The organism is Amycolatopsis thailandensis, assembly GCF_002234405.1.
Taxonomy (GTDB): domain Bacteria; phylum Actinomycetota; class Actinomycetes; order Mycobacteriales; family Pseudonocardiaceae; genus Amycolatopsis; species Amycolatopsis thailandensis.
Genome location: NZ_NMQT01000133.1, coordinates 1 through 48,831, shown reverse-complemented (window position 1 = coordinate 48,831; position 48,831 = coordinate 1). Strand labels below are relative to the sequence as shown.

50 protein-coding genes, 2 tRNA genes and 1 pseudogene are annotated in these 48,831 nt (G+C 69.3%); 24 read left to right on the top strand and 29 right to left on the bottom strand.

Annotated elements, in window-relative coordinates; translation table 11 throughout:
* The 4 genes and pseudogenes from CFP71_RS44705 to CFP71_RS34620 form a co-directional block, all read right to left on the bottom strand.
* A pseudogene (locus CFP71_RS44705) lies at nucleotides 1-519 on the bottom strand (hypothetical protein); the annotation flags it as partial.
* A 208-nt stretch (nucleotides 520-727) separates the two neighbouring features.
* Nucleotides 728-1,456: a GGDEF domain-containing protein gene (locus CFP71_RS34630; RefSeq protein ID WP_093938155.1), complete on the bottom strand. Its 729-nt coding sequence runs from the start codon at nucleotides 1,454-1,456 to the stop codon at nucleotides 728-730.
* A gap of 65 nt (nucleotides 1,457-1,521) precedes the next feature.
* Nucleotides 1,522-2,133, bottom strand: a complete 612-nt coding sequence (gene idi, locus CFP71_RS34625) for an isopentenyl-diphosphate Delta-isomerase (RefSeq protein ID WP_093938154.1) — start codon at nucleotides 2,131-2,133, stop codon at nucleotides 1,522-1,524.
* A 58-nt stretch (nucleotides 2,134-2,191) separates the two neighbouring features.
* Nucleotides 2,192-3,025: an alpha/beta fold hydrolase gene (locus tag CFP71_RS34620; protein WP_093938153.1), complete on the bottom strand. Its 834-nt coding sequence runs from the start codon at nucleotides 3,023-3,025 to the stop codon at nucleotides 2,192-2,194.
* Between the two features lie 123 nt (nucleotides 3,026-3,148).
* Between CFP71_RS34620 and CFP71_RS34615 the strand changes: the two genes are divergently transcribed.
* Entirely contained in the window at nucleotides 3,149-3,409 is a 261-nt protein-coding gene (locus CFP71_RS34615) for a hypothetical protein (protein ID WP_093938152.1), read from the top strand.
* 53 nt (nucleotides 3,410-3,462) lie between these two features.
* Here CFP71_RS34615 and dusB read toward each other — a convergent pair whose 3' ends face one another.
* From dusB to CFP71_RS34600, 3 genes are all read right to left on the bottom strand, one after another.
* A complete protein-coding gene (gene dusB / locus CFP71_RS34610; protein WP_093938151.1) occupies nucleotides 3,463-4,608 on the bottom strand; it encodes a tRNA dihydrouridine synthase DusB in 1,146 nt (381 codons plus the stop codon).
* Between the two features lie 246 nt (nucleotides 4,609-4,854).
* Entirely contained in the window at nucleotides 4,855-5,244 is a 390-nt protein-coding gene (locus CFP71_RS34605; RefSeq protein ID WP_143267228.1) for a HicB family toxin-antitoxin system, read from the bottom strand.
* On the bottom strand, nucleotides 5,229-5,444 hold the full coding sequence (locus CFP71_RS34600; protein WP_093938149.1) for a hypothetical protein: 216 nt from the start codon (nucleotides 5,442-5,444) through the stop codon (nucleotides 5,229-5,231). The genes CFP71_RS34605 and CFP71_RS34600 overlap by 16 nt, the downstream gene beginning before the upstream one ends.
* A 123-nt stretch (nucleotides 5,445-5,567) precedes the next feature.
* Here CFP71_RS34600 and uppS point away from each other — a divergent pair, with 123 nt between their 5' ends.
* The 3 genes from uppS to CFP71_RS34585 all read left to right on the top strand — a co-directional run bounded on the left by uppS (nucleotide 5,568) and on the right by CFP71_RS34585 (nucleotide 8,895).
* Nucleotides 5,568-6,326 carry a polyprenyl diphosphate synthase gene (uppS, locus tag CFP71_RS34595; RefSeq protein WP_093938148.1) on the top strand — a complete coding sequence of 253 codons (759 nt, stop codon included), beginning with the start codon at nucleotides 5,568-5,570 and terminating at the stop codon, nucleotides 6,324-6,326.
* Nucleotides 6,327-6,398: 72 nt separating this feature from the next.
* Nucleotides 6,399-8,450, top strand: a complete 2,052-nt coding sequence (locus CFP71_RS34590; protein WP_093938147.1) for a DUF2339 domain-containing protein — start codon at nucleotides 6,399-6,401, stop codon at nucleotides 8,448-8,450.
* Between the two features lie 43 nt (nucleotides 8,451-8,493).
* Nucleotides 8,494-8,895: a TIGR03667 family PPOX class F420-dependent oxidoreductase gene (locus CFP71_RS34585; protein ID WP_093938146.1), complete on the top strand. Its 402-nt coding sequence runs from the start codon at nucleotides 8,494-8,496 to the stop codon at nucleotides 8,893-8,895.
* Between the two features lie 9 nt (nucleotides 8,896-8,904).
* On the opposite strand, the gene CFP71_RS34580 is transcribed toward CFP71_RS34585, so the two are convergent.
* On the bottom strand, nucleotides 8,905-9,456 hold the full coding sequence (locus CFP71_RS34580) for a superoxide dismutase family protein (protein ID WP_093938145.1): 552 nt from the start codon (nucleotides 9,454-9,456) through the stop codon (nucleotides 8,905-8,907).
* A gap of 83 nt (nucleotides 9,457-9,539) precedes the next feature.
* Here CFP71_RS34580 and CFP71_RS34575 point away from each other — a divergent pair, with 83 nt between their 5' ends.
* Together CFP71_RS34575 and CFP71_RS34570 are read left to right on the top strand one after the other, a co-directional pair.
* Complete coding sequence (locus CFP71_RS34575) at nucleotides 9,540-10,502, top strand: DMT family transporter (protein WP_093938144.1); 963 nt, start codon at nucleotides 9,540-9,542, stop codon at nucleotides 10,500-10,502.
* Entirely contained in the window at nucleotides 10,447-10,911 is a 465-nt protein-coding gene (locus CFP71_RS34570) for a DUF6328 family protein (protein ID WP_093938143.1), read from the top strand. Before CFP71_RS34575 ends, CFP71_RS34570 begins: the two co-directional genes overlap by 56 nt.
* Here the strand turns inward: CFP71_RS34570 and CFP71_RS34565 are convergent, their stop codons facing one another.
* Nucleotides 10,912-11,448, bottom strand: coding sequence for a hypothetical protein (locus tag CFP71_RS34565; protein WP_093938142.1), 537 nt, complete (start codon nucleotides 11,446-11,448; stop codon nucleotides 10,912-10,914).
* Nucleotides 11,449-11,525: 77 nt separating this feature from the next.
* Here CFP71_RS34565 and CFP71_RS34560 point away from each other — a divergent pair, with 77 nt between their 5' ends.
* Together CFP71_RS34560 and helR are read left to right on the top strand one after the other, a co-directional pair.
* Complete coding sequence (locus tag CFP71_RS34560; RefSeq protein WP_093938141.1) at nucleotides 11,526-13,340, top strand: LamG-like jellyroll fold domain-containing protein; 1,815 nt, start codon at nucleotides 11,526-11,528, stop codon at nucleotides 13,338-13,340.
* 180 nt (nucleotides 13,341-13,520) lie between these two features.
* Nucleotides 13,521-15,725: an RNA polymerase recycling motor ATPase HelR gene (gene helR / locus CFP71_RS34555; RefSeq protein ID WP_279629262.1), complete on the top strand. Its 2,205-nt coding sequence runs from the start codon at nucleotides 13,521-13,523 to the stop codon at nucleotides 15,723-15,725.
* 79 nt (nucleotides 15,726-15,804) lie between these two features.
* Here helR and CFP71_RS34550 read toward each other — a convergent pair whose 3' ends face one another.
* Together CFP71_RS34550 and lysA are read right to left on the bottom strand one after the other, a co-directional pair.
* Entirely contained in the window at nucleotides 15,805-16,299 is a 495-nt protein-coding gene (locus CFP71_RS34550; protein ID WP_005167158.1) for an Lrp/AsnC family transcriptional regulator, read from the bottom strand.
* A 168-nt stretch (nucleotides 16,300-16,467) separates the two neighbouring features.
* Nucleotides 16,468-17,811: a diaminopimelate decarboxylase gene (lysA, locus tag CFP71_RS34545; RefSeq protein ID WP_093938139.1), complete on the bottom strand. Its 1,344-nt coding sequence runs from the start codon at nucleotides 17,809-17,811 to the stop codon at nucleotides 16,468-16,470.
* Nucleotides 17,812-18,039: 228 nt separating this feature from the next.
* Here lysA and CFP71_RS34540 point away from each other — a divergent pair, with 228 nt between their 5' ends.
* On the top strand, nucleotides 18,040-18,432 hold the full coding sequence (locus tag CFP71_RS34540) for a hypothetical protein (protein ID WP_093938138.1): 393 nt from the start codon (nucleotides 18,040-18,042) through the stop codon (nucleotides 18,430-18,432).
* 59 nt (nucleotides 18,433-18,491) lie between these two features.
* Here CFP71_RS34540 and CFP71_RS34535 read toward each other — a convergent pair whose 3' ends face one another.
* Both CFP71_RS34535 and CFP71_RS34530 read right to left on the bottom strand, forming a co-directional pair.
* Nucleotides 18,492-18,962 carry a heme-degrading domain-containing protein gene (locus CFP71_RS34535; protein WP_208636097.1) on the bottom strand — a complete coding sequence of 157 codons (471 nt, stop codon included), beginning with the start codon at nucleotides 18,960-18,962 and terminating at the stop codon, nucleotides 18,492-18,494.
* A 33-nt stretch (nucleotides 18,963-18,995) separates the two neighbouring features.
* Nucleotides 18,996-20,225, bottom strand: a complete 1,230-nt coding sequence (locus tag CFP71_RS34530) for a M20 metallopeptidase family protein (protein WP_093938158.1) — start codon at nucleotides 20,223-20,225, stop codon at nucleotides 18,996-18,998.
* 76 nt (nucleotides 20,226-20,301) lie between these two features.
* On the opposite strand from CFP71_RS34530, the gene CFP71_RS34525 reads away from it, so the two are divergent.
* The 3 genes from CFP71_RS34525 (at nucleotide 20,302) to CFP71_RS34515 (ending at nucleotide 21,552) form a co-directional block, all read left to right on the top strand.
* Nucleotides 20,302-20,784: a tRNA adenosine deaminase-associated protein gene (locus CFP71_RS34525; RefSeq protein WP_005167143.1), complete on the top strand. Its 483-nt coding sequence runs from the start codon at nucleotides 20,302-20,304 to the stop codon at nucleotides 20,782-20,784.
* A 23-nt stretch (nucleotides 20,785-20,807) separates the two neighbouring features.
* A complete protein-coding gene (locus CFP71_RS34520) occupies nucleotides 20,808-21,260 on the top strand; it encodes a nucleoside deaminase (RefSeq protein ID WP_093938157.1) in 453 nt (150 codons plus the stop codon).
* A gap of 85 nt (nucleotides 21,261-21,345) precedes the next feature.
* A complete protein-coding gene (locus tag CFP71_RS34515) occupies nucleotides 21,346-21,552 on the top strand; it encodes a CsbD family protein (protein ID WP_093938135.1) in 207 nt (68 codons plus the stop codon).
* 50 nt (nucleotides 21,553-21,602) lie between these two features.
* Here the strand turns inward: CFP71_RS34515 and CFP71_RS34510 are convergent.
* Nucleotides 21,603-21,690, bottom strand: a tRNA-Ser gene (locus tag CFP71_RS34510).
* 42 nt (nucleotides 21,691-21,732) lie between these two features.
* On the bottom strand, nucleotides 21,733-22,284 hold the full coding sequence (locus CFP71_RS34505) for a DUF305 domain-containing protein (RefSeq protein WP_093938134.1): 552 nt from the start codon (nucleotides 22,282-22,284) through the stop codon (nucleotides 21,733-21,735).
* Nucleotides 22,285-22,377: 93 nt separating this feature from the next.
* Between CFP71_RS34505 and CFP71_RS34500 the strand changes: the two genes are divergently transcribed.
* Nucleotides 22,378-22,824, top strand: coding sequence for a limonene-1,2-epoxide hydrolase family protein (locus CFP71_RS34500; RefSeq protein ID WP_208636096.1), 447 nt, complete (start codon nucleotides 22,378-22,380; stop codon nucleotides 22,822-22,824).
* Nucleotides 22,825-23,090: 266 nt separating this feature from the next.
* Here the strand turns inward: CFP71_RS34500 and CFP71_RS44400 are convergent, their stop codons facing one another.
* Together CFP71_RS44400 and CFP71_RS34495 are read right to left on the bottom strand one after the other, a co-directional pair.
* Nucleotides 23,091-23,261 carry a hypothetical protein gene (locus CFP71_RS44400; protein WP_167406375.1) on the bottom strand — a complete coding sequence of 57 codons (171 nt, stop codon included), beginning with the start codon at nucleotides 23,259-23,261 and terminating at the stop codon, nucleotides 23,091-23,093.
* A 124-nt stretch (nucleotides 23,262-23,385) separates the two neighbouring features.
* Entirely contained in the window at nucleotides 23,386-24,714 is a 1,329-nt protein-coding gene (locus CFP71_RS34495; RefSeq protein WP_093938133.1) for a BNR-4 repeat-containing protein, read from the bottom strand.
* Between the two features lie 215 nt (nucleotides 24,715-24,929).
* Between CFP71_RS34495 and CFP71_RS34490 the strand changes: the two genes are divergently transcribed.
* Nucleotides 24,930-27,365 (top strand): endonuclease/exonuclease/phosphatase family protein, encoded by a 2,436-nt coding sequence (locus tag CFP71_RS34490; protein WP_208636095.1) that lies wholly within the window; start codon nucleotides 24,930-24,932, stop codon nucleotides 27,363-27,365.
* Between the two features lie 74 nt (nucleotides 27,366-27,439).
* Here the strand turns inward: CFP71_RS34490 and CFP71_RS34485 are convergent, their stop codons facing one another.
* The 6 genes from CFP71_RS34485 to CFP71_RS34460 form a co-directional block, all read right to left on the bottom strand.
* Nucleotides 27,440-27,811 (bottom strand): hypothetical protein, encoded by a 372-nt coding sequence (locus tag CFP71_RS34485; RefSeq protein ID WP_093938131.1) that lies wholly within the window; start codon nucleotides 27,809-27,811, stop codon nucleotides 27,440-27,442.
* Nucleotides 27,804-30,545 (bottom strand): FtsK/SpoIIIE domain-containing protein, encoded by a 2,742-nt coding sequence (locus CFP71_RS34480; RefSeq protein ID WP_093938130.1) that lies wholly within the window; start codon nucleotides 30,543-30,545, stop codon nucleotides 27,804-27,806. The genes CFP71_RS34485 and CFP71_RS34480 overlap by 8 nt, the downstream gene beginning before the upstream one ends.
* Nucleotides 30,546-30,560: 15 nt before the next feature.
* Nucleotides 30,561-30,806 (bottom strand): hypothetical protein, encoded by a 246-nt coding sequence (locus CFP71_RS34475; protein WP_016337967.1) that lies wholly within the window; start codon nucleotides 30,804-30,806, stop codon nucleotides 30,561-30,563.
* A 3-nt stretch (nucleotides 30,807-30,809) separates the two neighbouring features.
* Entirely contained in the window at nucleotides 30,810-31,070 is a 261-nt protein-coding gene (locus CFP71_RS34470; RefSeq protein WP_005167132.1) for a hypothetical protein, read from the bottom strand.
* A gap of 140 nt (nucleotides 31,071-31,210) precedes the next feature.
* Nucleotides 31,211-31,295 (bottom strand) — tRNA-Ser (locus CFP71_RS34465).
* A gap of 72 nt (nucleotides 31,296-31,367) precedes the next feature.
* Nucleotides 31,368-32,114 (bottom strand): PP2C family protein-serine/threonine phosphatase, encoded by a 747-nt coding sequence (locus CFP71_RS34460; RefSeq protein WP_093938129.1) that lies wholly within the window; start codon nucleotides 32,112-32,114, stop codon nucleotides 31,368-31,370.
* Nucleotides 32,115-32,191: 77 nt separating this feature from the next.
* Here CFP71_RS34460 and CFP71_RS34455 point away from each other — a divergent pair, with 77 nt between their 5' ends.
* The 4 genes from CFP71_RS34455 to CFP71_RS34440 all read left to right on the top strand — a co-directional run bounded on the left by CFP71_RS34455 (nucleotide 32,192) and on the right by CFP71_RS34440 (nucleotide 38,463).
* Nucleotides 32,192-33,850, top strand: a complete 1,659-nt coding sequence (locus CFP71_RS34455; RefSeq protein ID WP_093938128.1) for an N-6 DNA methylase — start codon at nucleotides 32,192-32,194, stop codon at nucleotides 33,848-33,850.
* The gene (locus tag CFP71_RS34450) at nucleotides 33,850-34,755 is read left to right on the top strand and encodes a serine/threonine-protein kinase (protein WP_093938127.1); all 906 of its coding nucleotides are present in this window, start codon (nucleotides 33,850-33,852) and stop codon (nucleotides 34,753-34,755) included. Before CFP71_RS34455 ends, CFP71_RS34450 begins: the two co-directional genes overlap by 1 nt.
* A 95-nt stretch (nucleotides 34,756-34,850) precedes the next feature.
* On the top strand, nucleotides 34,851-35,501 hold the full coding sequence (locus CFP71_RS34445) for a L,D-transpeptidase (RefSeq protein ID WP_093938126.1): 651 nt from the start codon (nucleotides 34,851-34,853) through the stop codon (nucleotides 35,499-35,501).
* 139 nt (nucleotides 35,502-35,640) lie between these two features.
* Nucleotides 35,641-38,463: a PQQ-dependent sugar dehydrogenase gene (locus tag CFP71_RS34440; RefSeq protein ID WP_093938125.1), complete on the top strand. Its 2,823-nt coding sequence runs from the start codon at nucleotides 35,641-35,643 to the stop codon at nucleotides 38,461-38,463.
* Between the two features lie 139 nt (nucleotides 38,464-38,602).
* On the opposite strand, the gene CFP71_RS34435 is transcribed toward CFP71_RS34440, so the two are convergent.
* Nucleotides 38,603-40,126, bottom strand: a complete 1,524-nt coding sequence (locus CFP71_RS34435; protein ID WP_093938124.1) for a 3-hydroxyacyl-CoA dehydrogenase — start codon at nucleotides 40,124-40,126, stop codon at nucleotides 38,603-38,605.
* 172 nt (nucleotides 40,127-40,298) lie between these two features.
* Here CFP71_RS34435 and CFP71_RS34430 point away from each other — a divergent pair, with 172 nt between their 5' ends.
* On the top strand, nucleotides 40,299-40,493 hold the full coding sequence (locus tag CFP71_RS34430; RefSeq protein ID WP_093938123.1) for a hypothetical protein: 195 nt from the start codon (nucleotides 40,299-40,301) through the stop codon (nucleotides 40,491-40,493).
* Nucleotides 40,494-40,502: 9 nt separating this feature from the next.
* A complete protein-coding gene (locus tag CFP71_RS34425) occupies nucleotides 40,503-41,126 on the top strand; it encodes a TetR/AcrR family transcriptional regulator (protein WP_093938122.1) in 624 nt (207 codons plus the stop codon).
* Here CFP71_RS34425 and CFP71_RS34420 read toward each other — a convergent pair.
* Nucleotides 41,110-41,799 carry a TetR/AcrR family transcriptional regulator gene (locus CFP71_RS34420; RefSeq protein ID WP_167406374.1) on the bottom strand — a complete coding sequence of 230 codons (690 nt, stop codon included), beginning with the start codon at nucleotides 41,797-41,799 and terminating at the stop codon, nucleotides 41,110-41,112. The two genes, CFP71_RS34425 and CFP71_RS34420, sit on opposite strands and share 17 nt — an antisense overlap.
* Before the next feature lie 117 nt (nucleotides 41,800-41,916).
* On the opposite strand from CFP71_RS34420, the gene CFP71_RS34415 reads away from it, so the two are divergent.
* Nucleotides 41,917-42,402, top strand: a complete 486-nt coding sequence (locus CFP71_RS34415) for a nitroreductase family deazaflavin-dependent oxidoreductase (RefSeq protein WP_093938120.1) — start codon at nucleotides 41,917-41,919, stop codon at nucleotides 42,400-42,402.
* Between the two features lie 234 nt (nucleotides 42,403-42,636).
* On the opposite strand, the gene CFP71_RS34410 is transcribed toward CFP71_RS34415, so the two are convergent.
* From CFP71_RS34410 to CFP71_RS34400, 3 genes are all read right to left on the bottom strand, one after another.
* Nucleotides 42,637-42,843, bottom strand: coding sequence for a hypothetical protein (locus tag CFP71_RS34410; RefSeq protein WP_093938119.1), 207 nt, complete (start codon nucleotides 42,841-42,843; stop codon nucleotides 42,637-42,639).
* A 67-nt stretch (nucleotides 42,844-42,910) separates the two neighbouring features.
* A complete protein-coding gene (locus CFP71_RS34405; RefSeq protein ID WP_093938118.1) occupies nucleotides 42,911-43,567 on the bottom strand; it encodes a response regulator in 657 nt (218 codons plus the stop codon).
* Nucleotides 43,564-44,739 (bottom strand): sensor histidine kinase, encoded by a 1,176-nt coding sequence (locus CFP71_RS34400; protein WP_093938117.1) that lies wholly within the window; start codon nucleotides 44,737-44,739, stop codon nucleotides 43,564-43,566. Before CFP71_RS34400 ends, CFP71_RS34405 begins: the two co-directional genes overlap by 4 nt.
* Before the next feature lie 52 nt (nucleotides 44,740-44,791).
* Between CFP71_RS34400 and CFP71_RS34395 the strand changes: the two genes are divergently transcribed.
* The gene (locus CFP71_RS34395; RefSeq protein WP_093938116.1) at nucleotides 44,792-45,865 is read left to right on the top strand and encodes an AAA family ATPase; all 1,074 of its coding nucleotides are present in this window, start codon (nucleotides 44,792-44,794) and stop codon (nucleotides 45,863-45,865) included.
* A 7-nt stretch (nucleotides 45,866-45,872) separates the two neighbouring features.
* Here the strand turns inward: CFP71_RS34395 and CFP71_RS34390 are convergent, their stop codons facing one another.
* Nucleotides 45,873-46,523 carry a hypothetical protein gene (locus tag CFP71_RS34390; RefSeq protein WP_093938115.1) on the bottom strand — a complete coding sequence of 217 codons (651 nt, stop codon included), beginning with the start codon at nucleotides 46,521-46,523 and terminating at the stop codon, nucleotides 45,873-45,875.
* A gap of 169 nt (nucleotides 46,524-46,692) precedes the next feature.
* On the opposite strand from CFP71_RS34390, the gene CFP71_RS34385 reads away from it, so the two are divergent.
* Entirely contained in the window at nucleotides 46,693-47,442 is a 750-nt protein-coding gene (locus tag CFP71_RS34385; protein ID WP_093938114.1) for a response regulator transcription factor, read from the top strand.
* Nucleotides 47,420-48,831: sensor histidine kinase (locus tag CFP71_RS34380; RefSeq protein WP_093938113.1), on the top strand; the 1,412-nt coding region annotated here is incomplete at its 3' end. The genes CFP71_RS34385 and CFP71_RS34380, both read left to right, overlap by 23 nt.

Sequence of the window (48,831 nt, the reverse complement as noted above, 5' to 3'; positions counted from 1 at the left end):
TCCCGACACGACGCTCGTCCGATCTGGGACGGCGTGCTGCTGCTGGGGGCCCGGGTTCACCACCGGCGGGCGGCGGTGCGTGGGTGCCTCGGGACTGGGCGGGGCCTGAGCGGCGCGGCGCGGCTGGCGCGCACGAGGCGGACGCGGGGTCTCGGCGGGCGGCGTGACCGGAGCCGGCGGTGTGGCGGGCTTGGCCGCGCGAGGCGCGGGCGGAGGGGTGTCGACGGGGGTGGCCGGGCGGGGACGCCGAGGTGACGGCGGCTCCGCCTGGTTCGCGCGCGGGCCGGGTCTCGGAGGCTCGGGCGCCGGCTCACTCGGCCGGAGGCGGCGGGGAGCGGGGGCCTCGGCGGCGGGGTCGAAGACGGGGCGTTCACCCGTATGACGTGCGACGACGTCGGAAACGCTGATACCGCCGTGGGTTTCCATCGAGCGGCGACGGTTCCGGCGGCCGCGCTCACCGGCATTCCTGTCGGTGTGGCTGTGGCGACCGGTCCCCGGGGTGTGGTGCTCGTCGGGCACTCGGTCTCCTTTCACAACGGGCTTCGAAGCTCTTTCGTTATCGTACGGACACCTCAGGTTCGTGACGACAACCATCCCGGAATTTTCTTCACCCAAGGTACCGATAAGCGCCGAACGGTCCATGCGATCGGGTGAGCGGTCCTGGTTAAAGCTGCGTTAAAAGGTGCGAAACCGTCACGCAGAGTGTGACAGAAGATCGAGTGAGTGGCTACGCGCCGGCGGACTCGGCGGCGTTCATCGACTGAGGAATCATCTGCGACGATTCCTTATCCTGATAAGCCACTCTGTTCCTGCCCGCCCGTTTCGCCATATACAACAAAGTGTCGGCGTGGCGCAACTGCCGTTCCGGTTCGACCGTTCGATCCGGTTCCGTCCTGCCTTCGTGCGCGAGCCCGACGCTGATCGTCACCGAAAGACCGGGCCGGATCCGGCGCCACGGATGACGGGCCACCCGGATGCGGGCGGTGTCGGCGATCCGCACCGCGCGGGCCGCGTCGACGTCCGGGATGACCAGCGCGAACTCCTCGCCGCCGTAGCGGGCGCAGAACGCTTCCGGTGGAAGTCCCTGTTGCAGCAGGTCGGCCACTTCGCGCAGCACCCGATCGCCGACCAGATGCCCGAAAGTGTCGTTGACGTCCTTGAACAGGTCGAGGTCGACCAGCGCGATCGCGATCCCCGGCGGGCCGCGATGGTCGACGGCCGGGCCGTGCAGCCACTGGTCGAGATAGCGGCGGTTGTAGCTGGACGTCAGCGTGTCCCGCAGGCTGCCGGCGCGGGCGAGGTCGAAGGCGGACTTGAGGTGGTGGTAGGCGCGCCGCCAGTCGCCCTGGGTGGCGAGCACCCCGGCGATCGACTCGTGCAGGCTGAGCAGATCGGTGGCCGGCGCGCTCGGTGGGAGCGCGGCCTCGTCGTCGGCTGCCACGCTCACCTCCGCCACGAATTGGTTTTCGTCGTATAGGAGGGATCTCTTGAGGTGTGAGTACGGGGCAAAGTGAATATCGCTCAAGAGGACGACGGATCCGCCCCATTGTCACGCACCGAAGCGCCGTTCTGTAAGGACGAAAACGGCTCGAAGTCTTTGAGCTGCGAAAACTGATCCTTCGCCCAGTAACTCACGTCAGTCACATCGTCATTCAGCAACAGTGCGTAATCATTCCAGCTCACCCACCGCCAATCGCCGACCTCGTCGGGATGCGGGGCCGGATCTTCGTCGACCCAGGCGACGAAGACCGGGCAGAACTCGTTCTCGATGATGCCTTCGAACGGCGGTGTGCTGTACCGGTACGCCGGAAGGACGCAGCGGAGCCCGTCCAGCCGGGGCAGTCCGAGCTCGAAGGCGGCCCTGCGCCGGACGGCCTCCTCGATCGGTTCACCCGGTGCGGGGTGCCCGCAGACACTGTTGGTCCAGACCCGGGGCCACACCTTCTTCGACGCGGCACGGCTGGTGATCAGCAGGGCCTGGTCGCTGGAGCGCAACAGATAGCAGGAGAACGCCAGGTGCAGCCGGGTGTTCTCGTGGTGCGCGGCCAGTTTGGGCGCGGTTTCGCCGGTCGGCTCGCCGTCTTCGGTGACGTAGACGATGCGTTCGGTGTCGAGTGCGGTCGTGTCGTTCATCGGACCCACTGAACCAGCAGGCTGTCTGTAACCGGTACCGCGACCAGAGTTACCCCTGTTAGTGGGACGAAAGGTGCTCCACGAGCAAAGAAGTGACGGCCTCGGGCGCCTCTTCCACCACCCAGTGGGAGACGTCCTCGATCATCTCGAAGCGGTACGGGCCGGTGACCCGGTTCGCGGTGTCGAGCGCGGCCGTCGACCCGAAGGCGGCGTCCTCGGTGCTCCAGATGTAGAGCGTCGGGACCTCGATCGGCCCGATCTTCCCGCCGGGACGGCCGGCGCGGTACCAGTTGAGCGCGGCGGTGAGCGCGCCCGGCTCGGACAGGCGCTGGACGTACTCGTCGATCTTGCTGGGCGGCACCTTCCAGTCGAAGATGCGGCGCAGCGCGTCGGCGCCGTTCTCGAGCATCCGCCGTTCGGTGACGCGGGTCTGGCGCCATTCGGTCATGTACGCCGAGCGGAGATGCTGGTCCTCGTCGGTCTTCATGGCCTCCGCGAGTGCCGCCGGATGCGGTGTCGAAACGACGGCGAGGCTGCGGAGCCTGGCGGGATGCGCGTCGGCCGTCCACCACGCGACCGCGCCGCCCCAGTCGTGTCCGACGAGATCGAATTCGTTCCACCCCAAACGATCCGCGATCGCGAGGACGTCACCGACGAGGTCGTCGATCCCGTATTCGGACGCCTGCTCCGGCCGGACGCCGGGCGAGTAGCCGCGCTGATCCGGTGCCACCGCGCGATATCCGAGTACGCCGAGCGTCGCGACCTGGTGCTCCCATTCCACCGCGGCCTCGGGAAACCCGTGCAGCAAGAGGACGGGACGGCCGTCTTCGGGACCCGCGGCGATGGCGTCGAAGGAACCGGCCGCGGTGGGGATGCTGAGCTGCTCGATCACGACGCCGACTCTACGGGCCGCCCGTTTCGGGCGGGCGGCAAGGGATTGACGGCCGGTGTCCGATTCGCATCTAATGATCACCGCGGCCGATCTTCGGCCGCACTGGGGAAACTGGGGTAACACATGTCGAATAGTTGGAAGCGCCGGCTGGCCGCCGGCGCCGCTTCCGTCGCGCTCGCGGGCGGAATCGCCGTCACGACGGCGAATGTCGCGGCGGCCGGGGTCTGCGACGGCAACCCGGGCTGCCAGCTCGGGCCCTATTCCAGCCTGAGCAGTTGTCAGATCGAACAGAGCAACATGGCCCGGTACTACACGATCACCATGCGGTGCTTCGAGGTCGACACCAATCAGTGGAAGTTCGCCTACAAGACCAGGGGCACCTGAGTCGTGAACGAAGACGCTCCCGCCGGTCCGTCCGGCGGGAGCGTTTTTTCGTTTCAGCCCCCCGAATGCATGTCCTCTGCCTCGGGGACGCAGTCGTCGTCCGGGTCGTCGAGCCAGCCGTGCGGCAGCGTGACCTTGCCGGGTGAACCCTGCCGCCCGCGCGGTCCGGTGGCGGCGCTGGGGAAGGGCGCGTCGTGGTCGAGCTTGGCGATGAGGTCGTCGAGCTGGTCCATGCTGGACAGCATCGCGAAACCGCGGCGGAGTTCGGAGCCGACCGGGAAACCCATGAAGTACCAGGCCATGTGCTTGCGGATGTCGCGCATGGCCTTGTCGTGGCCGTCGTGCTCGACGAGCAGTTCGGTGTGGCGGCGCAGCACCTTCGCGACCCCGCCGAGGTTCGGCGGGATGGGCTGGGGGCGCCCGGCGAAGGCGGCTTCCAGTTCGCCGAACAGCCACGGCCTGCCCAGGCAGCCGCGTCCGACCACGACCCCGTCACAGCCGGTCTCGTCGACCATGCGCAGCGCGTCCTCAGCGGAGAAGATGTCGCCGTTGCCGAGCACCGGGATACTGGTGACGGCTTCCTTGAGGGCCGCGATCTTCGTCCAGTCGGCCTGACCGGAGTAGCGCTGCGCGGCCGTGCGCGCGTGCAGGCTGACCGCCGCCGCGCCCTCGGCCTCCGCGATGCGCCCGGCGTCGAGGTAGGTCAGGTGATCGTCGTCGATGCCGACCCGGAACTTGACCGTGAACGGCACGCCCGCCTCGGCCGCGGCCTTCGCCGACTCGCGCACGATGTCGGCGAACAGCTTGCGCTTGAACGGCAACGCCGCGCCGCCGCCCTTGCGCGTCACCTTCGCCACCGGGCAGCCGAAGTTGCTGTCGATGTGGTCGGCGAGGCCTTCGCCGGTGATGATGCGGACGGCCTCGGCCATCGTCTTGGGGTCGACCCCGTAAAGCTGCATGGACCTGGGCTTTTCGTTCTCGCCGAAGGTCATCATGTGCATCGTGCCGGGGTGGCGTTCGACCACCGCGCGGGCGGTGATCATCTCGCAGACGTAGATGCCGGCGCCGTACTCCTGGCACAGCTGCCGGAAGGCGACGTTGGTGATGCCCGCCATCGGAGCGAGCACGACCGGGGGATCGACCTCGTAGGGGCCGATCTTCAGGCTGGACTTGCTCAGGGTGGCAGTCACGTCCTCCATTGTCGCCTGTGGTGTCTGTCACTCGCAGGTGGGCCGGTCTCCGTCACCGATACGCGACCCAGTTCGCGTCGTGACCGACCCTCGCCCCTGACCGCGGATACGCGTAAGGCCAGGGTCCCGGTATTCCCCGGGTGCACCTGGCCTTGCGACTCGTGAGACACCCACGGCGTCGCACTCTGTGCCATCCGGAGACTGCTCGGACGGCACCCTTAACGTAGCTCATGGGCGCTTATCGTCCTCGGAATGTCAAGACGACCTGGCCAATTGGCTGACACGTTGGAACGACATGCCGAGGACTTCACCGGCCTCGCGTTGCGAAACCCCGAGAGCGAGCAGTTCTTTAACGGCCGCGCGGTGTTCGGCGGCGGCCTCCGCCTGCTTGCGCTGAGCCTCTTCGCGCAGGACTTCGGCGCGGGCTTGGTGGTCCTTCACCGAACTCGGCAGGTGCACTTCGAGGTGGAGGTCGTACTCGTCGTCCTTGACGCCGTCCATGATTTCGATGAGCTCGTTGGCCATCGTCACGACGTCCTTGTAGCGGAGAGCTTGGGTCGAACGGTCGATCTCGCGGACGCGGATGAGCCAGAACCTGCCGTCACGAGTGACTTCGGCGTGATAGGTCTTCACTTCCTCCACCATCCTTTCCCGAGGACCTCCTCGCATTCTTTGAAGATGTCAACGGCGAAGACCTCGCCCAGTTCGGTATGGCGCGGAATGGGCACCACGACACCGTTGAGGGTGTAGATGGTGTGGTTGGCACCTTCCCGCTCGAGAATCCACGCCGCGCGTTGCCGCCTGGCGGCGACCGCGATCTTCTTGATGACCTCTCGTCTCTTCACAGAGTATGTCTAGGCAGGGCTAGATGCAACCGTCAAGGGCAGGATAGACGGTTCGTGAGATGAGGTGAAAATCGTCCACTTGTCGCCGCCGCGCAAGTCCCCGTTTTCGGTAGCTTCGCTTCCATGAGCGTCCGGACCAGACTCGACGACCTCTACGCGCGACGCCTCCGCGCGAGGCTCCGCCAAGGCCCGCTCCCCAGGCACATCGGCGTGATCATCGACGGCAACCGCCGCTGGGCCCGGCAGATGGGTTTCGAGGACGTCCGTGAGGGGCATCGGCACGGCGCCCGGCACATCGCCCGGTTGATGACGTGGTGCGAGGGCCTCGGTATCGGGCACGTGACGGTGTACCTCGCCTCTGTCGACAACCTGACGAAGCGAGCGTCGCCGGAGATGGCCTTCTTGATGCGGGTGATCGAGGACGTCGTCCGTGACAGGCTCGCGGCGCCGGGTGGGAACTGGCGCGTCGAGGCGGTGGGGCGTCTCGACATGCTGCCGTCGTCCACGACGGAGGTGCTGAAGCGGGCCGAAGAGGACACGCGCGGCGCGACGGGACCCGAGCTGACCCTCGCCATCGGGTACGGGAGCCGCGAGGAGATCGTCGACGGCGTTCGCGACCTCGTGCTCGAAGGGGCGGCGGAGGGCAAGTCCCTCACCGAGATCGCCGAGACCGTTTCGGTGGACGCCCTCGACTCGCATCTGTACACGGCGGGCAGTCCCGAGCCGGAGCTGATCATCCGGACCAGTGGTGAGGTCCGGTTGTCCGGATTCCTGCTGTGGCAGGCCAAGGATTCCCAGCTGTACTTCTCCGACGCCAACTGGCCGGGTTTCCGGTATGTCGACCTCTTGCGAGCACTCAGGGTGTGGGCTCGATCGCGATGATCTCGCAGGTCGCGACCACATCGTCACCTCGATTGAGTAGTGCTACGGATCCCGCGGCGGCTTCCGGGATTCATGCTGTTCGACATGACCACCGATGGGGATGTGCTCCTCAGGCTCGCCGGGGAGATCGACGACCTTGGGGCCCGCCTCGCGCGGGTCGGTACGGAGCTGCGGACCGTCCGGGCCGAAGCGGAACCGGAGCGCGAAGAGGCGCCTGAGCAGGCGCAGCAGCCCGAACAGCCCGCGCAGGCGCAGCCACCCGCGCAGCCGGAGCAGGCCGCCGAGCAGCAGATACCGCAGCAGCAGCCCGCGCCGACGGTGCCGCCCCAGCCCCAGCCCCAGCCCCAGCCCCAGCCCCAGCCGCAGCCCCAGCAGGCCCCTCAGCCCCAGCCGATCCCTCAGCCGCCGCACCAGCAGGCCCAGCACCAGCAGGCCCAGCACCACCAGCACCACCAGCACCCGCCGCGGTACTTCACCCACCCCCAGCACCCGCAGTACCAGGCCCAGCACCAGCAGGCCCAGTACGCGCAGTGGCAGCAGCACTACCGCCAGCAGTACCAGCAGCAGCCGTACCGCCCGTACCAGCCCGCCCCGAAGGTCAGCCTCGCCGAGAAGCTGGGCAAGGAAGGCGCCGGCAGCAGGCTGCTGGCCTGGATCGGCGGCGCGGTCACCTTGCTCGGCGTCGTGCTGTTCCTGGTGCTCGCGATCCAGCGCGGCTGGTTCGGCCCGCTGCCGCGGGTGCTCGGCGGCGCCGTGCTCGGGGCGGTACTGGTCGGGATCGGCCTGAGGCTGCACCGCAACCCGGCGGGCCGCACGGGCGCGTTCGCGCTCGCCGCGACCGGGATCGGGGCCCTGTACCTCGACGCCATCGCCGCGACGACGATGTACGACTACCTCCCGGCCTACGCCGGTCTCGCGCTCGGTCTCGTGATCGCGGTCGGCGGGTTGCTGCTGGCCGTGCGGTGGAAGTCTTCGCTGCTCGCGGCGGCCGTCGTGCTCGGCTGCGTGGTCTGCGCGCCGATCATCACGCAGGGGTTCGAACCGGAACTGGTCGCGTTCCTGCTGGTGGTCCTTCTCGCTTCGACGCCGGTGCAGCTGCGCCAGTCGTGGCCGTCGGTCGCGGTCGCGGCCGGGATCCCGCCGTTGGTCGCGTCGGTCTTCAGTACCGCTTTCACCGGTTTCGGCGGCAGCACGGCCAACACCGCCGCCGCGCTGGCCGTGGGCGCGGTCGGACTCGCGCTCGCCCTGATCGTCACCACCAAGCGTCCTGGCGACGCCGCCGCGCTCGCCTTGCTCGCCGTCGCCCCGGCACCGTCGTTGCTCGCCGCGCTGTTCCTGCCGAAGACCCCGGCCGTGCTCGTCACCGCGTCGGTCGCGCTGGTGCTGCTCGGGGTGTGGGCGGCCGGTCAGTGGCTCAACGGCTGGACGGGCGACCTCGCGGGCGCCGCCGGTCTCCTCGCGGCCCTGCAGACGACGATGACGCTCTTCGACGGCAGCGCCCGTTCGGCGATCCTGATCGGCGAAGGTGTCCTGCTCGCCTTGGTCGCGCTGTGGACGAAGAAGCACGTGGCACTCGCCGGTGGGCTGGTGTTCGCCGTCATCGGCGGTCTGATCGCGCTGGCCTTCGACGTCCCGCCGACGCTCTTCTTCCTGGTCCGGAACCGGCCGGACGCCGACCTCGCCGCCGCGCTGCTGGTGGCCGTCGCGATCCTGGCCGTCGCGATCACGCTCCCGTGGGTCGCGCACCGGCTCGGGCTGTTCAAAGCCGCCACGGAGAACGTCGTGCCGTGGCTGTTCGCCGGGGTCGTCGCGCTCTACGGCGCCGGCGCGCTGGTGCTGTGCGGCGCGCTGCTGGCCGTCCCCGGCCGCTCGGGCTTCCTGCTCGGCCACGTGGTGATCACGGTGTCCTGGACGGTCGCCGCGCTGGTGCTGCTCATCCGCGGCATCTCGGTGGTCGGCCTGCGGGTGATCGGGTTCGTGCTGGTCGGCGCGGCGGTGCTGAAGCTGGTCCTGTTCGACCTCTCCGCGCTCGACGGCCTGGCCAGGGTCGCGGCCTTCCTCATCGCCGGGCTGGTCCTGCTCGGCGCGGGGACGCGCTACGCGAAGCTCGTCGCGTCTCGCTGAGCGGACGCGGAAGAAAAGCCGCCGGGCCGTGGTTGGTCGGTTCATGACCTACCAACCCGACCCGCGGCTCGCCGACCGGGCGAAGGAGAACGTCGCCTGGCTGACCACGATCAGCCCGAAGGGCCGCCCTTCGCCCCGTCCGGTGTGGTTCGTGCTCGACGGCGAGGATTTCGTCGTCTTCAGTCAGCCGGACACGGCGAAGACGCGGCACATCGAAGCCAACCCCGAGGTCAGCCTCCACTTCAACAGCGACGAGCACGGCGGCTCGATCCTGGTGGTCGGCGGCAAGGCCGAGATCCTGCCGGACGGTCTCCCTTCGGAGCAACCGGGCTTCCTCGACAAGTACGAGAAGCACTACCCCGCGATCGACTACGACACCGCGAAGTTCGACCGGGAGTACCGCGTCCGGATCAGGATCCGGCCCGAACGCACCTGGGGCTTCTAGGAAACGCGGCTAGAAACCGACCGTCACGCAGGCCAGCCGGGCCCCCGCGGTCCCGGCGTGGCCCGGGTCGGTGTGCGTATGCGTTTCGTGGATCACGATCGAATTCGCCCGCCGATCGGCGAACGTCCAGTCCACTTTGGACACGGCGGCGCCGCGGCCGGTGGCGTCGGTGGTGAGGTCGAGCCAGATCTCGTTGCGGGGGTTGGCGTAGGCGGGATCCACCGACGGTTTCACCGGGTCTTCGACGTTCTGGTAGTGCGGTCCGGCGAGATCGCCGGTGGCGCCACACGGCTTCGTGTGCGCGTGGGCGCCGTATTCGCGGTTGGGCAGCAGGCCGGTCACCAGGACCGCGGTCGAGGTGCCGAAAGCCTTCGAGGTCAACCCGAAGACGTGGGCGCGTGAGCCGGCCGGGACCAGGTCCGGCTTGTAGATCGTGAGACCGCTCTTGGCGGTGATGACGTGGACCCGGGAACCGGGGGTGGCGGCGGCGGGTCCGGCACCGGAGGTCAGGGCCAGGGCGGCCGCGGACAGAACTAGGGCGAGTACGGGGACGGGGCGCATGCCCCTTGCCTAGTCCGCCCGAATCGGACACGCCAGACAGGTCACTCGGTCGGGCGATCATTCTCAAACTATGGGCAGGACAAGTGAGTAGCAACCCTCCGGATCGTACTTGGCTGGTCGCGGTCGCCGCCGCTCTTTGGGGCACCGACGGGCTTTTGCGGCTCCCGCTCGCCGAGGCGCTCCCGGCGGCCACGGTCGTCTTCTGGGAGCACTTGCTCGTGGTGCTCGTGCTGAGTCCCTTGATTCCCGGCGCTTTCCGCGCGCTGCGCCGGTGCGGGCCGCGGGAATGGCTGGCCGTGCTCGCCATCGGTGGCGGTTCTTCCGCGCTCGCGACGGCGATGTTCACCGCGGCCTTCAAACTGGGCGACCCCGTGACGCCGTTGGTGCTGCAAAAGCTCCAGCCGGTGTTCGCCGTGCTGGCGGCATATTTCGTGCTCCGTGAGCGAGTCCGGCCGGGGTACGCGTTCTTCGCGATCCCGGCGCTGCTGGGCGCCTGGCTGCTGGCGTTCAAGGATCCGCTGAATATCCAGCTCGCCGCGGCGAAGGCGGCGCTGCTGGCGATCGGCGCGGCCGCGTTGTGGGCGGCGGGAACGGTACTCGGCAGGCTGCTCTCCACCGAGCTGGCGCCGAAAGAGGTCACCACCCTGCGCTTCACCGTGGGGCTGCCGGTCGCGGCGGGCATCGTGGCCTATCAGGGCGTCGAATTCGCGGTCGGCTGGGACAACGCGCTCGGACTCGGCCTCCTCGCGCTGGTCCCCGGACTGCTGGCGCTGAGCCTGTACTACCTGGGCCTTCGGTCGACACCGGCCGCGAGGGCGACGCTGGCGGAGCTGGCTTTCCCGGTCACGGCGGCCATTATCGGCGTATTGTGCTTGAACGCCGATTTGTCGGGTACTCAGTGGCTGGGCCTCGCCGTGGTGGTCGTGTCAGTGACTTCACTCGGCTGGCATGAAAAGGTCAGGCGTCAACCGATGGTCTTGGAGCCGCCGAATGGTCGAGCACACCGGGGAGACGAAGAACGAACGCCTGACCCGCAACGTCAGTGAACTCCTGCAGGAACTCCGGGTCGCGCAGGCCGGTGTCCAGATCCTCTTCGGTTTCCTGCTCACGGTGGTGTTCACCGACGAGTTCCACGAGGCGAGCGGGTTCGAGAAATCCGTTCACCTGACGGCGGTCCTGCTCACGGTCACCTCGACGGTCCTGCTGACGGCTCCCGCCGCGTGGCACCGGCTGCTGTTCCGCACCGGTAACCGTGAGCGGATCCTCACCTACGGCAACCGTTCCGTCCTGATCGGGCTCGGCTGCCTCGCGGCCGCGATCACCACGACCGTCGCGCTCATCGCCAAGGTCGTCTTCGGTCCGGTCGCGATGGCGATCCTCGGCGTGGTGTCGGCCGTGTTGTTCGTCGGGATGTGGTTCGTCGTGCCGAGGCTGATCGACCACAACGGCCGCTGATCAGCGCCAGGCGCGGACGGGCGTGTTCTCCGGCAGACCGAACGCGGCGGGCGACAGGCTCCGCGGATCGTCCGGGCCGGTGCCGTCGAGCACCCGGCGGGCACCGATCCACGAGAACATCGCCTTGACCGAAGGCGAATAGCCCGCGCCGTCCTCCGCGAACTTCCGGTCGAGCACGTGATACCCGGACGGTGTGCGCTCGACGAGGTAGACCATCGGCTGACGGCGGAATCCGCCGCGTGTGACCAGCCCGTCGCCGTCCTTCGCGACCTCGTCGCAGTTCGCGACCAGGCCGATCTTGACGCGCTCGCCGTCCGGCCGGGTCTCGATCACCTTCTGCGTGCACACCCAGCGGACGTCCGCGCCGGAGCGGGCGGACGTTCCCAGCCACGCGCGCAGATGCCCGTCGATTCCAGGCAGCGCCTCCCGCGCGACGGCTTCGTCCACCGACGGCATTTCGTCCACGATCCACCAGCCTGCCGCGGCCACCACCACACCGACCCCGGCGAGCACGGGCCAGCGTTTGACGTTCCCCATGGGACGAAGCTACCGAGCGGGGCAAGTGTTCATCCGCGGTTCGGGACGCGTTGCCTCCGCGACCGTAGGTTGCGGCCGTGAACGACTCCTCCAGACGGACCTTCCTGCGCGGCGCGGGCCTGCTCGGCGCCGGTGCGGCGGTGTCCGCGTTGCCCACGCTCGGCGCCCCCGCGGCTTCGGCGACCTTCGGCCACCACGGCCCGGACGCCGAAGACGCGTGCTTCACCCTCGCGGTCCTGCCCGACACCCAGTACCTGTTCGACGCCGACCGCGGCGACCCCGCACCGCTGGACGCCACGCTGCGGTACGTCACCGGCGGCGACGAGAACATCGTCTTCCTGGCACATCTCGGCGACCTCACCGAGAACGGGCAGCCGGGCGAGTTCGACCAGATCAGCCGCTCCTTCCAGCACCTCGACCGGCGCCGGTTCCCGTACAGCACCCTCGCCGGCAACCACGACATCAAATCCTCGACCGACGACCAGCGCGGCCGCACGCCGTACCTCGACGCGTTCGGCCCGCAGCGCCAGCGGGGGTCGAAGACGTTCCGCGGCGCGAGCCCGGACGGCTACAACAGCCACCACGTCTTCCGCGCCGGCGGGCGTGAGTGGCTGCTGCTCGCGCTCGACTGGCGGCCGTCGGCGGGCGGGCTGGAGTGGGCGCGGTCGGTGCTCGCACGGAACCCGCGGCTTCCGGCGATCCTGACCATCCATGAATTGGTATGGGCCGACGAGGCCGGGCAGGCGCGATTCTCGGAGTTCGGGCAGAAGGTGTGGGACGAGCTGATCGCCGGGAACGACCAGATCTTCCTGACGCTCAACGGGCACTACTGGCCGCCTGGCCGCACGGTGAAGCGGAACAACGCGGGCCACGACGTCCACCTGCACATCACCAACTACCAGGACCGCTACTACGGCGGCAGCGCGATGATCCGGCTCTACCGGTTCGACCTCGCACGGAACGTGATCGACGTCCGCACGTTCTCGCCGTGGCTGGCCGACCAGGCGCCGCGGCTGAACGAGTTGCAGCGCCGGGAGATCGAGCGCACCGGCCCGTCGGACTACTTCAGCATGGAGATCGACTTCGATTCGAGGTTCGCCGGATTCGCGCCGGTCCCGGTCCCGCCCGCGCGGCCCGCCGAACGGCAGCTTATCCGCGGGATCGTGGCCTACTGGCGGTTCGAAGGCCGGGACGGCACGCCTGTTGACGGGGCCCGCGACCTTTCCGGCCGGGGCAACGACCTGGTGCGGGTCACGCTGCCCGGCAGCGCGGCCGAAACGCTGCGGTACTCCGGCGAGTTCTCCGGGCGGCAGCCGTCGAGGTCGAGCCTCCGGTTCGACGGCGGCAAGAAACCGGCCCGCGGCGCGTATCTGCGCACGGCGGACTCCGCGCCGATGAACGCGGAGACGTTCGCGCGTGGCTACACCGTCGAAGCGTTCGTGAAGCTGCCCGAGGATTTCAAGGACGGCAAGCATTCCTGGGCCGCGATCTTCGGCAGGCAGGGTTCGGGCGGCAAGGCGGGCAAGACCGGTGACGATCCCGGCGAGCCGTCGGCCACGCTGTCCCTTTCGGACGGTGCGGCGTTCCAGTGGGCGGTGTTCCCAGTGAACCAGAACGGGATCTCGACCGCGTGGGGACACGAACTGGCGTTGAAGGAATGGATCCACGTCGCCGCCGTCAACGACGGCAGGCGGACGACGCTCTACGTCGACGGCTGTCCGGTGCTGCGGAATCCGAAGACGGCCGCGGCGGGGATCGCGAACCCCGGCGGCTCCTGGCTGATCGGCGCCTACGCCTACGACTCGATCGTCGAGCAGGCGTTCCACGGCTGGCTGGGTGACGTCCGGGTGGTGGGGCGGGCGCTGGAGCCGCGCGAGTTCATGCTCGGCTGAGGGCGTCGCGGATCGTGCGCGGTAATGGTGGATGCCCGTCCCCATTATCGCGCAAGATCGTTTCCCGGGGAATGCGGGGTCTCTCTTGACAAGTGGTGGACAATAGAAAATCGGCTCCTGATCGGAAAGAGAAGATCAGAACGCCGAATGTGTTGTCAGTCTAACCGCTGTGAGGGAAACTTGTCAAATCAGGGGTACGACGAGGAATTGCGGTCCGAACGGCAGTACGTCGCGTCGCTCTACGGGCGGCTGGACACGGAACGCGTGCGGGTGAGCGAAGCGTACGCCGGTGCGCTGCGGGGAGAAGGCTTCGCGCTTTCCGACCGTGAGGTCTCCGCCGGCACGAAAGCCCGCGAGATGGCGCGGCTGAAGATCGCCGACGAAGGCCTTTGTTTCGGTCGTTTGGACGCCCTTTCGGGCGACCGGTCCTACGTCGGGCGGATCGGCCTTTTCGACGAGGAGAACGACTACGAACCTTTGGTGCTGGATTGGCGGGCGCCGGCGTCACGCGCGTTTTACTGCGCGACGGGGGCGTCACCGGAAGGAATGGCCCGGCGCCGTCAATTCCGCACTCTCGGCCGTGACGTCCTCGACTTCACCGACGAGGTCTTCGGCCGTCCGGAATCGGCGGGGGAACGGGGCGACGCCGCGCTGCTGGCCGCGGTCAACGCGCCGCGCGGCGAGGGGATGCGGGACATCGTCGCGACGATCCAGGCCGAGCAGGACGAGATCATCCGCCTTGACCACGCGGGGGTCCTCGTCGTGGAGGGCGGCCCGGGCACCGGCAAGACGGCGGTGGCGCTGCACCGGGTGGCGTACCTGCTGTACACGAAACGGGAGCGGATGGAACGCCGCGGCGTGCTCGTGATCGGACCGAGCAGTGGCTTCCTCGACCACATCGGCCGTGTCCTGCCGTCGCTCGGCGAGACCAGCGCCGTCTTCGCGACGCCCGGCGGCCTCGTCGCCGGGCTGAGCACCGAACGCGAGGACGCGCCCCGGGTGCAGCGGCTCAAGGGCTCGCTGGCGATCCTGGACGTGCTCGCGGCCGCGGTGACGGATCGGCAGGAACTGCCAGCCGCGCCGGAGCCGATCGAGCTCGACGACGTCACCGTGCCGCTGGACGCCGAGGTCGCGGCGGCCGCGCGCGAGGTGGCCAGGGACAGCGGCCTGCTGCACAACGAGGCGAAGGCCGTCTTCGGGCGCGAGGTGATCGCCGCGCTCGCCGAACGCGCCGTCGACCGGATCGGCGCGGGCTGGCTGCCGGAGGACGACGAGCACACCCGCCCGGAGATGCTCAAGAACGCCCGGCGGGACCTGGAGGCCAGCGAGGAGCTCAGTGCGGTGCTGGAACGCCTCTGGCCGACGCTGACGCCTCAGCGCCTGCTGGCCGACCTCTACGCCTCACCGGAGCGGTTGCGGGCGGCAGGAGCCGATCCCGCGCTGTTCCGCGCCGACGCGGACGCGTGGACGGTGTCCGACGTGCCGTTGCTGGACGAAGCCGTCGAACTGCTCGGACACGACCGCACCGCCGAGCGCCGGGAGGCGGAGCGGCGGCGGCTGGCCAGGAAGGAGTACGCCGAGCGGGTGCTGGAAATCGTCGAGGTGGAAGACGACCACGACGACTACGAGTTCGCGCTGCGGCCGACGGACGTGCTGATGGCCGAAGAACTGGCGGACCGGTTCGCCGAACGCGACGAACGGGATCTGGCCGAACGCGCCGCCGCCGACCGGGAATGGACCTACGGCCACGTGGTGGTCGACGAGGCGCAGGAACTGTCCGAAATGGACTGGCGGGTGCTGATGCGGCGCTGCCCCAGCCGGTCCTTCACCGTGGTCGGGGATCTCGCGCAGCGCCGGTCACCCTCGGGTGCGCGGTCTTGGGACGCGATGCTTTCCCGGTACGTCGCCGATCGCTGGGTGTACCGGAAGCTGACCGTCAACTACCGGACACCGGCGGAGATCATGGCGGTGGCGGCTTCGGTGCTGGCGAGTTTCGCCCCGGACGTGGTACCGCCGGAATCGGTGCGGGCGTGCGGCGTGCGGCCGTGGGCGCGCCGACTGTCCGAAGTGGACATGGAAGACGCCGTCGCGGAATTCGTCCGTGCGGAATCGGGGCGTGAGGGCACGTCGGTCGTCATCGGGCCGCCCGGGATGCCGGGCGCGATCGCGCCGTCCGCGGCCAAGGGGCTGGAGTACGACGCCGTGCTGGTGGTGGAGCCGGAGCGGATCCTCGCCGACGGTCCGAGCGGTGAGGCGGAGCTGTACGTCGCGCTGACGAGAGCGACGCAGCGGCTCGGGGTCCTCTACAGCGGGCGGCTGCCGAAAGTCCTCCGCGGTCTTGATTCCGGGCGGCGGACTCCCGACGTGTATCTGCGGTGCGTCTGACCCTCCCGCGAACGCCATGAAAGGTCCCTTCCTTGCGAAATTCGCAAGGAAGGGACCTTTCATGGCACGGGACTGGATGTCATCGGGTCAGATTGCCCCAGGCGTATGTCTGTTTTGCGAGTTTCAAGTAGACGAGCGTTTCGGTGCTGACGACTCCCGGGATGGGCCGGATGTCGTCGTTCAGCACACTCAAGAGGTGCTCGTCGTCCCGGCAGGCCACCTCGGCGAGCAGGTCGTAGCCTCCCGCGGTGAGCACGACGTAATGGACGTCCGGCAATCCGGAGAGCTGGTCGGAGACCGCTCGCGGATCGCCTTGGACTCTGATCCCGACCATCGCCTGACGACCGAGTCCGACGTTCGCCGGATCCGTGACCGCGACGATCTGCATCGTCTCGTCCCGCAGCAGCCGCTGGACGCGCTGCCGCACCGCACCCTCCGACAAGCCGACGGCCTTGGCCAGTGCCGTGAACGAGGCCCGCCCGTCGACTTGCAGTAGAGCGATCAGAGTGCGATCGGTATTGTCCAAACCTCTAGGTGTGCGCTGCTCCATCTGCGCGCGTGGTTCGTCACCCATGCCGTCCCTCCCTTTGTTTCGGCATGCGATTCTTGTCGCGCAGCGTATCGATCAATGTCCAGAATGCTACCGCCGTTAAGTTGTTTGTCGCGATTCTCTTTCCCGGCGCCGTCGCGCGAAGGAATCGGTCGTTCGACAGGGAGAGTGCCGAGCTTTTCGGAAGAGGGGTCAGCCGAGATCGCGTTTCAGCAGGTCTTCCTCGGTTTCGCGGCGGACGAGCAACGTCGCGGTGCCCCGGGAAACACCGACGACCGGCGGCCTGCCGACGAGGTTGTAATTCGACGCGAGCGAGTGGTGGTATGCCCCGGTGCACGGGACGGCGAGCAGATCGCCGGGGTGGACGTCGTCGGGGAGCGCGAGTCCGTCGGCGAGGACGTCGCCCGATTCGCAGTGCCGTCCGACCACCGTCATCGGCCGCCGGGCGGCGCGGCTGCGCCTGCCGATCAGGCGCGCGGTGTAGGCCGCCCCGTAGAGCGCGGGCCGCGCGTTGTCGCTCATCCCGCCGTCGACGGCGACGAACGTGCGCGAACCGCGTTTCACCGCGCAGACCCGGTACACGGTGATCCCTGCCGGTCCGACGATCGCGCGGCCGGGTTCGATCGTCAGCTTCGGCTGTGGGAAGCCGTGCGACGCGCATTCGTAGGCGAGCGCGACCCGCAGGCGGCGCACGTAACCGTCGATGTCGAAACCCGGGTCGCCGGGCAGGTAGCGGACGGCGTGCCCGCCGCCGAGGTCCAGTTCCCGCAACGTGACACCGTGACTCTCGCGGAGGGCGACGAGCACCCCGATCATCTTGCGGGCGGCCAGTTCGTAGAAGTCCACACGGGACACCTGCGAGCCGATGTGGCAGTGCAGCCCGGCCAGGCGGAGCCCCGGCTGCGCGAGTACGGCCGAGACGGCCCGGCCGAGATTGTCGCGGACCTCCTCGCGCAGTGAGAACCCGAACTTCTGCCCTTCGGTGCCGGTGGTGATCGCCGCGTGCGTGCCCGCCGAGACGTCCGGGGTCACGCGGATCAGCACCTGTTGCGCGCCGGTGGCCAGCGCGCCGAGCTGCTCGATCTCGTCGAGCGAGTCCACCACGATCCGTCGGACGCCATAGGACAGCGCGGCCTTGAGGTCTTCGGGGGTCTTCGCGTTGCCGTGCAGCAGGATCCGCTCGGCGGGGAAGCCGACCGACCGCGCCACCGCGATCTCGCCCGCCGAACAGGTGTCGAGGGAAAGCCCTTCCTCGGCGACCCAGCGCAGGACCGCGCGGGTGCACAGCGCCTTGCTCGCGTACGCCACCTCGGCGTCCGGCAGGGCCCGGCGGTACGCGCGGGCGTTCTGCCGGACCTCGTCCTCGTCGAGCAGGTACGCCGGTGTCCCGAACCTCGCGGCGAGGTGCGAGACCGGCGCGCCGGCGAACAGCAGTTCCCCGCCGGGCCCGAGCCGGGTGCTCCGCGGCCAGACCCCGGGTTCGAGGTGGTCGGCGGCCTCGCAACCGAGGCTGGGCAGGAGCTCGCTGAGCGTCACGGTTACCTCCGCGTCGATCGGTCAGTGCTCGCCCAGCACAACTCCGATCGCCCCGGCCCGGCCGCTTCGCCAACGCCTCCCTGACGCGTTCCGCGACGTCGCTGACGCCTTGTTAACGCGCGAGTAACCCCGGCCACAGCGAACGATCGAGCCTCGGACCGGTTGTCCTGATTCTCGGGACGGCCGGTCCGAGGCAACCGGGACGACCGGCAGGCACGTCCTCCCGGCATGCGAAGACGGTGGCTCTGGGGGACCCCGGCGAAACTGGTCTTGTTCGGTCTGGTGCTCGTGTTCCTGAACGCCTCGTGCGGCCCGCCCGCGCTGGGCGAGGCGTTCACCTTCCGCCTGGGCACGTGGACGGTGCTCCCGGACGAAGACCTGCGCCTCGGCTACCTGGCGGTGCGGGACGAGCGGTGCCCACGAGGTGACAAGTGCGCTTCGGCGGGGCGCGCGATCGTGACACTCTCCTACGCGCGGCCGTCGACCGGCCCGAGGGTGTCGTTCGCGATGGACGTGATGGGCCCGGAGGGCACGGGATTCGGCGGCTATCGGGTCGACCACGCGGACCTCTCGCCCAGCGGCGCCTTCCTCACCCTGCGCCTCAGCCGAAGTACGACGTGACTCGCGCACGGAGTTGTCCACACGTGAACAACCTGTGGACAACTCCGTGGATAGTCTACTTAGGACAGTGTGGCGAGGAAGATTTCCAGCTGCTCGACGACGAACGCGTGATCGTCGGCCTGGGGCAGTCCCGAGACACCGACGGTGCCGACCGGACCCACGCCGTCGACGATCACCGGGAACACACCGCCGTGCGCGGCGTACAGATCCGGATCGAGGCGTGAGCCGGCCTCGAACGTCGTGCCCTTCGCGCGGAACCGTTCGCCGACGAGGAACGAGCTGTGCCCGTAGCGGTCGACGACGCGGCTCTTGCGGTCGATCCACGCGTCGTTGTCGGCCGAGGTGCCCGGCAACGCCGCGTGGAACAGCCGCTGGCCGCCGCGGCGCACGGAGACCGTCACCGGAAGGGCGCGGTCCCGCGCCGCCGCGAGCAGGTGGGCGCCCAGTTCCAGCGCGGTCTCGTTGTCGAACCGGCGGAAGACCAGGCGCTCCTCCTGCGCGGCCAGGACGGCCAGGGTGTCATCGCTCATGACACCCATTAAATCAACAGTGTTGTGTAATGGCTACCGCAGCGCGTCCAGGGCGAAAGCGGCGTACATCGCGACGCCGTTGGCCATGGCGTCCTCCTCGAAGATCACGCGGTTCGAGTGGTTCGCCTCGACCGTGGCCGGGTCCGCGTCGGGCGGGCAGGCGCCGAGGAAGGCGAAGGCGCCAGGAACGCGTTGCAGGACATAGGAAAAGTCCTCCGCGCCCATCACCGGGTTCTCCATGAACTCGGAATTGCCCGCGCCGAGGACCTCCGCCGCCAGCTCCAGCACCCGCCCCGCGACCTTCGGATCGTTCACCGTGACCGGGTAGCCGGGGAGGACTTCGGCGCTCACGCGGACGCCGTGCGCCGCGCCGACCGCCTCGCACACCCTCGGCAGCTCCTCGCGCACGAACGCCTGTGTCCGCTCGGAGAGCGTGCGGATCGTGCCCTCTAGGAACGCCGTCTCCGGGATGATGTTCGTCGTGGTCCCGGTCTCGATGCGGGTGACCGAGACCACCGCGGGCTCGAACACGCTCACCTTGCGGGTCACCATCGTCTGCAGCGCGCTCACCATCGCGGCGGCCGCCGGCACCGGGTCGATCGCCTGATGCGGCGCCGAGCCGTGCCCGCCCCGGCCGGTGACGGTGACGTGGAAGCTGTTCGCCGACGCCATGATCGGGCCAGGTCGCGTCTGCACGACGCCGGACGCGGCCGAGGTGAAGATGTGCAGGCCGAACGCTTTCTCGACGCGTTCCCCCGCGGCGTCGAGCACGCCTTCGTGGATCATGTGACGAGCGCCGTGCTCGCCCTCCTCGCCGGGCTGGAACATGAACACCACCGACCCGGCCAGCTCGTCGACGTGCTCGCTGAGCAGCCGCGCGGCCGACGCCAGCATGGCGACGTGGGTGTCGTGCCCGCAGGCGTGCATCGCGTCGTCGTCTTCGGAGGCGAAGTCGAGACCGGTGTCCTCGTGCAGCGGCAACGCGTCCATGTCGCCCCGGAGCAGGATCGCCGGGCCGGGCTTCCCGCCGCGCAGGACGGCCGTCAGCGAAGTGGTCGATTTGCCCTCGACGATCTCCAGCGGCAGGTCGTCGATGGCCGCTTTGATCGAGGCCTGGGTCTTCGGCAAGTGGAGGCCGATCTCCGGATTCCGGTGGATCTCCCGGCGGAGTTCCACGGTTTTCGTTTGAAGAGCGCGGGCCTCGTCCAGCAATCCGGCGAAGCGCGCATCGGGGAGTGTGGGCAGGTCGGTCGGTCCGGTCATGTCTCGATAGTGGCGCATGCGGCGCTTCAGGCGCACCGTGCGTGCGTTCCGAATGCGGGCGGAATACGGTGTGCGCATGGCGGTGCAAGAGCCGATCACGGGGTTCGCGGTGGCCGTGGTGCGGGAGGACGGTCGGTGGCGGTGCAGTTCCCTGGATCAAGGGGCACTCGCCGAGCTCGACGCTGCGATCACCGAGCTGGGAAAACTGCGTTCGACCGGTGCCGCGTTCGGCCTGCTGGCGATCGACGACGAGTTCTTCGTGATCGTCCGGCCGAGTCCCAGAGGGCCGTCGCTGCTGCTGTCCGACGCCGCCGCGGCGCTCGACTACGACATCGCCGCCGACGTGCTCGACGTGCTGAGAGTCGACCCCCCGGACGAGGACGACGACGCGGTCTGGCCGGAAGGCGATCTGGAGATCCTCTCCGATCTCGGACTGCCGGGGGCCGAACTCCAGGTGATCGTCGGCGAGGTCGAGCTGTACCCGGACGAACAACTCCAGATGGTCGCGCAGCGGTGCGGCTTCGCCGCCGAGTTCGCCAAGATCCTGGACGAGATCTGAGCCCCGCCGCCTCCGCCGCCGACATCGCCGCCGTCCGGGCGGCGATCGCCGCGGCGCGAGGTGCGGGCGACGACGTGCCGATCGGGGCCATCGTCCTGTCACCCGACGGGACCCCGCTGGCCTCCGCGCGCAACGCCCGCGAAGAACTCGGCGACCCGACGGCGCACGCGGAGATCCTCGCGCTGCGCGCCGCGTCCGAGATCTACGGTGACGGCTGGCGGCTCGAAGGCTGCACGCTCGCCGTCACGCTGGAGCCGTGCACGATGTGCGCCGGCGCGCTCGTGATGGCCCGGGTCGCGAAGCTCGTCTTCGGCGCCTGGGAGCCCAAGACGGGGGCGGTGGGATCGCTGTGGGACGTCGTCCGCGACCGGCGCCTCAGCCATCGCGCGGAAGTCGTCGGCGGCGTGCTCGAGTCCGAATGCGCGACCCTGCTCGAAGACTTCTTCCACGGGCAGCGGGGTAACCGCACCGGGTGACAGATGTGTCGGCCCCGGTTTCCCGGGTAACCCTCTGGACAAGCGGCCGCAAACGGTGGCCGCGGTCGAAGGAGGAACACCCGCCATGAGCGTTTTCGACAAGGCGAAGGACAAGGCCGAGCAGGCCATCGGCGCCGCCAAGGAGAAGCTCGGCGAGAAGACCGGCAATCAGGACCTCGCGAACTCCGGCCGGGCGGACCAGACCGAAGGTCAGGTCAAGGAGACCGGGCACGACCTGCGCGACCGTGCGGAAGGCGGCGTGCAGGATCTCAAGGACAAGTTCAACAAGTAGCCCCTCACGCGGAAGGGCCCGGTCTCCGTGGAGACCGGGCCCTTCGCCTGCGGTGGCGGTGGGATTTGAACCCACGGACGGTTATTAGCCGTCACACGATTTCGAGTCGTGCTCCTTCGGCCGCTCGGACACGCCACCGCCGAGAACAATAGCGGACGGCCTTTCGGGGCCTTCAGGGGGTCAAGGAAGCTGCGCGGTGATCTCGTCGATCGCCGCCGTCTGGTTCTCCACGATCTCCTGTGCCAGCGCCTTGGTCTCGGCGTGCTCGCCCGAAGACAGCACGGTCTTGGCCATCGCGACGCCGTTGCGCAGGTGTTCGGCCATCAGCGGGAGCCACGTCTTGTCGAACTCCGCGCCGGTCAGGTTCTGCAGCGAGGCGACCTGTCCCTCGGTGATCATCCCCGGCATCGCGTGGCCCGCGTGCCCCGCCGCGGGGAGCACGGCGGCGTTCCACGCTTGCAGCCAGCCGGTCATCGTCTGGACCTCGGCCGACTCGGCCTTGACGATCTTGGCCGCGGTGGCTTTCACGTATTCGGAAGCGGACCGTTCCGAAGCCAGGTTCGCCACCTGGATCGACTGCTGGTGGTGCGGGACCATCTGCTGGGAGAAGGTCACGTCGGCCTGGTTGGCGCCGGAAGTGCTCGCCGCCGGTGCCGCGCCCGTGGCCGTCGAGCAGCCCGCGAGCACCCAGACGACCAGCGCGAACAGTGCCATCGGCAGTCGCCGTCGCATCGATACCTCCGTAGTCAGGGGAAACCGGCCCCTCCGTTCTGTGATACGGCTGTGACCTTCCGGCGGTTCAAAACCGGATTAGCCTTGGTCGGCATGACGGATCCGAAGACGGTGGTGACCGGTTTCCTTCAGGCCCTCGAAGAGCTCGACATCGACAGCGCGCTGAGCTTCGTGGCGATCGACATCGTCTATCAGAACGTCCCGCTTCCCGCGGCCCGCGGCCTTTCGGCGGTGGAGAAGCAGTTGCGCACGATGGCCCGCTACGGCAGCGGGTTCGAGGCGCGCACCCACCACATCGCCGCCGACGGCCCGATCGTGCTCACCGAGCGCACCGACGTCCTCCGGCGTGGTGCGTGGGAGGCGGAGTTCTGGGTGTGCGGCACTTTCGAAGTGCGCGACGGCCGGATCGTGCTGTGGCGCGACTACTTCGACTGGACGACGTTCCTGGCCGCGAGCGCGAAGGGCGCGGGCAAGGCGGCGGTCGCCGGGGCGAAGTCGCTCATCGGGAAGGTCAAGTCACGGCAGGAGCTGGAGCGCTGACGCGGCGGTCGCGCGGGCCTCGCGTGCTTGGAGCCGTGACTCGCGTGCTTGGAGACGGATCTCGTGAGTTCCGGCTCCAAACACGCGAGTCACGGCTCTGATCACGCGAGTTCCGGCTTCAGTCACGCGAGTTCCGGGTCTGATCACGCGAGTGGGGCCGGGCGGAAATGACACACCGCCGGTGTACGGGCTCCGTCCTCCCCCGACGGGTCCCGTGCACCGGCGGTGCGCCCCCAGTTCCCCCCGCTCACCCTCCCCGGTGAGCGTCAGGAAGTCAGATGCCGTTCGCGCAGATCGGCTTCCCGCAGCACGGCGTCGAGCCGCGCGCCGCCGAAGTGGGCCACCGGACGCCTGCCGCGCCCGCGGTCGCGCAGGTCGACGGCCAGTGCGATACCCAGCAGCAGAACCAGTGCCGTACCAGCGATGAGCCAGCCCATCGGACACCTCCTCCGGCGACGTGAGGGAGGATTGTGTCCTCGCTCACGTCGCCAAAGGTAACTCCGGAAATGCCTGGTTGAACCCGGACTTGAGGTTCATTTAAGGCAGGGGAACACCAATGGGCTATTTGCGTGGCGCTCCCGCGACATAAATGTCACCGTCGGCCACGGAGACGTCACGCGCACTGGACGCGCCGGTCGCCAGAATCCGGGCGGGGTCCCGGAAACCGGCGATCACTTCGACGCGCTGGACCGGTTTCGGTGTGGTGATCAAGGTTTCCGGCTTCCAGGCGCGCCCGTTCTCGAGCAGGAACGTCTCGATGCCCGGCTGTCCGTCCCGCGTTCCGTAAACGCGCCAAGTGCCGCCATTGAGTTGTTCGATCTCGCGCATTCGGAGCCCGTTCGCGACTTCGCGCACTTCCCAGTTCCGGCCGTTCCACGCGCTCGCGAAATCGCGCGGCGAGCCGGCGGCGTCGAACTGGAACCAGGTGACGAACGGTTTGCCGTCGCGCTGGGTGCCGGTCTGCAGGATGTAGTCCGGCGACTTGAGCCCGCCGGGGAGTTCGAGCGGGGTTTCGACGACCTTGAGGTACCGCTCCTGCTCGGTGTCGTCGACCTGCGTGCCGAGGTCGCGTCCGGCGGCGGAGAAGAAGCGCAGCGTGCGGACGTCGAACGACAGGTAGTAGACGTTGCGGTGGTAGACGTCGTGCTTGTGCTGCTCCGGTCCGCCGCCCGCGAGCGTATAGACGAACTGGATCCGCCCTGACGACGGCAGGTAGCGCAGCTGCCCGACGTAGATCTCGTCCATGTGGTCGGCTCGGCCCAATGAGCCGAACGCCCACCGCTTCCCGGTCAGCTGCACCGAGTTCTTCCACGTCCTCCCGTTGTCGCGGGAGACGATGTACTTCATCGGACGGAAGTCGGGCGCGGCCGAAGGATCGAGTTCGTTCGTGGTCTCGCGATAGAACATGAACAGCGTGCCGTCGGCGGTCTTGACCGGCATCGGGTAGCTCGCCGAGTCGCCTTCGGGGACCTCGGTGTCGGTCCAGGTGCCGTCGAGGGAGTGGGCCAACGGCGCGCGGCTGATCACGGTCCGCGTGTTGTGCATGCCGCGGAAGATCAGCAGATGCCCGTCGCCCGCCAGCAGCATCGTCGGATAGTTGTGCGGATCGGACTCGCCGCCGGCGATCTTCTTCGGCACGGTCCAGGCGCCGGTCCGGTGGTCGTAGGCCTGGACGTAGGTGTCCGCGGCCTTGCCGGACCACGAGATGAAGGTCTTGCGCGCCACCGGGTCGAAGATCCCGCCCGCGTTCGGCCGCCGGTCGGTCCGGGACGCGACCGCGCTCGCCGGGGTCATCACCTCGAAAGCGGCCTTTTCGGGCGGCTTGGCGCCCGCCTGGGGAACCGGGATCACGAGACCTGCCATGACGAGCGCGCAAAGAAGTCCGCGCATGAAGACGCCTCCTGGTGCTTCGCAGGCGGCGGATCTTGATCGTCTCACGGGAGAACACGGCGGAACCAGCGGCCGAACGGGCTAGCGGTGACGAATCGTTGTCTTGTCGTCTTCCTCATTTCACTTGTTCGGGGGAGTATTCCTCGACCGATCTTGCGAAGAGGGGACTCAGCGTGACCACATCCCGACGTGCTGCCCGGAGAAGGGCCCTGACCGTGGCCGTCGCCTCCGGGCTGGTCGTGAGCGGCACGGCCGCTCCGGCCGCGCTCGCCGCGCCCAGCGCCGACGCCGTGATCGCCGAGGTCTACGGCGGTGGCGGGAACTCGGGCGCGACGCTGACCAACGACTTCGTCGAACTCGCCAACCGCGGCGCGGCCGCCGTGAGCCTCGACGGCTTCAGCGTCCAGTACGCGCCCGCGTCGGGGAACAGCTGGCAGGTCACGCCGCTGACCGGCAGTGTCGCGCCGGGCGCGCGGTACCTCATCGCGCAGGCGAAGGGCGCGGGCGGCACCGTCGCGCTCCCGGCACCGGACGCCACCGGTTCGCTGGCCCTGTCCGCGACCGCCGGCACCATCGCGCTCGTCCAGGGCACCACGGCGCTGAACTGCAAGACCGCCGCCGACTGCGCCGCCGACACCCGGATCAAGGACCTGGTCGGCTTCGGCCCGGCCGCCGTCATCCGGGAGGGGAGCGCGGCGCCCGCGCCGTCCAACACCGCGTCCGTCGCCAGGGGGACGGCGCTCGCGGACACCGACGACAACGCCGCCGACTTCACCTCCGGCGCGCCGACGCCGACCAACGGCAAGGGCGAGACGCCGGGCGAGACCGGCCCGCCCGCGGTGAACGCCAAGATCCACGACATCCAGGGCACCACCCGGATCTCGCCGTTCAAGGACCGGAAGGTCGCCGGGGTCACCGGCGTCGTGACCGCCATCCGGAGCTTCGGTTCGGCCCGCGGGTTCTGGATCACCGACACCGCTCCCGACGCCGACCCGCGCACCAGCGAGGGCCTGTTCGTCTTCACCGGCTCGACCACGCCCGCCGTGGCCGTCGGCGACGCGGTGACCGCCACCGGCACCGTCCGCGAGTTCTACCCGGACGCGCCCGCGACCTCGCCGTACCAATCGCTCACCGAGCTGACGAGTGCGCAGTGGACGGTCGATTCGAGCGGGAACGCGCTGCCCGCCGCGACCGTCGTCACGCCGGACTCGGTCCCGGACACCGTCGCCCCGGCGCCGGGCGGCAGCATCGAGCCGCTGCTGCTGGAGCCCGCGAAGTACTCGCTGGACTTCTGGGAGTCGCACGAAAGCGAGCTGGTCAGCGTCTCCGACGCGCGCGTCGTCGGCCCGACGTCGTCGTTCAACGAGCTCTACGTGACCACCAAGCCGAAGCAGAACCCGAGTGTTCGCGGCGGCGCGGTGTACCTGGACTACGACCGGCTCAACACCGGCGTGCTCAAGGTCGCGTCGCTGATCCCGTTCGCCGAGCAGCCGTTCCCGAAGGTCAACACCGGCGACGTGCTCACCGGCGAGACCTCCGGCCCGGTCGAGTACAGCAACTTCGGCGGCTACACGCTGTTCGCGACGAAGCTGGGCGCCGCCAAGGACAACGGCCTGCAGCGCGAGAGCACCCGCGCGCAGCGCAGCGGTGAGCTTTCCGTCGCCACCTACAACGTCGAGAACCTGTCCGCTTTGGACAGTGACGAGAAGTTCGGCGAGCTGGCGAAGGCCATCGCCACCAACCTGGCGAAGCCGGACATCCTGAACCTGGAGGAGATCCAGGACAACAACGGCCCGACGAACGACGGCACCGTCGCCGCGGACCAGACGCTGCGGAAGTTCACCGACGCGATCGTCGCCGCCGGTGGCCCGCGCTACGAGTGGCGTCAGATCGACCCGGAGAACGGCAAGGACGGCGGCCAGCCGGGCGGCAACATCCGCGTCGGCTTCCTGTTCAACCCGGCTCGGGTGTCCTTTGTGGACCGCAAGGGTGGCGACGCGATCACCCCGGTCGACGTGGTCAAGGAACGCGGCAAGACCCACCTGACCGTCTCGCCCGGCCGGGTCGACCCGCTGAACGAGGCGTGGGAGGCCAGCCGGAAGCCCCTGGTGGGTGAGTTCGTCTTCCAGGGCCGCACCGTGTTCGTCGTCGCGAACCACTTCAACTCCAAGGGCGGCGACCAGCCGACCCACGGCCGCAACCAGCCGCCGGTCCGGAGTTCCGAGGTGCAGCGGGCCAAGCAGGCGACCGTGCTGCGCGGCTTCATCGACAAGCTGCTCGCGTCGGACAAGAACGCGAACATCGTCGTCGCCGGTGACCTGAACGACTACCCGTTCTCGCCCGCCGTGAAGACGCTGACCGCCGGTGACGCGCTGAAGGACCTCATCGCGTCTCTGCCCGAGAACGAGCGGTACAGCTACGTTTTCGAGGGCCAGTCGCAGGTGCTGGACCACATCCTGGCGTCGAAGGCGCCGCGCGGGGTCGACTACGACGTCGTCCACCTGAACGCCGAGTTCGCGAAGCAGGCGAGCGACCACGACCCGCAGCTGCTGCGGTTCCGGCCGAGCGCGGGCAACCCGGTCCAGGACGCGTTCTACGACCTGGCGGACTACCTGGAGAAGGTGCTCGGCCCGTACCTGCCGAAGCCGTAACCCACGCAATTAGTCCTCTGGATGCGGTAGTTGCACGCGCAAGTACCGCATCCAGAGGACGAAATGCATCAGGGTCAGGAGCGTTTCGCGCGCCATCCCAGGGAGAGGACGGCCTGCACGAGCTCCTGGTAGCTCGGCTTGACCTCTTCCAGGTACTTCTCCAGGTACCCGGCCCGAGCTGTCGGCACCGGCTGCGGTTCTTCGTCCTCCGGCAGCCAGGTGAGGCCTTCGACGTTGTGCTGAGCCATCTTCCACCAGCGGGACGCCCTGTCGACGGCGCGCTGCTCACGCTCGGCCGCGTCCGCGACGGACTGGTGCGCCTCGGCGAGCCGGGCCTCCAGTTCGTCCGCGCGCGCGACCTCCCAGCTCCGCAGGTTCTCCGCCGAGGCGCGCGCGAGGCCGACGATCTCCTTGTACCGCATGGCCGCGGTGATGCCGTCATCCATCGAGAAGCCCTTCCGGACGCTGGAACGGGATGATCACCTCGGGGGCGCCGTGGGTGGTGCGGTCGAAGAACAGCGCGCGGCCAGGCCGCGGTGACCAGTGCACGACCTGCCCGGCGGCGAACGGCGAGAGTTCGTTGCCCTGGACGTCCAAGGCCGCCCAGCTCCCGATGTCGTCGGTGCCCGCGAAACCGAGCGTGTCCTTCAACCGCGCGATGCTGCGCCACCAGCCGACGGTGTGGACGCCGTGCGCCGGCCCCTGCTTCAGCAGCACGCGCAGCTGATCCAAACCGCTCTTGAGCTGTCCGGGCGCCTTGGCCTCCAGCGCGGGGATCGAAGCGTCGACGCCGTACAGCAGCAGCACCTGCGCTTTGTCCAAAGAGGACAGCTTCTCCGCGATATCGATTACCCGGCCCGGCAAATCGTCGACCAGTTCCGCGTGGTGTCCCTCCGCCCGCAGTCGCTCGGCCAGTTCCTGCACCGCCGGGATCGACGCCTCGATGGGGCACGACAGCACGAACTCCACGGCCCCTTCGGCGTGCTGTTTCGCCAGGGACCGCGCGGCGGAGTCCATGATGGACAGTGCCTCCGCCGTGGCCGCGCCGAGCACGGCGATGTTCCGGCCCGGCGCCTTCGGCAGGTCGACCCCGCAGGCGGCCTCGTCGACGTCGATGGACTGACCGAGCAGCGCGCGCGGCTTGCTCGTCAGCTTCAGGTCGGTGAACGCCGGGAACTGTTCCAGCACCGGGGAATGCGCGCCGTCGAACAGCCGGGGCCGCTTGAACGACTCCGAGTACCGCTCCCACAGCCGGTGCTGCAGCTTGTTGAAGACGTCCTTGCTGCTCGCGTCCGGCACATGGGCCAGCTGATTCCCGTGCGCCACCCCGGAATCGTGGTTGATCACCGCGTGCCACTTCGGTGCCGAAACGGCCGCGTTGTTGGTCTCGGACAGCACGCGCCGCGCCTTCGGCATCGCGATCCGCAACGTGCACTGCTCGAACACCGCGGGCTTGCCCCAGAACGCCTCGATCCCGGCGACGTCCTGGCTCGCCAGCACCAGGTGGATGCCCTGAGACCGGCCTCGCCGCGCGATGTCCTCCAGCAGCTGCGTCGCCGTCGACGTGACGCCGTCGCGCCCGGCGAACAGGTACTGGAATTCGTCGATCACCGCGACGATCCGCGGCCAGTGCCCGCCGGGATCCTGTTCGCGCAGGTCCGCGAGGTTGGTGACCTCGTGCAGTTTCGCCGCGGCGGACCGGCGCCGCAGCTCGTCGGCGAGATACCGCAGCAGCGCCAGGCCGAACTCGCGGTCGGTGTTGACGTTGACCCCGATGAGCTTGGCGTGCGGCAGCCAGCTGGAGTCCCGGCGCCCCGGCGCGAGGCCCGCGAACGACACGCCTTCCTTGAAGTCCAGCAGGTACAGCGCGAGCTCGTCCGGCGAGTACCGCGCCGCGAAGCTGCCGAGCAGCGAGTACAGGAAGTTCGTCTTGCCCGAACCGCTCGGCCCGCCGATGAGCACGTGCGGGCTGGCGTCGCCGATGACGACCTCCACCGCCTCGCCCTCGAAGAACCCGACCGGCGCCCGCAGCTCGCGCGCCGAGCTCTCCTTGCCCAATTCGGTGGGCAGGAGGTCGGCGAACGCGCGGGGCCCGCCCTGTTTGGCGATCAGCGCCTCGGCGATCCGCCCGGCGGCCCGGGTGACCTGTCCGGACGGCATCGGCGGATCGAGGTCGACGATCAGGTCCGGACCGGTCATGCTGCTGACCGCGTGCCTGTCGTCGTGCAGGCTCAGCGATTCGACCGACGTCGACAGCATGGTGGGCACGTCGATCAGGATCAGGCAGATCCCGGCCGCCAGCGCGCCGGTGGCGACCCGTTTCAGCTCGCGGGCCCGTTCCGGTTCGAGGGTCTCCCCGTTGCCGTAGAGCACCGCGACGCGGAACGGTTCGACGCGCTGACCGGTCGCCTGCCGGATCTCCCGCAGCGACGTGTGCCCCGCCTGCATCCCGGTCGCGTGGATGCGGCGGATGTGCCCGGCCAGTTCGTCGAGGAGGTCTTCGAGCCGCCCCGGGTCGTACAGGGTGAGCGCGCTCGTGCGGCTCAGCGGATAGAGGTCCGGCAGGATCGCGGTCAGCTGCCCGACGTCCCACAGATGGACGCGCACCGCGCCGGGCTCGAACGTGCTCAGGATCCGCATCAGCAGGTTCTGCACGATGCCGTCGACGGTCGCCCGCGTCTTCGGAGCCGACTTGATGGACAGATGCGACTCGTCGAGCAGGGGCGTCGCGACGTCGAACGTGCGCTGGACGTCCTGGCCCGGCACGGTCGCCGACCCGATGCGCCACAGCCCCGGCGCGGTGATGCCGGGGTCGCCGCCGACCCGGCCGAGCCAGTTGCCCGGCTGCTGGCCGGCGGGACCCGGAGCGTTGCGCGCGACGAGCTCGCGCAGCGCGTTCGGACCCGCTTCCCAGTCCGAATAGAACTGGCCGCGGGTGCTGCGGAGCTGGCCGAACACCTCGTTCGCGGCGGGATGCCGCGACCATTCGGCGTACTGCTCCGAGGTGGAGTTGTTCATCCCCACCCGGACTATGCGCTGTTCGAGTTCCAGCTTGGCCAGTTCCGCTTCGGCGGCTTGGCGGGCGCCGGCGGCGGCGCCGAGGACGAGCCCGATCTGGTGGCGGACCCGCTCCAGCGCCGTGGCGACGCGATTGCGCTGTTCACTCGCTTTGCTGCCCATACCGGCTCGCCGATCTCAGAGGCGGGATTGGTAGCCGCTGACCAGGTCGTCAGCGGCGGAGAGGCGCGTCAGGAGGTTTTCCATTCCCTCGTCGGCCTGTGCCAGCTGCGGCGGCACCCAGGGCACGGCTTGGGCCTGCGGTTCCACGATGGCGCGCCGGGACTCTTCGAGCAGGCTTCTGGCCCGCTCGGCGTGGGCGCGTCCGTCGGCGAGCCCGGTCTGGACGGCCGTCAGCAGCTGGTGCAGTTCTTCGAGGTACATGTTCTAGAGGCGGGTCGAGTACGACTCGGCCGACGAGATGCCGGCCTGGATGGTGCTCTGCATCCCGGTGATGCCCTGGAGGGCTTCGGCGAGAAGCCCGTGTGCCTGGCTCACCTCGTGCTGGGTGCTGCCCTGAGTGGCCTGCGACAGGGAAAGCTGGGCTTCTTCGAGAGACTGCGCTGCCTGCTGAAGAGCGGCGATGCTCGCGGATGCCTTCTCGTTCGCGAGCGCGATACCAGCGCGGATCTCTTCGACTCCGGCCATTTTGGCGGACTCCTTGGGACGTCGGGGGCTGGAACGACCACACCTAAACTTAGCGTGATCATCTGACTCTGTTAAGTGAAGGTCCTGCGAAGTAATCAACAAGGCCCCGGACGTCGGAACGTCCGGGGCCTTGCCGAGGGCGGAGGATACAGGATTCGAACCTGCGAGGGCGTGAACCCAACACGCTTTCCAAGCGTGCGCCTTAGGCCGCTCGGCCAATCCTCCGTGGGGAACTTTACCGGATGCCCTTTCGCCCCTTCGAAGGCGGGTCTGACCTGGCTTTCCGGCTGGAAGCCGTCAGGCGCGCGCGGGAGGCAGGACGTCGGCGACGACGCAGGTGATGTTGTCCGGTCCGCCGCCCTCGTTGGCCAGATCGATCAGCCTCGGGACGGTCTCGGCGGGATCTTGGAAGGCGCCAAGGACGTCCTTGATAACGGTTTCGACAACCGTTGCCGTTAACCCATCCGAGCACAGGAGAAGGCGGTCTCCGGGGGCCGCCTCGAAGGTCCAGATGTCCGCTTCGCCGCTTCCGGTGCTCAGCAGCGCCTTCATCAACAGGGAGCCGCGAGGGTGTCCCTCGACCTCTGACGGGTCGATGCGCCCGTCGTCGGCGAGGGCCTGCGCGAGGGTGTGGTCGCGGGTGAAGCGCTGAAGCGTCCCGTCGCGCAGGAGGTACCCCTTGGAGTCGCCGATGTGGACGGCCGTGAACTGCGCGCCGTCGAACAGCAGGGCTGTCAGGGTGGTGCCCATTCCCCGCGTCTCGGGCTGCTCTTCGGCCGTCGCGGCCAGCCGGTCGTCGATGGCGCGCAGGCCACCGTTCAGCACCTCGAACAGGTCGACGTCCGCGAGGTCGAACCCGCCGAGATCCGAGTCGAGCCGGGAGAGGACGCCCACCGCCTCGGCGCTGGCGACCTCGCCGTGCGGCTGGCCGCCGATGCCGTCGGCGACCGCCAGCATCCTCGCGCTGGCGTAGACCGAGTCCTGGTTGACCTGGCGACGCTGCCCGATGTCCGAGCCGGCGGCGTACCGAAGGGTGTACCTCATGGATCCCAGTAAAGCAGCTGTGTACTGAGTTCACAAACATAAGGCTGGAATGGTCGGCTGTCGGTTACGATGCCGTGATGGAGGAGCAAGCCACCGTCGGCGCGGCGGACATCGCGCGGTTCGCCCGCGTCGGCCGCGCCGCCGTGAGCAACTGGCGTCGACGGTACGGAGATTTTCCGCCACCCGTCGGCGGGACGGCGTCGAGCCCCCTCTTTTCCCTGGTCGCCGTCGAAAACTGGCTGCGTGAGCGCGGGAAACCGGTCGAAATATCGCTCGGGGACCGGGTCTGGCAGCGGCTGCGGAACCTCGGCGACGACCTGTCGCTGGCCGACCGGGTCGGCCGGGTGGCCGCCTTCCTTTCGCGTCGAGGTGTCCAGGAGTGGACGTTCTCGCCCCAGTACGACGACGCCGAGCTGCTCGAACTGCTGGACCGCTTCGCCGGGGAACAGGGCGCGCGCGAGGCTCTGGAGTTCCTCTGTGATCGCTACGTCGAGGCGCACTCCCGCCAGCTTTCCGTCACCGCGGAACCGGTGGCCGCGCTGATGTCCCGGCTCATCGGTCCCGATCCCGGTGTCGTCCTCGATCCCGCGTGCGGGCTCGGGACGCTGCTGCTCGCCTCCGGCGGCACCCGGCTGCTCGGCCAGGTCGACGACCCGGCGACCTCGTGCATCGCCGCGCACCGGCTGCTGCTCGCCGGGGCGGACATGGAGATGTACGGCGCGCACGCCCTGTCGATGGACTCCTACGAAGGGCTTCTCGCGGACGCCGTCGTCTGCGATCCGCCGTTCAACGAACGGGAATGGGGTTACGACGAGCTCGTCGGCGACCCGCGCTGGGAGTACGGTCAGCCGCCGCGCGGCGAACCGGAACTGGCCTGGGTGCAGCACTGTCTCGCGCACGTGAAACCCGGCGGGCTGGTCGCGATCCGCATGCCGCCCGCCGCCGCCGGCCGCCGGACCGGGCGGCGGATCCGCGGGAACCTGTTGCGGGCCGGTGCTTTGCGCGCGGTGGTGACGGTCGGCGGCGCGGATCTCTGGCTGCTGCGGCGGCCGGAACCCGGGGAGCGGCCGCCGTCCCGGTTGCTCCTGCTAGCCGATCCGTCCACTGTGGAGGAACAGTGGCGGGACCATCTGCGCGGCGCCGAGGTGCCGGGCGCGGTCCGGATCATCGACCTGCTCGACGAGGAGATCGACCTTTCCCCCGCCCGGTATCAGGCGCGGGACGAGCACGCGGGCGAGGCCTTTCTCGAAGTCCGGCGGCGGTTCGAGAAGATCCGGCCGGAACTGCCGCCGCTGGCGGTGTCCGGCGAGAAGCCTTCGTTCACCACGATCGGCGAGCTGCTGAAGTCCGGTGTCCTCACGGTGCCGGACTCGGTGGAGGCGGGGGACGTCCTCGCGTCGCCCGCCGTGCCCGCGTATGTCCACAATGGAGCACCGTTCGCGGCGGAGCCGACGATGTCGAAGTACCGCACCGATCCCGAACGGCTGGACGCCGCGTTCCTCGCCGGCTGCCTGCGTGCGGCCGGGCAGCTCGCGCCGACCACCTCGACCAGGATCGATCTCAAGCGCACCCGGATCCCGCGGCTGCCGATCGAAGCGCAGCGTGCCCACGGGGAGGCGTTCACCCGCCTCGCCGCCTTCGAGGACGCCCTCCGCGAGGCGGCGGAATCGGGCCTGGAGCTGGTGAGACTAGGCTTGGCAGGGCTCACCGAAGGACAGCTCACGCCGGAGAACTAGTGCTGATCGCAGACCGCTACGAACTCGACGAGCTGCCGCTCGGCCGGGGTGGGATGGGCGCGGTCTACGCGGGCCACGACCGGCATCTCGGCCGCCGCGTCGCGGTGAAGTTCCTCGGGCTTCCCGGCGGTCCGGACACCGAACTCGAACAGCGGTTCATCCGCGAGGCGCGGATCCTCGCCACCCTGGAACACGCGGGCGCGCCGACGTTGTACGACTTCGGCACCTACGACGAGCGGTTGTACCAGGTCATGCAGTTCATCGAGGGCGTGACCGTCGCCATCGAGGGCGTGACCGTCGCCGATCTCGCCGCCGAACACGGGCCGCTGCCGGTGCCGTGGGCGGCCGCGATCGCGGCGCAGGCCTGCGCGGTGCTGTCCGCCGCGCACGCGCTGTCCATCTGCCACCGCGATCTCAAGCCCACCAACCTGATGCTGTGTCCCGACGGCAGCGTGAAGGTGCTCGACTTCGGGCTCGCGATGCTGCGCGAGACCGACGTCGCCCAGTTCACCCGCGCCGGGCAGATCCTGGGCACCCCCGCGTACATGGCGCCCGAGCAGATCCAGCGCGGGATCGCCGGGCCGCGCAGCGATCTGTACGCGCTGGGCTGTGTCCTGCACGAGATGCTGACCGGCAGGCAGCTGTTCACCGGTCCGACGGCGTACGCGGTGTTCGAGAAGCAGGTCAAGGACAGTCCGGCCGAAGTGGACGGTGTCCCGGACGGACTGAACGTGCTCCTCGCGGATCTGCTGGAGAAGGATCCGGACCGGCGTCCCGCCGACGCGGACGAACTGTTCGGGCGGCTGGCCGTGTTCGCGCGGGATCTGCCGCCGCTGCCCGGATATCTGGACGAAGGCGCCAATCCGGGCCGGATGTACGCGCGGGTCGTCGGCCGCGTGCCCTGAGACGTGATCGTGACCTTCCGATCAACAACCCCGGACCCGTGACCTCCGTCTTTACCCATGTCGGACGGATCACGGACGAATCGGGGGTAAGGGTTGTGAAGAAGTTCTCGGTGGTGGTGACGGCACTGACCACGGCGCTGGTGCTGACAGCGTGTTCGGGCAACTCCGGCGGAAGCACGCCTGGTGGCGGAGCCGTCGCGCAGGGCGACCCGGCGGGCGGGGCCACGACCACGTCCGCGCCCGTGCCGACCACGTCCTCCGCGGCTCCGACCACGTCGTCCCGGCCGTCGAGCAGCAGCAGCTCCACCCCGAAGCCGACGTCTTCGAAACCGAAGCCCAAGCCCACCCCGAAACCCGAGGTCAAGCCCGCCGCGAACGCCGTCGACGTGCCGTGCAAGGCCGCGCTGGCCTCGCCGGGCGTGAGCGCCTGCGTCGACCTCTCCGCGCTGAAGACGTGGCTGCTGCAAGACGGCAAGGTCATCTACGGCCCGGTCAAGCAGCTGCCCGGCAAGAAGGGGCACGCGACGCCGACCGGTGTCTTCCACGTTTCGAACAAGGTCAAGAACTACCACTCGAAGGCCTTCGACGCGCCGATGCCGAACTCGGTGTTCTTCCTGCCGGGGATCGCCTTCCACACCGGTAGCCTTTCGGTGTACTCGCACGGCTGCATCCACCTGTCGGCGGCGGCTTCGCAGAAGTACTTCACGACGTTGCAGAGCGGCGACGTGGTCCAGGTCGTGGCCTGACCTGCAGGTATCCGCTCGGCTGCGCAGCGTGAGAATGATTGCGGTTCGGTTGCTTTGAGATAAATGAAAGCTTCCGGCGGCAATGAGTTCCCCGGTCCCGGCGACGTGCCAAGGACACGCCGGAAATGGGGAAGCGCCGATGACCGGAAGCCGGGCACTCACTCGTCTCTTCGTCGCACTGTCGGTCTCGATCCTGCTTCTCCCGGGATGGGTGGGCGCTCCGGAAGCGACCGGGGCGCCCACTCTGCCGTCCGGCTTCGTCCTTCGTGACCAGCCGAGCGGTCAGGCCGCGTTCGACCTGACCGATTTCGCCTACCTGCCGGACGGTTCGGTGCTCAGCATCGGGAAGAGCGGCAAGGTCGCCTGGGTGCCCGGCACCGGCCAGGCGCGGACGCTCGCGACCCTTCCCGTCCACGGCAGCGGGGACCTCGGCCTGATCGGCCTCGCCGTCGCCCCGGATTTCGCCACCTCGCGCCAGATCTACCTCGCGCGGTCGTTCGACACGAGCGGCGGCGCGTTCACCATGCGGGTGGCGCGCTGGACGGTGACCGGCACGGACGTCCCCACCGGTCTCGCGAACGAACGCGTGCTTGTCGACCTTCCCGGGTTCTACGACGTCCACGGCATCACCGGACTCGTCGCGGGGCCCGACGGGACGTTGTGGATCTCCATCGGCGACGCCGCCGACTTCACCAGGATGGATCCGGGCGCGTTGCGCGCGCTCGACCTCGATCAGCTCTACGGCAAGATCCTGCGCGTCACCCCGGACGGCGCCGGAGTCCCCGGCAATCCCTATTATTCCGCCTCGGCCCCGGATTCGAACCGCTCCAAGGTCTTCGCCAGTGGCTATCGCAGCCCGTTCCGGTTCTCCCTTGACCCGCGGCTCGGCCTGCCGGTGGTCGGCGACGTCGGCTGGAACACCTGGGAAGAGGTGAACGTCGTGCGGCCGGGCGCGAACCACGCCTGGCCTTGCTGGGAAGGAAACGTCCCCACGCCGGGGTATTCCGGCCTCGCCGGCTGCGCGGGCGTCGTCAACACCCCGCCGGTCACCACCTACCACCACGGCTCCGGTGTGGACGAAGGGAACAGCGTCACCGCCGGGATCGTCTACAGTGGATCGTCCTATCCGGACGAATATCACGGCGCTTTCTTCTTCGGCGACTACGCCACGCAGAAGATCTGGACGATGACGTACGACAGTCAAGGCAGGCTCGTCCAGGCACCGCAACGACCGCCGAAGTTCACCGGGATCGGCGGGCCGGTCAAATTCGCGGCCGCGGCCAATGGTGACATCGTCTACGCCGACATCATCTCCGGGAACCTGCGGCGGCTCAGCTATCCGGGGACGAACGCGGAACCGGTCGCGGTGGCGACGTCGAGCACCGATCCCTCGACGAGGACGGTGACCTTCGACGGCTCCGGTTCCTACGACTTCGACGGCGACCCCTTGACCTATCACTGGGATTTCGGCGACGGCACGAGTCAGGACGGCGTCCGGGTGACCCATGCCTACGGTGCCGGGGTCACGAGGGCGACGGCGCGGCTGACCGTCACAGACCGGCTCGGCGCCACTGACAGCACCGAAGTGGCCGTGGTGCCGGGAAACCGTTCGCCGGACTTGATCATGACGGATCCCGGCGCGCGGACCTTCGCGGTCGGGGAACCGGTCGTCGTCGGCGCGACGGCGATCGACACCGAGGACGGGGTGCTGCCGGTCGGGTGGACCACGCTGATCCGGCATTGCCCGGACGAAGCGACCTGTCACGCGCATCCCGGTTCGCCGGGCGGCGGCCCGGTCTTTTCCTTGCCCTTCACCGATCATCAGGACTCGCGGGTCGAGATCACCGCTTCGGTGACCGACAGTGCCGGGGTGACGTCGAGCAGGACCTATGTCGCCTTGCCGCGTGAGCACCGGCTGACGTTGACCTCCACCGTGCCCGCCGCGCTGAGCATCCCGGCGGAAGGCGGGGTCAACACCGCGATGGTGACCGAAGGCGCGACGTTCGAGATCGTCGCGGAGCAGGTCGCCGCCGATGGCGTTTCGACGTTCGTGAGCTGGTCCGACGGGCGGACCTCGCGCACGGTGCCCGTCACCGTCCCGGCGCGGGACCTGACCATGACCGCGACCTACCTCACCCCGATCGACCGGCGCTACCAGGCGGAACCCGCGCTACGGCAACGACTCGGCGCGCCGGCCGGGCCGGAGGTCACCGACGGGACCGTGCGCTACCGGCCGTATGCGGGCGGCAGGCTCTACTGGAGCGCCGAGACCGGTGTGAAGCAGATGGAAGGCGAGATCCTCAAGAAGTACCTCGCGCTGGGCGGACACCGGAAGTTCGGCCCACCCGCGACGGACGAGACAGCCACCCCGGACCGCGTCGGCCGGTTCAACCACTTCCCGGACTGGCCGGGCACCCAGCGGTCCTCGATCTACTGGACGCCGTCGACCGGCGCGCATCCGGTGCAGGGTCGGATCCGGGTCAAGTGGGAGGCGCTGGACTGGGAGAAGGGTCCGCTCGGCTATCCGACGACGGACGAACTCCCGACGCCCGACGGGATCGGCCTGTTCAACCACTTCAGCAAGGCTTCGTCGATCTACTACACGGTGCAGACCGACGCGCATGCGATCTGGGGCCGGATCCGTGTCCGGTGGGAGGCGCTGGACTGGGAGAAGGGCCCGCTCGGCTATCCCACGACGGACGAGACAGCCACCCCGGACGGCGTCGGCCGCTACAACCATTTCACGAAGGCGAGCTCGATCTACTGGACACCGGCCACCGACTCGCACGCGGTCTACGGGGCGATCCGGCAGCGCTGGGCCGCGCTCGGCTGGGAGCGGTCGTACCTGCGGTATCCGACGACGGACGAGTTCACCATCCCCATCGGGCGGCAGAACAGCTTCCAGAACGGCTACGTCACCTGGAACCGGAACACCGGGCAGGTGACAGACCGCCGCTGGTAGCGCAGTCAAGTCTGTCCGGTGCCAAGTCCGTGAAGGCCTCCTTGAGGGACTCTGGGTCCCTCAAGGAGGCCTTCACGGAACGCCGCGAGCTCCGAGACGCTCAGCGACACAATGCGACATCGGGAACCCCCGCCGAGATTCAGCGCAGCAGGTCGGCGGGCGAGGTGCCCGCCGACGTCAGCGGCAAGCCGAGCGCGACCCGTTCGGTGAGCCAGCCGCTCGGCCGGTAGCGCTGGTCCCCGGTGCCGGCGACGAGTCCCCGCAGGACTCGCAGCACGAAGTCCGCACCCGCTTCCTCACCCCACGTCAGCGGCCCGCGCGGGTAGCCGAGGCCGAGCCGGACGGCGGTGTCGATGTCCTCCGGGGTCGCGAGCCGCTGCCCGGCGATGAAACAGGCGGTGTTGACGATCGACGCCAGCAGCCGCTGCGCGATCGGCGCGGGGCCGTCGCGGACCACGGTCACCGGCAGCCCGGTCGCGGCGAGCGCGCCCCAGGCGGTGCGGCCGGCGGCCGGATCGAGCGCGGGGTGGACCGAAAGCGTCAGGCGGTTCGTGTAGCCGCCGAGGGGATCGACCCCGACGACCCGTTCCGCCGGGAACCCCGCGGCGAGGGCGGTGTCCACAGTGGACGAACCGACCGGGCTGACGATCAGCACCGTGTCCGGGTAGGCGGAGTGCACGACCTGGATCCCCGCCGACGAGAGCAGCGTGCCGAGGCGTTCGTCGTCGACCCACACGGGAGTGGCCGGGGCTTCCGGCGCGGCCGGTTCCGGCTCCGCCCGCTGCCGCCCGTCGACGTAGCTGTAGAAACCCTCGCCGTTCTTGCGCCCGAACAGCCCGGCGGCGACGCGGGGACGCGTCAGCCACGACGGCCGCAGCCGCGGTTCGCCGTGGAAACCGCTCCAGATGCTTTCCAGTACGGCGTGCGAGACGTCCAGGCCGGTCAGGTCGAGCAGTTCGAACGGGCCGAGTTTCAGGCCGAGCACGTCCCGCGCGACGCGGTCCACGTCGGCCGGGCTCGCGATCCCCTCGGCGAGGATCTGCAGCGCCTCGGTGCCCAGCCCGCGTCCGGCGTGGTTGACCAGGAAACCCGGGGCGTCGCGGGCGAGGACGGGTTCGTGTCCCCAGCCGCGGACGAGTTCGGTCACGGCGGGCGGCAGCCACGCCGCGGTCCGCGCGCCGGGCACGACCTCGACCAGCCGCATCAGCGGGACCGGGTTGAAGAAGTGGAGACCCAGCAGCCTGCCGGGCTCGGTCAGCGCGGCGCCGATCTCGGTGACCGAAAGCGAACTGGTGTTGGTGGCGAACACGGTGTCCGGCCCGCAGACGCGTTCCAGTTCGGCGAACAGCGCGCGTTTGATCTCCAGGTCCTCGCGGACCGCTTCGACGACGAGATCGACGCCGTCGGCGGGCGCCAGCGGACCGTCGGCCGCGATCAGCCTGCCTTTCGCGGACGCGGCGGCCTCCTCGGTGATCTTGCCTTTCGAGGCGAGCTTGCCGAGCATCGCGCCGACGTGGTCGATGGCCTCGCCGACCGCTTCGGGCCGCGCGTCGGCGAGTTCGACCTCGAGCCCCGCCGTCACGGCGAGCTGGACGATGCCCCGGCCCATCACCCCGGTTCCGATGACCCGGATCCTGCCGACCTGCTCCGCCCACTTCTCCACCGCGAGCCGCCTTTCCCTCGATGCCGTCTCCGCGGCGTGACGCTAGCCGCCACGCCGGTACCTCGCCCGGAAGGGTGATCCCCGCCGCGTCCGGCGTAAGGCCACCGAACCGGCGAGGTCCCTTCCGCGAAAACCGAGTGTTCCGCGCACCACCCCCGAAGGGAAACCTCCCATGGTCACCGTCCCCGCCGCCGCAGCCGTCCGGACCACGCCGTTGCTCCTCGTCGCCGTCCTCTTCGGCGCCGTCGCCGCGTTCTTCGCGAGCCAGGCGCTGTGGCCGCTCACCGCGCTGGCCGTCGTGGTCGCCGTCGCAGTCCTCGCGGGCGGGGTGTGGATGACCGGGCGCAAGGGAAATCGCGAACTCTAGGATCGCCGTGTGACGGCGAGACGCTTGACGCGGGAGGAAAGCCGCGAGCAGACCAGGCAGCGCCTGCTCGAGGCGGCCGCCGACCTGTTCTCCGAACGAGGGGTCAACGGCACGTCCGTCGAGCAGATCGCCGAACGGGCCGGCTTCACGCGCGGCGCCTTCTACGGCAACTTCGACGGCAAGCACGAGCTGGTCGTCGAGCTGCTGCGCCGCCGGACCCGGCGAGAGGCCGAGGAGGTCACCGCGCTGCGTCGTCAGGTCGGCTCCTTCGCCGAGATGATGGACAGGCTGCGCGAGTGGAACGTCGAGCGCGCCGAACACCTCGCCGGCTGGCTGACCCTGCGTACCGAGCTGGCCCTTTACGCGCTCCGGAATCCCGAAGCGCGCCCGCTCGTCGGCGAAGGCGAGAAGTCGACAAGGGCACTGCTGGAGACCTCGGTCCGGAGCGAACTCGCCGCGCGGGGCGCGGAACCGCCCGCCGACCCGGCCTTCCTCGCGTTGATCCTGCACGCGCTCGAAGACGGTCTCCTGTTGCAGCGCTTCCTGAGTCCCGAGGGGACCGGTGACGAAGACGTGGTGGACGCCGTCCAGCTGCTGATGCGGTCCTGGATCGCGCTCAGCCGGTCATCCTGATCCCGGTGAACTCGGCCATCTGACGGGTCCCGTGCGCGAAGAAGGCGTCCGACGGGTCGACGGAACCGACGTACTGGCCGAACAGCTCGAAATTGATCATCCCGAACAGCTGGGTCCACGCCATGATCAGCCGTGAGGCCGTCTCGGGGGCCAGGGTGATCTTGAGGATTTCGGCGACGGCGCCGAGCTGGTGCCGGAGTTCGTCCGGCATCTCGCCGACCTCGGTCTCGACCCGGAGATTCGCGTCGCGCAAGACCGCGACCAGCGCGAACGCCACCCGTCCCGCGGGCGTGACGGTGTCCTGCGGGGCCTGATAGCCGGGGATCGGCGAGCCGTAGATCAGCGCGTACTCGTGCGGGCGCGCCTTCGCCCAGGCGCGCACCGCGAACCAGATCGATTCCCATCGTTCCAAGGAAGCCTTTTTGGGGTCGTCGGCGGCTTCCGCGGCTTCGCCGACCGCGTCGTAGGCGTCGATGATCAGGGCTGTCAGCAGCTCCTCGCGGCTGGAGAAGTACCGGTAGAGCGCCGACGAGACCATGCCCAGCTCTCGCGCGACGGCGCGGAGCGAAAGCCCGAGCGCGCCGACTTCGGCGAGCTGACGGCGGGCTTCGTCCTTGATCTCGCGGGTGAGCTCGGCACGGGCGCGTTCACGCGCGGTCTGGGTGGCAGCCATGCTCTCAGCATAGAGCATCGCACCTAAATGAGAGCAGTGCTCTTGACACGATGCACTGCTCTGGTGTTCACTGCTCTTAACAGAGAGCACTGCTCTCGAAAACTTGGAGGAGACGAGATGACCACCGCCACCACCGCCACCAGTGCCGGCACCGCCGCCGACTACACCGCCACCCGCTACCTCAAGCCCGCCAAGGCGACCAACGCGTTCAACGAGTTCGTCCTCAAGCTGACGAAGCTCGGTGTCAGCGTGCTGGGCAGCCGGGTGCTTTCGGTCCGCGGCCGCAAGAGTGGCGAACTGCGCTCGGTCCCGGTCAACCTGCTGAAGCTGGACGGCGAGCGCTACCTCGTCGCGCCGCGCGGTGTCACGCAGTGGGTGCGCAACCTGCGGGTCGCCGGCGAGGGGCAGCTCCGCGTCGGGCGCCGCACCGAGACGTTCACCTACACCGAACTCGCCGACGCGGAGAAGCCCGAGATCCTGCGTGCCTACCTCAAGCGCTGGAAGTTCGAGGTCGGCGTGTTCTTCGACGGCGTCGACGCGAAGGCGTCCGACGAGAAGCTGCTGGAGATCGCGCCCGGCTACCCGATCTTCAAGATCGCGTGACACCGCTCGCCCGTGCGTGACCGAATCCCGATCACGCGTGATTGAAGCCTGATCATGCGTGATCAGACGGACGACACGTGTGATCAGACGGACGACACGCGTGGGGCCGGATTTCGCCGCCGTGTCGTCCATCTGATCACGCGCGGTGTCCATCTGGACACGTGTGGCGTCCATCTGAGCACGCGCGGCGTCCATCGCGGCAACGGGCGAGACCGAAGGGCCTCGCGGACGCGGTTAGTCGTCGGTGGGGGCCCGCCGGGTGCGGCGCGCGGTGGCCGCCACCAGCACCACCCCGACCAGGAACGCGACCAGACCGATCAGGAACCACAGTTTCTGCCCGGTCATGAAGCTGCCGGTCAGCACGCCGGCGCCCTGGAGCACCCAGACGCCGCCGACCAGCAGGAACACCAGCCCGATCGTGAGCGTGACCCAGCGCTTCATTCCCAGCTCCCCGCCTCGACGTGCCCTGCGGCGATTCTGGCAGGAGAAGCCCGGTCCGGCGAACCGATCACCGGCCGCCGACGAGCCCGTTGCGGTAGGCGTAGACGACGGCGTGCACCCTGTCCCGCAACCCGAGCTTCGCCAGGATCCGGGAAACGTGGGTCTTCACCGTCTCCTCGCCCACATGCAGCAACCTGGCGATCTCCGCGTTGCTGGACGCGTCGGCGACCAGCATGAGCACTTCGCGCTCGCGTGAGGTGAGGCGTTCCAGCTCCGCCGGTTCGGCGGCCACGGGTTCGATGCTGGTGGCGAAGGTCGACACGAGCCGCCGCGTCACCGTCGGATCGATCAGCGCGTCACCGCGCGCGGCCACCCGCATGGCCGAGACGAGCTCCTCGGGAGCGAGGCTTTTCAACAGGAACCCGCTCGCCCCGGCCCGCAGCGCGCGGTAGACGTACTCGTCGGAGTCGTAGGTCGTCAGCACGAGGACGCGGGTGTCGTTGCCGGGCGCGGACATGATCGCCTCGGTCGCGGCCAGACCGTCCAATTTGGGCATCCGGACGTCGAGCACGGCGACGTCCGGGCGCAGCGCGGCCGCCTGAGCGACGGCTTCGCGTCCGTCCGAGGCTTCGCCGACGCATTCGAAATCCGCCTGGGTGTCCAGCACCGCGCGCATCCCGGACCGGAACATCGCGTGATCGTCCGCCAGCAGAACCCGGATCACTCCGCCTCCAAAGGAAATCCGACTCGAACCCGCCAATGCCGCCCGTCGTCGAGCGGCCCGCATTCCGCCTGCCCGCCGAACAACGCAACTCGCTGCCTGATCCCGGCGAGGCCGCGTTTCGTCGATTCGGCCGGGGAACCCCGGTTCGGGCGGCCGATCTCGTTCGTGATCGCGAGGACGATCTCCGTCTGCCGGTAGGCGAGGTCGATCTCGACCGTCCCGCCGGAGCCGTGCCGGAGCGCGTTCGTCAGCGCTTCCTGCGCGATGCGGTACAACGCGATGTCCACCGAACCCGGGAGTTCCCGCGGACCGCCGTGACTGGTCAGCCGCGCGGGCAGCCCGGCGATGCGCAGGTTGTCGAGCAGCTCGTCGAGATTGTCCAGCCCCGGCTGCCGTTGCGCGTCGCCGTTCTCCTTGCCGTGCAACAGATCCAGCAGGCGCCGCAGATCGGCCATCGCGGCCCGGCTCGACGATTCGACGGCCGAGAGCGAACGCCGCGCGGCCGGTTCCCCCGCCGGCAGCCCGAGCCGCGCGGCGCCGGCGTGCACACCGATCGCGCTGACGTGGTGGGAGATCACGTCGTGCAGGTCGCGGGCGATCGTCGTGCGTTCCTCGGCGACGGCGCGGCGCACCGCTTCCGCTTCGTGCTGCCGCCGTTGTTCCTCCGCGCGCTGGAGGTCGGCGATGTATGCGCGCCGCGCGGTCGTGTAGCGGCCGACCATCCACGGCAGTAGCCCGCTGATGCCGATGTCGATGAGCACCAGCCGCCAGTCCCGGTTGCCCCGGTCGGCCGGGATGAGGGTGCACGCGAAGAGCCCGGTGAGCATCGCCGCCAGCGCCGCCAGCGCCGGTTTGGTCGAAAGCCAGGCGCCCGCGCGGTATCCCGCGATCAGCACGCCCGCGTTGGTGGCCTGCAGGTAGTGGTCGAACGGGTACAGCAGGAGCGGCGCGGCGACGAGCAGCGCGCCGTGCGCGGCCGAGACCCAGCCGGAATAGCGCGAAGGCCCGGCGAGTGCCACGTTGGCGAGGATCCCGCCGATCAGCACCACCCATGCCTGCCAGCCCAGCGAGAGCGGTGGCCCGACGATGAGGAACAGCCCGGCGTCGGCGACCAGGCAGACGGCCGCGACCGCGCACGCCTGCCTCGCCAACGAGCCGCTGATGTCCCGCACGCGCCCAACTCTGCCCTATTTCGGTGGACAGGGGTTCCTAAGCTGGGAAGCCATGGGGACCGAGAAGACACCCGTGCTCTGGACGACCGGCGCACCCGGGTCGGGAAAGTCGACCACCGCCTGGGGTTTGTACCGCCGGGTCCTCGAAGCGGGCGGCAGCGTCGCGTACGTCGACATCGATCAGCTCGGGCTGATCGGCCCGCCTCCGGGCGGCGGCGAAGCCTCGCACGCCATCAAGGCGGCCAACCTGCTGCGGGTACTGAAGATCCTGCGTGACCGGGGTGCCAGGCAGCTCGTCGTTTCCGGGGTGGTCGACCCCGAGAACGGCGTCGAGCGGGACTTGGAAGGCGGCGACTTCGACCTCACGCTCGTCCGGCTGACGTGCGATCGCGACGAACTCCGGAGCCGTTTCCTCGGCCGGGGTTCGCCCGCCGGCGCTCTTCCCGACCTTTTCGAGATCGTGGAGGCCTATGAGCGCACCGGTTTCGGCGAGGCGATGGACACGACCGGACAGCGGCCCGAGGAGACCGTCGACGCGCTGTTCCGACGCTGCTTGGTCGAAAAAGGGGAAGTTTCGCCGCCGGGCGCCGTCGAGCCGCAGCCCGGACCGGTGACCGTGGTGACCGGTCCGACGGCGGTCGGCAAATCGACGGCCGCGTACAGCGCGCTACGGGACCTTTGGGCACGCGAGATGCCCGTCGCCTACGCCGATCTCGCGCAATTCGGGTTCGTGCATCCCGGCCCGGATCCGGCGGTGGAGGCGGCGAACCTGGCGGCCGTCTGGCGCGGCTACCGCGAAGCCGGAGCGCGGCGGCTGATCGTGGTGGCCAGGGAATTCCTTCCCGAGCATCGGCAGGTCTTCAAGGAGGTCACCGTCGTGCACCTCGACGCGGAAGACCCGGCGCTCACCGAACGCGTCCGGCGCCGGGCCGAGGGCGAGTCCGCGCTGCTGGCCGGTGACGAACTCCGCGGCGCGCCACCCGGTGCGCGGGACCGGGTGGCCGCCCGCGCGATCGCCGAGGCGGCCCGGGCACGTGCCTCCGGCGGCGACCGCGTCGTCCTCGACACCTCCGGTCAGGAAGCCGCCGAGACGGCCGCCGCGCTGCTGGCCCTCTTACACCGGTAGCCGTGCGTCAGTTACCGGGCGGCGGTCCGCCCGGTCCGCCCTGGCCCGGCTGACCCTGACCTGGCTGTCCCTGTTGCCCCTGGCCCGGCTGACCCTGCTGTCCCTGACCCCGCTGGCCGCCGTTCTGTCCGCGCTGGGTCTGCTGCCCTGGATCGCCGATACTCGTCGCCGTCGCGGTGTCGCCGGTGACCTTGGCGTTCACCGTCACCGTCTGGCCGGTCTTGGGGTCGCCGGTCTTCTTGGTCGACGCGTCGATCGTGTAGACCTGCTTGTAGCCGTCCTTGCTGGTCAGGCTGACGGACGTCGCGCTGATCTCGGTGATCTCGCCGGTCTGCATCCGTTCGGTGCTGTAGCCGCCCTTGCCGTCGGAGACGACGAAGTCGCCGTGCAGCGCGTCACGCGGCATGCCCCCGCCGGGCCCGAAGAGCATCCGGCCGCCGCCGGGACCGCCCATCATCCGGCCCTGTTCGGAGCCGTTCGCGGCGGTTCCCGCCCAGATCGCGGCCCCGCCACCGGCGGCGATCACCACCGCCACCCCGGCCGCGATCGCGGTCTTGCGGCCCGACCAGGCCTTCTTCGGTTCACCCGCCGGAGCGGGCGCGCCCCAGGCGGCGGTCTCACCCGCCGGGGGCTTGGCGGGTTCGGTCGGTTCGGTCATCTGGTCGCCTCCGTGTACTCGGTTGCGGCCATGCTCGGCGCCGTCGCTGTGCGGAAGCTGTGCCGGCGGTGGGCCCCCGCTGTGATTCCGCCCCGGCCGGGTGATCGTTCACAGGAAACGCACAGCGGGGACACAGAGTGGGCTCATCGGCGCCGCGCAGGATGGCACCATGACCAGTGTGAACGTCCCGTCGTCCGGTTCCGCGAAGGCAGGCCTGCGCCGTGCCGACGGCAGCCCCGTGCGGGTGCTGGTCGTCGACGACGAAGCGACCTTGTCCGAGCTCGTGTCGATGGCCCTGCGCATGGAGGGCTGGGACATCCGCACCGCGGGCGACGGCACCGAGGCGGTCCGCGTGGCCAGGGAATTCCGGCCGGACGCGGTGGTCCTCGACGTCATGCTGCCGGACATGAGCGGCCTGGACGTCCTGCGCCGCCTGCGTTCCGAGGTACCCAACCTGCCGGTGCTGTTCCTGACCGCGAAGGACGCGGTGGAGGACCGGATCGCCGGGCTCACCGCGGGTGGCGACGACTACGTCACCAAACCGTTCAGCCTGGAGGAAGTCGCGCTGCGGTTGCGCGCGCTGCTGCGCCGCGCGGGCGGGGTCGCCGGGCCGAGCGGTTCGACGCTGGTCGTCGGTGACCTGACCCTGGACGAGGACAGCCGCGAGGTGCACCGCGGCGGCGATCCGGTGCCGTTGACCGCGACCGAGTTCGAACTGCTGCGGTACCTCATGCGCAATCCGAAGCGCGTGCTGTCGAAGGCGCAGATCCTGGACCGGGTGTGGAGCTACGACTTCGGCGGCCAGGCCAACATCGTCGAGCTGTACATCTCCTACCTCCGCAAGAAGATCGACGCCGACAGGGAGCCGATGATCCACACGATGCGCGGCGCCGGGTATGTCCTCAAGCCCGCGGGTTAAGCGGCCTTGGTCCCTGCGGCGGCGGCTGATCGCGCAGGTCGCGGGGCTGCTCGCGCTGGTCTGCCTGGTGGTGGGCGTGGTGACGGAACTGGCGTTGCGGAACTTCCTGATCGACCAGCTCGACGCCCGGCTCCACGAGACCAGCGAACGCGCCAGCCGTCCGCCGCCACCGGGCCGTCCCGGCGGGGAACGGGTTCCCGAGGGTCTGCGCGCGTACGGCCAGAGCACCGGCTCGCTGTTCGTGACCGTGTTCCCGGACGGACGTGTGCTCGCCGCGGTGCTGCGGTCCAGCTACGACGCGAAGGTCACCGACCCGTTCCCCCACGACGAGATCAGCCGCCCCCAGATCGCCACCCTGCTGCGATCGACGACGGGTAATGAGCCCACCGACGTGGACCTCGGTTCGCTCGGGGAGTACCGCGTGGTCGCGAAACAGACTTCCAACGGTGCTGTCTCGATCTCCGGGCTGCCCACCAAGGACGTCACGGACACGTTGTGGAGCCTGGGTTTCATCTTCGGCGGGGTGGCCGTCGGCGGCATCCTGCTGGCGGGCGCGCTCGGCGCGGTGACCGTGCGGCGCACCATGAAACCCCTCGACCGGCTGGCCGCCACCGCGACCAGGGTCGCCGAACTCCCGCTGGATCGCGGCGAGGTCGCACTGTCCGAACGAGTGTCCGAAGTGGACACCGATCCGCGGACGGAGGTCGGCAAGGTCGGGTTCGCGCTCAACCGCATGCTCGGCCACATCTCGAACGCGCTTTCCGCCCGCCAGGCCAGCGAAAGCCGGGTGCGCCGGTTCGTCGCGGACGCCAGTCACGAACTGCGGACCCCGCTCGCGGCCATCCGCGGCTACGCGGAACTCACCCGGCGGTCCGGCTCCGAGGTGCCGCCGGACATCGCGTTCGCGATGGGCAGGGTGGAGTCGGAATCGACGCGGATGACCGGCCTCGTCGAGGATCTGCTGCTGCTCGCGCGACTCGATTCCGGTCGTCCGGTGGTGCATCAGCCCGTCGATCTCTCGCGGCTGGTCGCGGACGCCGTCGCCGACGCGCACGTCGCCGGGCCCGACCACAAGTGGCGGCTGGAGGTCCCGCCGGAGCCGATCACCGTCCTCGGCGACGCGGATCAGCTGCACCAGGTGGTGATCAACCTGCTGGGCAACGCGCGCACGCACACCCCGGCGGGCACCGAGGTCACCACTTCGCTGTCCATAGTGGACTCGATGGTGACACTGTCCATTGTCGACAGCGGGCCGGGGATCCCGCCGGAAATCCTTCCGGAGGTCTTCGAACGTTTCGCCCGCGGCGACGATTCGCGGTCGCGGGCGGCGGGCAGCACCGGGCTCGGCCTGGCCATCGTCGCGGCCGTCGTCGCCGCGCACGGCGGGCA

Coding starts and splice junctions, on each gene's coding strand:
- CFP71_RS34430 (WP_093938123.1), top strand. CDS start 40,299: ATGGTCACCGTCCCCGCCGCCGCAGCCGTCCGGACCACGCCGTTGCTC.
- CFP71_RS34485 (WP_093938131.1), bottom strand. CDS start 27,811: ATGGATGACGGCATCACCGCGGCCATGCGGTACAAGGAGATCGTCGGC.
- dusB (WP_093938151.1), bottom strand. CDS start 4,608: ATGGAGGACGTGACTGCCACCCTGAGCAAGTCCAGCCTGAAGATCGGC.
- CFP71_RS34515 (WP_093938135.1), top strand. CDS start 21,346: ATGAGCGTTTTCGACAAGGCGAAGGACAAGGCCGAGCAGGCCATCGGC.
- CFP71_RS34505 (WP_093938134.1), bottom strand. CDS start 22,284: ATGCGACGGCGACTGCCGATGGCACTGTTCGCGCTGGTCGTCTGGGTG.
- CFP71_RS34390 (WP_093938115.1), bottom strand. CDS start 46,523: ATGACCGAACCGACCGAACCCGCCAAGCCCCCGGCGGGTGAGACCGCC.
- CFP71_RS34550 (WP_005167158.1), bottom strand. CDS start 16,299: ATGGGTGACGAACCACGCGCGCAGATGGAGCAGCGCACACCTAGAGGT.
- CFP71_RS34420 (WP_167406374.1), bottom strand. CDS start 41,799: ATGGCTGCCACCCAGACCGCGCGTGAACGCGCCCGTGCCGAGCTCACC.
- CFP71_RS34535 (WP_208636097.1), bottom strand. CDS start 18,962: ATGAGCGATGACACCCTGGCCGTCCTGGCCGCGCAGGAGGAGCGCCTG.
- CFP71_RS34500 (WP_208636096.1), top strand. CDS start 22,378: ATGACGGATCCGAAGACGGTGGTGACCGGTTTCCTTCAGGCCCTCGAA.
- CFP71_RS34410 (WP_093938119.1), bottom strand. CDS start 42,843: ATGAAGCGCTGGGTCACGCTCACGATCGGGCTGGTGTTCCTGCTGGTC.
- CFP71_RS34495 (WP_093938133.1), bottom strand. CDS start 24,714: ATGCGCGGACTTCTTTGCGCGCTCGTCATGGCAGGTCTCGTGATCCCG.
- CFP71_RS34565 (WP_093938142.1), bottom strand. CDS start 11,448: ATGGGGAACGTCAAACGCTGGCCCGTGCTCGCCGGGGTCGGTGTGGTG.
- CFP71_RS34525 (WP_005167143.1), top strand. CDS start 20,302: ATGGCGGTGCAAGAGCCGATCACGGGGTTCGCGGTGGCCGTGGTGCGG.
- CFP71_RS34475 (WP_016337967.1), bottom strand. CDS start 30,806: ATGTACCTCGAAGAACTGCACCAGCTGCTGACGGCCGTCCAGACCGGG.
- CFP71_RS34580 (WP_093938145.1), bottom strand. CDS start 9,456: ATGCGCCCCGTCCCCGTACTCGCCCTAGTTCTGTCCGCGGCCGCCCTG.
- CFP71_RS34585 (WP_093938146.1), top strand. CDS start 8,494: ATGACCTACCAACCCGACCCGCGGCTCGCCGACCGGGCGAAGGAGAAC.
- CFP71_RS34540 (WP_093938138.1), top strand. CDS start 18,040: ATGCGAAGACGGTGGCTCTGGGGGACCCCGGCGAAACTGGTCTTGTTC.
- uppS (WP_093938148.1), top strand. CDS start 5,568: ATGAGCGTCCGGACCAGACTCGACGACCTCTACGCGCGACGCCTCCGC.
- CFP71_RS34530 (WP_093938158.1), bottom strand. CDS start 20,225: ATGACCGGACCGACCGACCTGCCCACACTCCCCGATGCGCGCTTCGCC.
- CFP71_RS44400 (WP_167406375.1), bottom strand. CDS start 23,261: ATGGGCTGGCTCATCGCTGGTACGGCACTGGTTCTGCTGCTGGGTATC.
- CFP71_RS34455 (WP_093938128.1), top strand. CDS start 32,192: ATGGAGGAGCAAGCCACCGTCGGCGCGGCGGACATCGCGCGGTTCGCC.
- CFP71_RS34605 (WP_143267228.1), bottom strand. CDS start 5,244: ATGGTGGAGGAAGTGAAGACCTATCACGCCGAAGTCACTCGTGACGGC.
- CFP71_RS34470 (WP_005167132.1), bottom strand. CDS start 31,070: ATGGCCGGAGTCGAAGAGATCCGCGCTGGTATCGCGCTCGCGAACGAG.
- CFP71_RS34395 (WP_093938116.1), top strand. CDS start 44,792: ATGGGGACCGAGAAGACACCCGTGCTCTGGACGACCGGCGCACCCGGG.
- CFP71_RS34615 (WP_093938152.1), top strand. CDS start 3,149: ATGTCGAATAGTTGGAAGCGCCGGCTGGCCGCCGGCGCCGCTTCCGTC.
- CFP71_RS34440 (WP_093938125.1), top strand. CDS start 35,641: ATGACCGGAAGCCGGGCACTCACTCGTCTCTTCGTCGCACTGTCGGTC.
- CFP71_RS34590 (WP_093938147.1), top strand. CDS start 6,399: ATGCTGTTCGACATGACCACCGATGGGGATGTGCTCCTCAGGCTCGCC.
- CFP71_RS34385 (WP_093938114.1), top strand. CDS start 46,693: ATGACCAGTGTGAACGTCCCGTCGTCCGGTTCCGCGAAGGCAGGCCTG.
- CFP71_RS34480 (WP_093938130.1), bottom strand. CDS start 30,545: ATGGGCAGCAAAGCGAGTGAACAGCGCAATCGCGTCGCCACGGCGCTG.
- CFP71_RS34570 (WP_093938143.1), top strand. CDS start 10,447: ATGGTCGAGCACACCGGGGAGACGAAGAACGAACGCCTGACCCGCAAC.
- CFP71_RS34415 (WP_093938120.1), top strand. CDS start 41,917: ATGACCACCGCCACCACCGCCACCAGTGCCGGCACCGCCGCCGACTAC.
- idi (WP_093938154.1), bottom strand. CDS start 2,133: ATGAACGACACGACCGCACTCGACACCGAACGCATCGTCTACGTCACC.
- CFP71_RS34460 (WP_093938129.1), bottom strand. CDS start 32,114: ATGAGGTACACCCTTCGGTACGCCGCCGGCTCGGACATCGGGCAGCGT.